The organism is Aquabacterium sp. J223 (genome assembly GCF_024666615.1).
Lineage (GTDB): Bacteria > Pseudomonadota > Gammaproteobacteria > Burkholderiales > Burkholderiaceae_C > J223.
Genome location: NZ_CP088297.1, coordinates 4,131,134 through 4,186,010, shown reverse-complemented (window position 1 = coordinate 4,186,010; position 54,877 = coordinate 4,131,134). Strand labels below are relative to the sequence as shown.

57 protein-coding genes and 3 pseudogenes (2 of these 60 cut by a window edge) are annotated in these 54,877 nt (G+C 65.2%); 35 read left to right on the top strand and 25 right to left on the bottom strand.

All coding sequences use genetic code 11. The features are described from left to right. The 4 genes from radC to LRS07_RS19730 all read left to right on the top strand — a co-directional run. A protein-coding gene (gene radC, locus LRS07_RS19745; RefSeq protein WP_260499628.1) for a RadC family protein crosses the window boundary here: on the top strand, positions 1-58 show its end. Its footprint begins 464 nt before the window's first position; only the last 58 of its 522 coding nucleotides appear in the window; the start codon falls outside the window, past its left edge; the stop codon is at positions 56-58. Between the two features lie 511 nt (positions 59-569). Beyond that, positions 570-1,016, top strand: coding sequence for a single-stranded DNA-binding protein (locus LRS07_RS19740; protein ID WP_260499627.1), 447 nt, complete (start codon positions 570-572; stop codon positions 1,014-1,016). 70 nt (positions 1,017-1,086) lie between these two features. After that, positions 1,087-1,962, top strand: a complete 876-nt coding sequence (locus LRS07_RS19735) for a DUF932 domain-containing protein (protein WP_260499626.1) — start codon at positions 1,087-1,089, stop codon at positions 1,960-1,962. Positions 1,963-2,073: 111 nt separating this feature from the next. Continuing rightward, the gene (locus tag LRS07_RS19730) at positions 2,074-2,421 is read left to right on the top strand and encodes an H-NS histone family protein (RefSeq protein ID WP_260499625.1); all 348 of its coding nucleotides are present in this window, start codon (positions 2,074-2,076) and stop codon (positions 2,419-2,421) included. Between the two features lie 49 nt (positions 2,422-2,470). Here LRS07_RS19730 and LRS07_RS19725 read toward each other — a convergent pair whose 3' ends face one another. From LRS07_RS19725 to LRS07_RS19715, 3 genes are read right to left on the bottom strand one after another with little or no spacing between them, the layout of a single operon-like run. Next, entirely contained in the window at positions 2,471-2,932 is a 462-nt protein-coding gene (locus LRS07_RS19725; RefSeq protein ID WP_260499624.1) for a hypothetical protein, read from the bottom strand. After that, positions 2,929-3,669, bottom strand: a complete 741-nt coding sequence (gene stbB / locus LRS07_RS19720) for a StbB family protein (protein ID WP_260499623.1) — start codon at positions 3,667-3,669, stop codon at positions 2,929-2,931. The genes LRS07_RS19725 and stbB overlap by 4 nt, the downstream gene beginning before the upstream one ends. Further along, positions 3,666-4,058: a hypothetical protein gene (locus LRS07_RS19715; protein WP_260499622.1), complete on the bottom strand. Its 393-nt coding sequence runs from the start codon at positions 4,056-4,058 to the stop codon at positions 3,666-3,668. Before LRS07_RS19715 ends, stbB begins: the two co-directional genes overlap by 4 nt. 412 nt (positions 4,059-4,470) lie before the next feature. Here LRS07_RS19715 and LRS07_RS19710 point away from each other — a divergent pair, with 412 nt between their 5' ends. The 3 genes from LRS07_RS19710 to LRS07_RS19700 all read left to right on the top strand — a co-directional run bounded on the left by LRS07_RS19710 (position 4,471) and on the right by LRS07_RS19700 (position 8,680). Next, positions 4,471-5,046, top strand: a complete 576-nt coding sequence (locus LRS07_RS19710; RefSeq protein ID WP_260499621.1) for a hypothetical protein — start codon at positions 4,471-4,473, stop codon at positions 5,044-5,046. Between the two features lie 15 nt (positions 5,047-5,061). Next, a complete protein-coding gene (locus tag LRS07_RS19705; RefSeq protein ID WP_260499620.1) occupies positions 5,062-6,027 on the top strand; it encodes a relaxase/mobilization nuclease domain-containing protein in 966 nt (321 codons plus the stop codon). A 484-nt stretch (positions 6,028-6,511) separates the two neighbouring features. Then, on the top strand, positions 6,512-8,680 hold the full coding sequence (locus tag LRS07_RS19700) for an AAA family ATPase (RefSeq protein ID WP_260499619.1): 2,169 nt from the start codon (positions 6,512-6,514) through the stop codon (positions 8,678-8,680). A 155-nt stretch (positions 8,681-8,835) separates the two neighbouring features. On the opposite strand, the pseudogene LRS07_RS19695 reads toward LRS07_RS19700, so the two are convergent. Then, a pseudogene (locus tag LRS07_RS19695) lies at positions 8,836-9,323 on the bottom strand (site-specific integrase); the annotation flags it as partial. A gap of 517 nt (positions 9,324-9,840) precedes the next feature. On the opposite strand from LRS07_RS19695, the gene LRS07_RS19690 reads away from it, so the two are divergent. From LRS07_RS19690 to LRS07_RS19655, 8 genes are all read left to right on the top strand, one after another. Further along, on the top strand, positions 9,841-10,641 hold the full coding sequence (locus LRS07_RS19690) for a DUF6602 domain-containing protein (protein ID WP_260499618.1): 801 nt from the start codon (positions 9,841-9,843) through the stop codon (positions 10,639-10,641). Between the two features lie 73 nt (positions 10,642-10,714). Beyond that, a complete protein-coding gene (locus LRS07_RS19685) occupies positions 10,715-11,314 on the top strand; it encodes a DUF6988 family protein (RefSeq protein ID WP_409450568.1) in 600 nt (199 codons plus the stop codon). A gap of 232 nt (positions 11,315-11,546) precedes the next feature. Beyond that, a complete protein-coding gene (locus LRS07_RS19680; RefSeq protein ID WP_260499616.1) occupies positions 11,547-12,584 on the top strand; it encodes a hypothetical protein in 1,038 nt (345 codons plus the stop codon). A gap of 842 nt (positions 12,585-13,426) precedes the next feature. After that, positions 13,427-13,609 (top strand): helix-turn-helix domain-containing protein, encoded by a 183-nt coding sequence (locus tag LRS07_RS19675; protein ID WP_312028329.1) that lies wholly within the window; start codon positions 13,427-13,429, stop codon positions 13,607-13,609. A gap of 47 nt (positions 13,610-13,656) precedes the next feature. Continuing rightward, entirely contained in the window at positions 13,657-14,748 is a 1,092-nt protein-coding gene (locus LRS07_RS19670) for a hypothetical protein (protein ID WP_260499615.1), read from the top strand. Further along, positions 14,748-15,818, top strand: coding sequence for a hypothetical protein (locus LRS07_RS19665; protein ID WP_260499614.1), 1,071 nt, complete (start codon positions 14,748-14,750; stop codon positions 15,816-15,818). Before LRS07_RS19670 ends, LRS07_RS19665 begins: the two co-directional genes overlap by 1 nt. A 35-nt stretch (positions 15,819-15,853) precedes the next feature. Further along, a complete protein-coding gene (locus LRS07_RS19660) occupies positions 15,854-16,909 on the top strand; it encodes a DNA methyltransferase (RefSeq protein ID WP_260499613.1) in 1,056 nt (351 codons plus the stop codon). A 136-nt stretch (positions 16,910-17,045) separates the two neighbouring features. Beyond that, positions 17,046-17,951 carry an AbiJ-NTD4 domain-containing protein gene (locus LRS07_RS19655; protein ID WP_260499612.1) on the top strand — a complete coding sequence of 302 codons (906 nt, stop codon included), beginning with the start codon at positions 17,046-17,048 and terminating at the stop codon, positions 17,949-17,951. Positions 17,952-18,675: 724 nt separating this feature from the next. On the opposite strand, the gene LRS07_RS19650 is transcribed toward LRS07_RS19655, so the two are convergent. The 6 genes from LRS07_RS19650 to virB10 are packed head-to-tail and all read right to left on the bottom strand — an operon-like array spanning position 18,676 to position 25,559. Further along, positions 18,676-19,977 (bottom strand): DUF1173 domain-containing protein, encoded by a 1,302-nt coding sequence (locus LRS07_RS19650; protein WP_260499611.1) that lies wholly within the window; start codon positions 19,975-19,977, stop codon positions 18,676-18,678. A 10-nt stretch (positions 19,978-19,987) separates the two neighbouring features. After that, positions 19,988-21,127 (bottom strand): LPD7 domain-containing protein, encoded by a 1,140-nt coding sequence (locus LRS07_RS19645; protein ID WP_260499610.1) that lies wholly within the window; start codon positions 21,125-21,127, stop codon positions 19,988-19,990. A 32-nt stretch (positions 21,128-21,159) separates the two neighbouring features. Beyond that, positions 21,160-21,813: an OmpA family protein gene (locus LRS07_RS19640; protein ID WP_260499609.1), complete on the bottom strand. Its 654-nt coding sequence runs from the start codon at positions 21,811-21,813 to the stop codon at positions 21,160-21,162. Between the two features lie 16 nt (positions 21,814-21,829). Further along, a complete protein-coding gene (locus tag LRS07_RS19635) occupies positions 21,830-23,851 on the bottom strand; it encodes a type IV secretory system conjugative DNA transfer family protein (RefSeq protein WP_260499608.1) in 2,022 nt (673 codons plus the stop codon). After that, on the bottom strand, positions 23,848-24,942 hold the full coding sequence (virB11, locus tag LRS07_RS19630) for a P-type DNA transfer ATPase VirB11 (protein ID WP_260499607.1): 1,095 nt from the start codon (positions 24,940-24,942) through the stop codon (positions 23,848-23,850). The genes LRS07_RS19635 and virB11 overlap by 4 nt, the downstream gene beginning before the upstream one ends. Next, the gene (gene virB10, locus LRS07_RS19625) at positions 24,939-25,559 is read right to left on the bottom strand and encodes a type IV secretion system protein VirB10 (protein ID WP_260499606.1); all 621 of its coding nucleotides are present in this window, start codon (positions 25,557-25,559) and stop codon (positions 24,939-24,941) included. Before virB10 ends, virB11 begins: the two co-directional genes overlap by 4 nt. 350 nt (positions 25,560-25,909) lie before the next feature. Here virB10 and LRS07_RS19620 point away from each other — a divergent pair, with 350 nt between their 5' ends. After that, entirely contained in the window at positions 25,910-26,440 is a 531-nt protein-coding gene (locus LRS07_RS19620; RefSeq protein WP_260499605.1) for a hypothetical protein, read from the top strand. On the opposite strand, the gene LRS07_RS19615 is transcribed toward LRS07_RS19620, so the two are convergent. The 10 genes from LRS07_RS19615 to LRS07_RS19570 are packed head-to-tail and all read right to left on the bottom strand — an operon-like array spanning position 26,391 to position 34,348. Next, on the bottom strand, positions 26,391-27,311 hold the full coding sequence (locus LRS07_RS19615; protein ID WP_260499604.1) for a TrbG/VirB9 family P-type conjugative transfer protein: 921 nt from the start codon (positions 27,309-27,311) through the stop codon (positions 26,391-26,393). The two genes, LRS07_RS19620 and LRS07_RS19615, sit on opposite strands and share 50 nt — an antisense overlap. Beyond that, positions 27,308-28,081 (bottom strand): VirB8 family type IV secretion system protein, encoded by a 774-nt coding sequence (locus tag LRS07_RS19610; RefSeq protein WP_260499603.1) that lies wholly within the window; start codon positions 28,079-28,081, stop codon positions 27,308-27,310. The genes LRS07_RS19615 and LRS07_RS19610 overlap by 4 nt, the downstream gene beginning before the upstream one ends. Before the next feature lie 48 nt (positions 28,082-28,129). Beyond that, positions 28,130-28,825 (bottom strand): TrbJ/VirB5 family protein, encoded by a 696-nt coding sequence (locus LRS07_RS19605; RefSeq protein ID WP_260499602.1) that lies wholly within the window; start codon positions 28,823-28,825, stop codon positions 28,130-28,132. 36 nt (positions 28,826-28,861) lie between these two features. Beyond that, positions 28,862-29,962, bottom strand: a complete 1,101-nt coding sequence (locus LRS07_RS19600; protein ID WP_260499601.1) for a TrbL/VirB6 family protein — start codon at positions 29,960-29,962, stop codon at positions 28,862-28,864. A 14-nt stretch (positions 29,963-29,976) separates the two neighbouring features. Continuing rightward, positions 29,977-30,384: a hypothetical protein gene (locus tag LRS07_RS19595; RefSeq protein ID WP_260499600.1), complete on the bottom strand. Its 408-nt coding sequence runs from the start codon at positions 30,382-30,384 to the stop codon at positions 29,977-29,979. Further along, positions 30,381-32,864 (bottom strand): VirB4 family type IV secretion/conjugal transfer ATPase, encoded by a 2,484-nt coding sequence (locus LRS07_RS19590; RefSeq protein ID WP_409450567.1) that lies wholly within the window; start codon positions 32,862-32,864, stop codon positions 30,381-30,383. The genes LRS07_RS19595 and LRS07_RS19590 overlap by 4 nt, the downstream gene beginning before the upstream one ends. Beyond that, the gene (locus LRS07_RS19585; RefSeq protein WP_260499598.1) at positions 32,848-33,180 is read right to left on the bottom strand and encodes a VirB3 family type IV secretion system protein; all 333 of its coding nucleotides are present in this window, start codon (positions 33,178-33,180) and stop codon (positions 32,848-32,850) included. Before LRS07_RS19585 ends, LRS07_RS19590 begins: the two co-directional genes overlap by 17 nt. A 15-nt stretch (positions 33,181-33,195) precedes the next feature. Then, complete coding sequence (locus LRS07_RS19580; RefSeq protein ID WP_260499597.1) at positions 33,196-33,486, bottom strand: TrbC/VirB2 family protein; 291 nt, start codon at positions 33,484-33,486, stop codon at positions 33,196-33,198. After that, entirely contained in the window at positions 33,483-33,977 is a 495-nt protein-coding gene (locus LRS07_RS19575) for a lytic transglycosylase domain-containing protein (protein WP_260499596.1), read from the bottom strand. Before LRS07_RS19575 ends, LRS07_RS19580 begins: the two co-directional genes overlap by 4 nt. Positions 33,978-33,988: 11 nt before the next feature. Then, positions 33,989-34,348: a hypothetical protein gene (locus tag LRS07_RS19570; RefSeq protein WP_260499595.1), complete on the bottom strand. Its 360-nt coding sequence runs from the start codon at positions 34,346-34,348 to the stop codon at positions 33,989-33,991. A 462-nt stretch (positions 34,349-34,810) separates the two neighbouring features. Between LRS07_RS19570 and mnmH the strand changes: the two genes are divergently transcribed. Next, positions 34,811-35,887, top strand: a complete 1,077-nt coding sequence (gene mnmH / locus LRS07_RS19565) for a tRNA 2-selenouridine(34) synthase MnmH (RefSeq protein WP_260499594.1) — start codon at positions 34,811-34,813, stop codon at positions 35,885-35,887. Here mnmH and LRS07_RS19560 read toward each other — a convergent pair. Together LRS07_RS19560 and LRS07_RS19555 are read right to left on the bottom strand one after the other, a co-directional pair. Beyond that, entirely contained in the window at positions 35,877-36,974 is a 1,098-nt protein-coding gene (locus LRS07_RS19560) for a fatty acid desaturase (RefSeq protein ID WP_260499593.1), read from the bottom strand. The two genes, mnmH and LRS07_RS19560, sit on opposite strands and share 11 nt — an antisense overlap. Before the next feature lie 27 nt (positions 36,975-37,001). Further along, positions 37,002-37,790, bottom strand: a complete 789-nt coding sequence (locus tag LRS07_RS19555) for a helix-turn-helix transcriptional regulator (protein ID WP_260499592.1) — start codon at positions 37,788-37,790, stop codon at positions 37,002-37,004. Between the two features lie 121 nt (positions 37,791-37,911). Between LRS07_RS19555 and LRS07_RS19550 the strand changes: the two genes are divergently transcribed. Together LRS07_RS19550 and LRS07_RS19545 are read left to right on the top strand one after the other, a co-directional pair. Further along, positions 37,912-38,082 (top strand): hypothetical protein, encoded by a 171-nt coding sequence (locus tag LRS07_RS19550; RefSeq protein ID WP_260499591.1) that lies wholly within the window; start codon positions 37,912-37,914, stop codon positions 38,080-38,082. A gap of 515 nt (positions 38,083-38,597) precedes the next feature. Beyond that, positions 38,598-38,897: a hypothetical protein gene (locus LRS07_RS19545; protein WP_260499590.1), complete on the top strand. Its 300-nt coding sequence runs from the start codon at positions 38,598-38,600 to the stop codon at positions 38,895-38,897. Between the two features lie 1,015 nt (positions 38,898-39,912). Here the strand turns inward: LRS07_RS19545 and LRS07_RS19540 are convergent. Beyond that, complete coding sequence (locus LRS07_RS19540) at positions 39,913-40,839, bottom strand: IS5 family transposase (protein ID WP_260499589.1); 927 nt, start codon at positions 40,837-40,839, stop codon at positions 39,913-39,915. A 236-nt stretch (positions 40,840-41,075) separates the two neighbouring features. After that, positions 41,076-41,996 (bottom strand): LysR family transcriptional regulator, encoded by a 921-nt coding sequence (locus LRS07_RS19535; protein ID WP_260499588.1) that lies wholly within the window; start codon positions 41,994-41,996, stop codon positions 41,076-41,078. A 192-nt stretch (positions 41,997-42,188) separates the two neighbouring features. Between LRS07_RS19535 and gtdA the strand changes: the two genes are divergently transcribed. From gtdA to maiA, 11 genes and pseudogenes are all read left to right on the top strand, one after another. Next, the gene (gtdA, locus tag LRS07_RS19530; protein WP_260499587.1) at positions 42,189-43,232 is read left to right on the top strand and encodes a gentisate 1,2-dioxygenase; all 1,044 of its coding nucleotides are present in this window, start codon (positions 42,189-42,191) and stop codon (positions 43,230-43,232) included. Between the two features lie 29 nt (positions 43,233-43,261). Further along, positions 43,262-43,957 (top strand): fumarylacetoacetate hydrolase family protein, encoded by a 696-nt coding sequence (locus LRS07_RS19525; protein WP_260499586.1) that lies wholly within the window; start codon positions 43,262-43,264, stop codon positions 43,955-43,957. Between the two features lie 28 nt (positions 43,958-43,985). Beyond that, a complete protein-coding gene (locus tag LRS07_RS19520) occupies positions 43,986-45,245 on the top strand; it encodes an aromatic ring-hydroxylating dioxygenase subunit alpha (RefSeq protein ID WP_260499585.1) in 1,260 nt (419 codons plus the stop codon). A gap of 4 nt (positions 45,246-45,249) precedes the next feature. Continuing rightward, positions 45,250-45,732 (top strand): aromatic-ring-hydroxylating dioxygenase subunit beta, encoded by a 483-nt coding sequence (locus LRS07_RS19515; RefSeq protein ID WP_260499584.1) that lies wholly within the window; start codon positions 45,250-45,252, stop codon positions 45,730-45,732. An 87-nt stretch (positions 45,733-45,819) separates the two neighbouring features. Continuing rightward, positions 45,820-46,978 (top strand): annotated as a pseudogene (locus LRS07_RS19510) (ABC transporter substrate-binding protein). A 9-nt stretch (positions 46,979-46,987) separates the two neighbouring features. After that, the gene (locus tag LRS07_RS19505; RefSeq protein ID WP_260499583.1) at positions 46,988-47,908 is read left to right on the top strand and encodes a branched-chain amino acid ABC transporter permease; all 921 of its coding nucleotides are present in this window, start codon (positions 46,988-46,990) and stop codon (positions 47,906-47,908) included. A gap of 139 nt (positions 47,909-48,047) precedes the next feature. Beyond that, positions 48,048-48,929: a branched-chain amino acid ABC transporter permease gene (locus LRS07_RS19500; RefSeq protein WP_312028328.1), complete on the top strand. Its 882-nt coding sequence runs from the start codon at positions 48,048-48,050 to the stop codon at positions 48,927-48,929. A 68-nt stretch (positions 48,930-48,997) separates the two neighbouring features. Continuing rightward, positions 48,998-49,396: pseudogene (locus tag LRS07_RS22375) on the top strand (ATP-binding cassette domain-containing protein); the annotation flags it as partial. A gap of 54 nt (positions 49,397-49,450) precedes the next feature. Then, complete coding sequence (locus LRS07_RS22370; protein ID WP_409450656.1) at positions 49,451-49,678, top strand: ABC transporter ATP-binding protein C-terminal domain-containing protein; 228 nt, start codon at positions 49,451-49,453, stop codon at positions 49,676-49,678. A 2-nt stretch (positions 49,679-49,680) separates the two neighbouring features. Further along, the gene (locus tag LRS07_RS19490) at positions 49,681-50,406 is read left to right on the top strand and encodes an ABC transporter ATP-binding protein (protein ID WP_260499581.1); all 726 of its coding nucleotides are present in this window, start codon (positions 49,681-49,683) and stop codon (positions 50,404-50,406) included. 1 nt (position 50,407) lies between these two features. Beyond that, on the top strand, positions 50,408-51,046 hold the full coding sequence (gene maiA, locus LRS07_RS19485; protein ID WP_260499580.1) for a maleylacetoacetate isomerase: 639 nt from the start codon (positions 50,408-50,410) through the stop codon (positions 51,044-51,046). On the opposite strand, the gene LRS07_RS19480 is transcribed toward maiA, so the two are convergent. Continuing rightward, positions 50,966-51,988 (bottom strand): LysR family transcriptional regulator, encoded by a 1,023-nt coding sequence (locus LRS07_RS19480; protein ID WP_260499579.1) that lies wholly within the window; start codon positions 51,986-51,988, stop codon positions 50,966-50,968. The two genes, maiA and LRS07_RS19480, sit on opposite strands and share 81 nt — an antisense overlap. A 102-nt stretch (positions 51,989-52,090) precedes the next feature. Between LRS07_RS19480 and LRS07_RS19475 the strand changes: the two genes are divergently transcribed. The 5 genes from LRS07_RS19475 to LRS07_RS19455 form a co-directional block, all read left to right on the top strand. Beyond that, entirely contained in the window at positions 52,091-53,005 is a 915-nt protein-coding gene (locus LRS07_RS19475) for an NAD(P)-dependent oxidoreductase (protein WP_260499578.1), read from the top strand. Then, positions 52,995-53,309, top strand: a complete 315-nt coding sequence (locus LRS07_RS19470; protein ID WP_260499577.1) for an NIPSNAP family protein — start codon at positions 52,995-52,997, stop codon at positions 53,307-53,309. Before LRS07_RS19475 ends, LRS07_RS19470 begins: the two co-directional genes overlap by 11 nt. Positions 53,310-53,352: 43 nt before the next feature. Next, entirely contained in the window at positions 53,353-54,243 is an 891-nt protein-coding gene (locus tag LRS07_RS19465; protein WP_260499576.1) for a VOC family protein, read from the top strand. Then, positions 54,240-54,626, top strand: a complete 387-nt coding sequence (locus LRS07_RS19460; protein WP_260499575.1) for a YciI family protein — start codon at positions 54,240-54,242, stop codon at positions 54,624-54,626. The genes LRS07_RS19465 and LRS07_RS19460 overlap by 4 nt, the downstream gene beginning before the upstream one ends. Positions 54,627-54,701: 75 nt before the next feature. Next, on the top strand, positions 54,702-54,877 hold the beginning of the coding sequence (locus LRS07_RS19455) for a fumarylacetoacetate hydrolase family protein (protein WP_260499574.1). Its footprint extends 781 nt past the window's final position; 176 of the gene's 957 nt are visible here — the first part of the coding sequence; the start codon lies at positions 54,702-54,704; its stop codon lies beyond the right edge, outside the window.

The following is a 54,877-nucleotide window of genomic DNA, read 5'->3' as shown; positions in this document are numbered from 1 at the left end:
TCACTTCGTCGTCACAGCGTCGGACGTCGTATCGTTCGCGGAGCGCGGTCTGATCTAAAGCATCTACGGGGCGGCGCGGGCCGCCCCTTTTCCTTGAGCCCCGCAGGTCCCTGACACCAGAAAGTGCTCGCCGCCGCTCGGCCGACGCGCCAGTCGCTGCGCTTGGTGTCACGCCGGCCGCAGGGCCGCGCCGGCTTGTGGACCTGTCGTCGTCTTCGCCGCAGCCGCTGCGCCAGGCGGGCTGGCACATCAGCCGCGAGGCTGCGCCGCCGAATGAGGTGGCAGCCCGTGCGCCGGGCGTCCCACCGCGCTCCCCCCAGCTGCGCCCCCATCTCTTGTGAGGGGGACTTGTGGGGGGGATCTTCAAGCGGTGGGCCGGGTAACCGGCGCACTGCTTCGGCTGCGGTGAACACCACCCATCCCCAACCCCTTCCCTCAAGCCAAAGAAGGTAAGGGGCCCTGCCCACCCCCGCCCGCCCGTGGGCGGGAGCGAGGAAGTCCGAGCGAGAGGATCTGTTTTCAGGTGCCCCGGTCCGGGGCCCGGCGGGTCCGCTCGCAAGGAGCTTTCCATGGCCCACGTTCAAGTCATCCAGCGACACGCCCACCTGGCCGGTCCGGTCCGCCTGGGCTACGTCAATGGGCGCGACGGCAAGGTCGCCAAGGCGGTGCTGACCGCCATCAGCAACACCCGCAGAAGTTCTGCCGATCCGCAGGACGAAGAGCCCACCGCCATCCAGTGGACGCTGTGGGGCAAGCAGGCCGAGAACGCCGCGGCGTACCTCGCAAAGGGATCGCACGTCAACGTCGTCGGGCGCCTGCAGAACAACAACTACGAGAAGGACGGTGAAGTCGTCTACGGCATGACCTTCACCGTCGAGGAGATCGACTACCTCGACAGCCGCGGCGATGCAGAAGCGCGGCGGTCCCGCGACGGCAAGGGCAACCCGCCTCTGCCCGTCAAGGGCACCAGCACCCAAGGCCGCAACGTCCAAGCGTCCAGCCGCGCCTACGCCTGACAGGGTCCGGGCGGGCGCGCGCATGCCGTCGGGTCTGCCCTTTCATCTCCCACCGATCGAAGGAACCACCATGTACTCGACTCCCACCCTGGCGACCCGCTTCGCCCGCAATACCCGTGTCCTGCGCGCCGAGGCGCCGCTGAGCGAGGACCAGATGCGCGTCGCGGCGCCGTCCGTCTTCGCTGAGGGCAAGCACGCGAGCCGCTCCGAGCGCTACACCTACATCCCCACCATCGACGTCCTCCGCGGCCTGCGCAAGGAGGGTTTCGAGCCCTTCATGGTCGCCCAGGGCGCCAGTCGGGTGGAGGGCAAAGCAGCGTTCACGAAGCACCTCGTCCGCCTGCGCCACCACCGTGACGGGTTGGGGAGGGCACAAAGCCGGCCGGAGGCCCAAGAGATCATCCTCATCAACAGCCACGACGGCGCCAGCTCGTACCAAATGCTTGCTGGGCTGTTCCGCTTCGTTTGCTGCAATGGCCTGGTGGTGGGAGACGTGGTGGAAGACATCCGCATCCCTCATCGCGGCGACGTACAAGGAGAGGTGATTGAAGGGGCCTTTCGGGTGCTCGACCAGTTCGAGGCGGTCCAGGAGCACACCGAGGCGATGAAGGCACTGCAGCTCCAGACCGCCGAACAAATCGCCTTTGCAACCGCCGCCCTCGCGCTCCGCTTCGGGGAGCGGGTCGTTGAAGATACGGGCGGGCACCGTTCGGCGCCCGTGACGGCCGAGCAGTTGGTCGAAGCGCGCCGGCCCGAGGACATCGGCCCCAGTCTGTGGAGCACCTTTCAGCGGGTGCAGGAGAACACGATCCGTGGTGGACAGCCGGGCCGCAGCGCACAGGGCCGGCGACTGCAGACCCGGCCAGTGGGCAGCATCGACCGCGGCGTCAGCCTGAACCGGGCGTTGTGGACCCTGGCCGAAGAGATGCGCAAGTTAAAGGATTGATTCGCGTACTTGCCGGCGACGGTCTTCATAAGACAGTCGTCGGCATATGGAGTTGAGCACTGCGTTCCTCAGTTACGTCAGAATGCGGCCCTCGATCCAGCGCTCACTCTTATGGCAAAGACCTACGAACAAATTCAACAGCAGATTGAAACGCTACAGCGCGAAGCCGACGCACTCCGTGCAAAGGAAGCCGCGGGCGTTATCGAAAAGATCAAGGCTGCGATCGCCGCATACGGCTTGACCGCAGCCGACCTCGGGCTGGCAAAGGGCCCACGAAAGCCGAAAGCCCAAGCGTCCCCGGTCCAACGCCGCCTAGCGAAGAAGACGCGTGGCGCCAAGTCAGGCGCGAAGTACCGTGACGATCAGGGCAACGAATGGGTTGGCAGAGGTAAGCGCCCGCAGTGGATCAAGGACGCGCTTGCCGCAGGCAAGACGCTGGAGGAGTTGGCGGCGTCGTAAGGCCACAGGGAGCCAGCGCGAGCATTCTCGATCGGAGCCTTGATGCCCCTCAGCTCTGTCCAGTCAGTATCGTGATCACTAACGTGGTGACCGACGCTGTTGCGGCGGTCGCTGCGTAGCGCATCACCGTCTTCCAACGGCGCTGCCGAGACTCGACTAGAGGGCGCAGCAGGGCTTGCAGCCGCTCCATGGAGCCGCCCAACTGGGCACCAAAAGCCAGACGCGCAGCGTCGGCCATCGCCCGGCTCTGCTGGTCGATCGACCGCCGAGCTGCGTCTTGGGTGTGCTCTGCGATGTGCTTGATGCACACCGTCTTGGCGTGCTCGGTGACCGCTGACAAGCGCGACTCGAAGTCGACTAGGGACACGCGCAGGGCAGCCTGTGCCGCGTTCAGTTCTCGGCCAATCTGTCGCAGGTGTGTCGTGGACGCCTCCACCGACTCGACTAGGCGGCCGGCCTCGCCGATCGCCTCGATGATCAGCGCCTCTCGGGCGGCCACTGGGTCATTCATGATGGCAGCGTGGTGGAAATCACGTCAGCATTGACGAAGCGCCCGAGGTCCAGGGCGGCGAAGCAGGCGTCCAGCTGCAGTACCACCCCACGCGCCAGTCGGCGGGTCGCCAGCTTTTGACCCAACGCCATCTTCTCCCCTCGGTCGGCTGTCCTGGAAATGAGCCGCTTGTAGTCGGTGTCGTCGAGGGCGATCTGGGCCAGATCCGACCCGGTGCCCCTGATGCGGGCGTAGACCTCATTGGCACCCAGACGGCAACCGAGCTTTGCCGTGGCGATCGGCTGCTCCTTGAGGAACGCCAGTAGGCTGTGGAACGTCCGCTCGAGCGGTTCGCGGTCGTCTACCATGTTGAAGACCACCTGGATGCGCTCCGGGGTCACGCCAACCGCATGCAGGTCCACCAGCGTGGCGATGGTGTCCTGCTGCTGCTTCGGCGGCGGGACCGTGGGCACGATGAAACAGTCGAACTCCTCGTGGCTGCCTTGGTACAGGTGCATCAGGCGCATGAGTTCTTCGACGTTGCTAGCGCCAATGTCGACCACCACGTCGTCCACGCTCTGCAGGTACTCCTGCAGGTCACCGAACTGAAAGCCTCGCATCGACTGTGCCTGACCTTCGTCGGCGTTGATGCTTTCGATGGCGATCACCCGGGCGCCCGGCAGCCGAGGCGCCAGCAGGTGCCGGGCAATGGTCGACTTGCCGACGTTGCCGGAAAAGCTGATGACGGCGAGCTTCATCCTTGGGTCTCCGTGAGGAAGAGGGGGTTGGTGGAGCGACCGCGCATGAACGCGTCGGCCACGTGCCTTCCGGGCAGCGGCATTGCGGTCGGCGAAGGCACGGCTGCGGGTGAGCTGACGCTCAGGCTGCGAGGGGACCAGACAGTGGACGGATTCCTGGCCACCGACGCTGGCTCATTACTGCTCGCCTGAGGAATCGGCGGCCTCAGGATGCCCTTGAGCACCTCACGTCGCACTGTGCTGATGCTCACCTGCACACCCACATCCTCCAGCGCTTCGCGGATGGCGGCATAGGAGTGCCCAGCACCGCGCAGGCTGCAGATCTCGGACGCATAGCCCAGCGCCTTGCGACTGGCATGACCTGGCGGGCGGCGGGGTTGAAGGCGCATGGCTGCTGGTGGTCGACCAGCTAAGACTAGGCGCAAGAGGAGGCAGGTCGGGCGACGACTTTTAGCGAAAAATCGTCGCGACCCGGGCGAGAAGCATTCGCCTGATGGCCGGCGCCTTGGCGCACGCAGTCCTCGACTTGCCGAGCGTCGTTCGCCGCTTGTGCGCATGGGGTTCGCAGCCGACGCGAGTGCTGTTCTGAAGCGTTCAATAGTTTGCCGGTCCCGGTTCATCGCTCACCGCCAAACGGCCGTGGGTTGAGCGCCGACGGTTCGCCATGGCGACGAATCGGGCCTAGGAATCAGCGGTCTCGGTGCTGAATGGTCAGCCAATACTGACTGCATTGGTGAGTGCAGAGATAGGCGGCTTGCCGCTAGTTTCACAAGCGCTCCGCGACCCTCCATTCGTCGGCTCATGAACACCACTGCCCCTGACTTCGTCACAGTCGACATGCGCGGCCTGAAGGCCGCGCTGGTGGCGCGTGCGCAGGCCGATCGGGTGAGCGTGTCGGTGCTGGTTCGCGGCGCGGTGGCGCGCGATCTCGGGCTTGGCTTGGCGTGCGAGTCGGAACGCACAAACTTTCCCGGCCGTGGTCCATCAAGCGCCGCCAGCGTCAAGCTGTCGATCCGCATGAGCGCGGAGGAGGCGAAACAACTTGGCGCCGGCGCGCGTGCAGCGGGGCTGTCGAGAGGTGCCTACTTGGCTGGTCTCATCGCCAACGTACCTGTGCTGTCGGCGGGTGGTGGCCGCGCCCAGCTCATCGCTTCCTTGATCGCCTCCAGCGCCGAACTGGCGACCCTATGCCGAAACATCCACCGCCTGACGGTGCTGCTGCGCCAGGCCAACGTTAAGCCCGCCAGGCCGTACCTCGAGATGCTGGACACGCTGGCTGGCGACGTGCGCCGGCACCTCGAGCTGGCCGCCCTCGCGCTGGCCGATCTGCAGCCGCGCGGTGGCAAGGGGACGTCTTCCGCTCGCTCTCCGCACTGATGCAAGGAGATCCGTATGGCCCAACCAACAAACATCGACGGCACCCTGATCACCTGGGGCGATCGCCTGTTCTATCCCGGTAACCGGGTCGTCAAGGTGAAGGCGCAACCACGCTTCAGTGGCAACGCTGCTCGACTGCGCGCCGCCGCTATTCGCAAGCGCATCGAGGCAACGGTCGTCCGCCGTGCGCCCCAAGTGATGGTCAAGGTGACGGGCGGCGGGCGCGGCATGAAGGCCATCGCCGCGCACTTCCGCTATATCAGCAAGAACGGCCGGCTCGAAGTCGAGGACCAGCGCGGCGAGACGATGCGGGGCAAGGACAGCCTGCGCGACCTGGCTGACGAGTGGCGACTCGGCGGGTCATTGATCGCTGATGACGCCGAGCCCGGCCACCGGCGCGAAGCCTTCAACATCATGCTTTCGATGCCCCGAGGCACGGACCCGGAAAGCATGCACTGGGCCGCGAGGGAGTTCGCTAAGTCCGAACTCGCCGATCACAAGTACGTGATGGTGCTGCACGATCACCAGGCCAACCCGCATGTGCACCTCAGCGTTCGGGCCGAATCGGTGCGTGGCGGACGCTTGAACCCACGGAAGACCGACCTGCATCGATGGCGCGAAACCTTTGCGGCCAAGCTTCGCGAGCGGGGCATCGAAGCCGAGGCGACCCGTCAGGCAACGCGAGGCGTGGCGCTTCGCCATCCCGAGCTCTGGCAGGTCAAGGCGCACCATAACGGGCGACTGCTGAAGCCGCCTGCTCCCGGAAAGCCGAGCGCAGCCGCGCAAGCCAGCCGCGTCGCTGCGCAACAGGCTTGGTGCGAGCTCGCGAAGGCGCTTGCGGCCAGCGAGAGCGAGGCCGATAAACGACTTGCCCGCTCCGTCGAGGCCTTTGCCACGGCCATGATCCGGCAGCCGAGCATCTCGCCGGCGCCAGGGCGCGACCCGCAGCTTTCGCCATCGACCGGGGAACGAGAGCGGTAGCGGGATGGAGCGATCACCGACCTGGCATACGACTCCCTGGGGGCAGCGCAAGAGCACTAAGCCTCGATGCTGCTGGTGTAGGTCAGCAGCAAAATGGCAGCTTAAGACTGTGTGCAGTCGGTCAGCTTCCACCGCTGAACGACGACCTGGACCAGAACCGGTCGTTCGCAGGGCCGCGCCTCGGGTGACCGCTACACGCCTTTGAACAGTCGCTCAAGCAAGCCTGTTTGCGGCACAGTACGGGAACGACTGCTTCCGCCCGGGACAACCGACCGAACCCGACCCATCTGCGACACCCATCCTGCCCATCTCTATCTCGAGAAGCAGTCAGTCGGTTGGATTAACTAGAGTTCGTGCCGGACTATGAAGCTGACGACACGTTAAGCCCCGGAGACTGCCACGGAGCTGAAGTATGCTTGGTCGATGCGTTTGCTTCCTATCCAACCTGGCATAAGCTGCTTGCTTCTCGCAGGGAGATCGACCAATGAAAACACTGAACCTAGCCCTTGCAAATTGCTACGGCATCCGCAAGCTCGAAGCGATCCTGGACTACAGCAAGTCGCCGACCGTGTCGATCTACGCGCCGAATGGTGCGATGAAGAGTTCGTTGGCCAACACCTTTCAAGACATCGCCCACGGCAAGGAGTCGAAGGATCGGGTGTTCCTGGATCGGGTCACCACGCGCAGCGTGACGGATGAGGTCGGTGCTAAGTTTCCAGCAGAGGGCATCGTCGTGCTGCGCCCGTACGAGGAAGCGCCCGGTCAGAATGAGGAGACGGCAACGCTGCTGGTGAATCAGACCTTGCGCAAGGAGTACGAGGCGTTGCACGCTGACATATACGCCGCCCGAACTGCATTCCTCAAGGCTGTCAAGGCGCAGTCAAAGTCGAAGCGCGATATCGACAAAGAGATTTCTACAACCTTTACGGCGGGCAGCGATCAGTTCTACGTCGCGCTGAACCGCATCAAGGATGAGCTGGCCGAGCAACCGGACGCCCCCTTTGCTTCGGTGCCTTACGAGGTAGTCATGGATGAGAAGGTCCTGGCATTCCTTGCAACCGGCGACTTCAAGACGGCGATCGACGACTACGTCAAGAAGTACAACGAACTGCTTGCCGCATCCAAGTATTTCAAGAAAGGAACGTTCAACTACTACAACGCCGCCACAGTGGCGCGGCAGCTGAAAGAGAACGGCTTCTTTGAGGCCAAGCACACCGTAAGCCTCAACGGTGAGGATCGTGTCGAGATCACCTCGGAAGAACAGCTCGAAGAGCTGATCAAGCAGGAGAAGGAGAAGATCACAAGCGATGCGGGTTTGCGTAAGAAGTTTGATGCGTTGGAAAAGCAGATCCAAAAGAACGCGACGCTTCGCGACTTCGAGGCGTACGTGCAGCAGCACGAGGAATTGCTGCCCGAGCTTGCCAACCTACCGGCATTTAAGGAGAAGCTCTGGAAGTCGTACATCAAGTCCCACTACGAGCTGTACCTAGCTCTCATTGCCAAGGTCCAAGCGGCGGCGGCGCGGAGCAAGGAGATCCAAGAGCAGGCTGCTCGGGAAGGCACGCAGTGGCAGGCGGTCATCGACATCTTCAATGATCGTTTCGTGGTCCCTTTTCGCCTTGTCGCAATCAACAAGGTCGAGGTCATGCTTGGCCAGGAAGCAGTACTGCGCTTGGGCTTCATGTTCAAGGACGGCGAGCAGGAGATTCAGGTAGGCCGCGAGGCCCTCCTACAAACGTTGAGCACGGGCGAGAGGAAAGCATTCTACGTACTTAACATGCTCTTCGACATCGAGGTTCGGAAGCAGGGTGGCAAGGAAACTCTGGTTGTCGTTGACGACATCGCAGATTCGTTTGACTATAAGAACAAGTACGCCATCGTTCAGTACTTGGCTGACCTCGCTGAGGACCCGCGCTTCAAGCTGCTCATCCTGACGCACAACTTCGACTTCTACCGCACCATCCAGAGCCGCGGGCTGGTCCAGCGGAACAACTGCTTCATGGTGTCCAAGACCGCCGAAGGCGTAAGGCTGCAAGAGGCCGTCGGTATTAAGAACGTGTTCGTTAACCTCTGGAAGCCGAACTTTCATGCAGATCGTCGGAAGAAGATCGGTTGCATCCCCTTCATGCGAAACCTGATCGAGTACACGAGGGGAGATCGCGACGCTGACTACAGCCTGCTGACATCGTTGCTGCACTGGAAGGCCGGTTCTGACCGAATCACGGTCGCCGACCTGGATGGCGTCTATTTTCGCCTGTTCGGCGCAGCCGCGCAGTCGCCAGACCAGGCGGAGAGCGTGCTCAATATGATCGACGTGGAAGCCAGAGCCTGCTTGCAAGCAGACGATGGCATCAACTTTGAAAACAAGGTGGTTATGTCGATTGCTACCCGCCTGAAGGCCGAACGGTTCATGGCTGCCAAGATCAACGATGACACTTGGCTTGCGACCATCAGTGCGAACCAGACCCCGGCACTTCTGAAACGTTACCGTGATTCGTTCTCGGGGGAGGCCGAAAACCTTCGAGTTCTTCAGCGCGTGATGCTCATGACCCCGGAGAATGTCCATCTCAACTCGTTCATGTACGAGCCAATCCTGGATATGTCAGATCAGCACCTTCGCCGCCTGTACCAAGACGTGCTCGGGATGGCCTAAAGGGGAGGCATTGAAGTGCCATGAAGCCCACTTTCTTCAGCGACGGCTCCTGGCCGGCTGCGTGAGTGCGGTGACACGCCAGACAGCAGCATTCGCCGTCGGCCACCCCCGCCTTGCGCGAGTGGCCGGCCGTCTGCTGGCTCAGATCTCCGTCTGCTCGAAGTCGTCCTGCGCATTGAGTGCGTCCCGTACTCAGCGCGGTCTAGGCCCAGCTCATCGACACAGTGCCCGAGGATCCGGGCGTACTGGCGGGTCCAAAGATGCGGCGAGTCGTGAAGCCGGCTGGGGAAGAGGAAGTCCTCTAGCTTCAGCGCGGCCTGCTTGATCGACGTCTGTAGGACGTCCCTGGTGGCCTGAGTGATCTCGAACTGCACCGGGCGCTGGGTCTTGTGCTGCATGACGATGGCGCGACTTGCCACCTGGTCGCCATGGCACACATCCCGCACCCTAAGGGCGACGAGGTCGCACCCACGCCGCTTGCTGTCAATTCCCAGGTTGAAGAGCGCCAGTCCGCGCACCCGGCTTTCCATCTGGAGGCGGACGCGTAGCGCCCAGATGTCCTTGAGCTTAAAGGGCGCCTTCTCCCGACGATCTTGCCCTTGTTCCACGGCTCGCGATGCGCGGTGTTGCCTGCGGTTCCCATGATGGTCTCCCATCGAGTTGAGGGCTCCACAGAATGCTTCTTGAAGCAGCCCTGTCGCCGGCTTACCCGCGGAGGCGCGCTGTCAAGGAGGAGCCGCCACATACCCCTGGAGGGGGCAGCTTTCAGGCGCGCCGGCGTACTGTCAGTCTCGGCCAGGAGCGGTCATCAGCGGCGACCGCTGGAGCGCTAGTCGGTCATAGCGTCCAGCAGGTTTCGAACGGCGTGACCGCGCGACACTGAAGGAGCAGCCATTGAAAAATCCCCTCCGTCCTCCCGCTCGGGAATACTCTCACAGAGGTTTGTTATGCCGACCTCGCCCCTGACAAAGTCGGGCGCGCGATTTGTCGGCTTTGGTCGCCACAATATTGCCGAATGAACGTACAGTCCGCGCCGGTATGTACAGGCGTGACAAGGCACTTGAGGTGGAGTTAGCGATTGCGTTATGCGGACAGGCTCATGCTTACACGGTATCGGCTGTCCATCTAGAACATAGTTGTGCGGCATAGGAGAGAGAACTTTGATTCTTCCAGCATATCTGGCAGACATCGCTCGCGAGATGCGCGCTAAGTCTTCATCGATAAGGCGGGACTTTGCGTCCCATCACCTTTCCGCCGGTGAGAACAGAGAAGATCTGGTTGCCACTTTCCTCTCTGACCACTTGCCCAAACGTTTCGGGGTAGGGTCAGGCATGGTCATCTCTCACGAAGGATTGTTCTCAAACCAGGCGGATCTAGTTGTTGTGGATGCGCTAAACAACTCGCCGCTCTATGGAACGTCACGGAACCAACTCTGGCCGGTTGAGGCCGTGTACTCCCTGGTCGAAGTAAAAACGACTCTAAGCCCGGCAGAACTACGTGACTCGATTGCTAAGGGGCGTCGCTTTAAGACTCTGCAGCGCCGCTACTGTGAAGCAGGTCAAGGTCAGCGGGTGTTCGACTCGCTGTTCGTGGTGTGGGGATTCGACTGCCCGGCACCGGAGACCCTTAAGGCGAACGTGCTGATCGAGCTTGCGGGCGTTCCGCGTAACGAACAGCCAGACTTCATCGTTGTTCCCGATCGTGTTCTCATCTCCTGCGGCTCCTACATGGAGCTTTCCCAGCTCGGGCAGCCGGGTAGCGCACATCGTTCTCAACTTCACTTACAGCACGGAGCTGACCTATCGGCAATGCTGCCGCCTGCCCTGGTGATGGACTTGGGTGAGAACGCGTTGCTCGCTTGGTACGTCTTGTTCGACTCCTGGTTACGTCAAGCTGGCAGTAGCCTCGCCACGCCCTCAGCATATCTTCCCGTTGATCAAACCTTCGGCAGAGCGGTATGACGCCCAACCCGTCCATCGAGCGGACAGCTGTCAGCAAGCCGCCAGCTGCCATTCATGTCGAACATTGAGCTGCATGATCACCACTGCTGAACTTCGACGCGCCGCCGATCTAGTCACGTGGCTAGCCACACTCGTATACGACGTTGAGCTTCCGGCGTCAGTTCGAGCACGAGCCGCTTCCGGCTGTCTAGCAATCGCACAGGACCATCACCATTCGATGGTTCTTCTCTTGGAAGAGCGTCGCTACGCAAGTGCAATGGCACTCTTGCGTCCGGCGCTCGAATCGTTTTTGAGAGGCGAGTGGCTGGCGCACTGCGCATCTGAAGCGCAGGTCGACTCGTTCATGTCAGACGAAGACCCACCCAAGCTTCGGCTTCTTCTCGATGCTCTTGAGCAAGTGCACCCGTATGAAGGCGGAAAGCTCACTGCTTTAGTGAGAAGGCATTGGGACGCGATGTGTTCTTTCACGCACACGGGAGGTCTTCACGTGCAACGATGGATGACTGAGACTGCAGTAGAACCTGCATATACCGCTGAGGAACTTCTCGCGGCATTGCGGCTCGGCGAACTCGTCGGAAGCCTAGCAACGGTAGCAACTGCAGCGTTGGCCGGCAGAGACGATCTTGGCAGCTTGATACTGGGCCGCTGGCAATCACACCAAAATGCGGCCTAACTCTTCGCTCCATCGGACGGCTGCGCCGCCCGCTGAGCTTGCAAGTTCGCCGTCACACAACACATGTGTACGCCCCGCTAAGCTCTATCTCGACAGCGCAGACTATTCTGTACTCTCAGCTTCAAACCGGAGCGCTGCAGAGCAAGCCATAGCATCGCAGCTCCGTGCCCTGTGCCAGACCGGGGCCGTTGAGACATTCTTCTCAGGGACGCACCTCAGCGAAATGTCTCCGTTGGACGCGCGCTTAGTAGACGCAGCAGAGCGCCGCGCCGACCTGCTGGTGAAGTTGTGCGGTCGCAATGTGCTCATCTCACAGGACCGCTTGTTTGCGCAAGAGCTTCGTCGTGCGCACAAGCTCACCGATTCGCCGGTCGAGCCGTTCTCTTCTACTGGAGACTGGTTTCCCGAGGGAAGTGCGGCGGTGTCACCGATTGGCGAAGTCGAGCTCACCAAGGGCATTGTTGACGTCATCGCCGAAGTTGCCCCGAATCGAGCAGCGCGCAGACTCGCGGCGCGGAAGGCGCTAAAGCGTGGCAAGCCACGCAGTGACCTTCTCTCCTCAGTCGTCGGCAATGCGCGCTCCGGAACCTTAGACGAGATCCTCGCCAAGTACCCAATGCGGCCCACCGACGCCCGCGTGTTGACGCGTTACTCAGTTGGTGATGCAACAGCCGAGGAAGCCGAACAAGCCTTCCTGGAAAGCCTTCGCGATCCCCGATGGATGATGCAGTGGTATCGCGCTCACCACAGCAAGCTAACGCCGTTCATCGAGTGGACCCGTGGCCCAGGGAGAACGCTACTTCAGTCGCTAGACGAGATGGCTGAGCAATTGGCCCTGCTGCGGAAATTCGATCTCATCCTCGGCACTTCCGCAGCGGACGAGGTCATGTCATCGGCCAAGTGGAAGACAATGCAAGACGAGCTATTGGTGCGGCTTGCGAGCCGCCTCACACAGGTCTTGCTAGGGCATGATGCCTCGCCGCTAGGCGTTGACCGCATTGATGAGATGTGCCCTGGGCTATCTGTAGGCGTACGGACGCTACACAGCGCGTGGTGGACAACAACACTGGCTACTCCTCGTAGAGCCAAGCCTAGTGATTTTCCTGACGCCCTGCACGCGATGTACGCCCCGTACGTCGACTTGTTCCGCGCGGACGCGTTCATGGCGCCCCACATTACGCCCAACGTAAGTCGCTTTGGGACGACCGTCGTTCCCAAACTTTCTGGTCTACTTTTGCTTCTTCAAGCACACGTTGACGCCGACCGATAAAGCCAACCCTTCGCTCGAGCGGACCTCCCCCGGCAGGCATTTGGGCCGCGAGGCGGCAAGTGTCATCATCCGCCACGCGGCCTCAGTGCCTTCCCCCGCGGGCCCGCTCAGCTGAAACGTCGAACGACCGGTTCTAACCAGTTCTATTGACGGCTCCGAAAGACCACTATGGGTCGGGTTTGGTCGGTTGTCCCGGGCGGAAGCAGTCGGCCGTGGAGCGCCAAACTGCCTCGCGCAGAACCTACGACCTCTGCACCGCGTACTGCTGACATTCGAGCGTCTCGTGGTCGCGAGGTCCAATGGCTGCTTGATGGCAGACAGTGTAAGTTCACCCTCGGAGCGCTACCGGCTGCGACCGCTGCAGAGCAGCCGAAGCCACGCGTATGACGGCTCAAGACTGAACTCGGACCTGGCTGTCGACGGCGTGGTTGACCGTGGCCACCGTCACCGGGACATTTAAAGGCATGACGCCGATGCGCCCGCGTCACCTTCGACACCGGGCGCTCAGCCGCCGAGGCGGCAGCGTGCACGGCGCGCGCATCCCTTGACGGCGCGAAGGGCGTGATAGGTTCAATGGGTACGGCAAGACCCCACCATCGCACGCCACCGCACCCCGGCAAGCGCAGCGCACGGCAGCACCGTCGCGGAGGCGTCAGGGATCGGAAGCCGGATGACCGGGATTCGGCATGAATCTCGGGGCGCAGCCCGTGAGCCCGGCGGCTAGGCGAGACGCACTCACCTGCGACTCCTGCGACGATGCCAGACAGGACGGGCGTACCTTGGAATGCCCTGGCTTGGACTGCTTTCGCTTAGAATGCTAGAACTTCTTGTGTCTCATCGCTATGGTCGACAACACCGTGCTGACAGTGAAGGAAGTTGCCGCACTACTACGCGTAGACGAAAAGACCGTCTATCGCTTGGTGAAGAAGCGCGAGCTTCCAGGCTTCAAGGTCGCGGGGGCTTGGCGTTTCCGGCGCGCAGACATCGAATCTTGGATTGAGCAACAGAAGGCGGCCGAGTCATGAATACACCGATGCGTGCCCACGAAAGCAGCGGGAAGGAGACCGACTAGATGGCCAAGCCAGCAAATACCCCCACGTCGCCCCTGCAGGGTGAAGTCGCGCCTGCCGATCTGCATTTCGATCGCGAGAACCCCCGGTTCGTAGACATGGGCTACACGGACGAGGCAGACATCATTCGTGAGCTCTACGACCACGCGGACGTAGATGAACTGATTCAGTCAATTCTGTCCGCTGGGTACATTGACTTCGAGCCCCTGATCGTGCTGCGTGCCGGCAACATCGTCTTGGAGGGCAATCGTCGATTGGCCGCCCTAAGACTGATTGCGAATGAAGACTTGCGACGCCACCTCAAGATCAGCCTGCCGGATATTGAGACTCGGAAGCCGCTGCCCAAGAAGGTCCGCGTTCTTGTCGTCGAGCATCGCGACCATGCCCGCAGCTTCATTGGTTTCAAACACATCAATGGCCCACACAAATGGGATGCCTTGGCGAAGGCAAAGTATGCGGCGCAGTGGTACGAAAGCGGGGGCGACATCGGCACCATCAGTCGCACGCTCGGCGACAACCACAATACGGTGCGGCGTTTGGTGAACGGTTGGTTCGCTTTGCAACAAGCGATCAAGGATGGATTCGATCTCACTCAGATATCGAAAAAGAACTTTTCGTTCTCACATCTCTACACGGCTCTCACCCGGGCGTCGGTCCGGGAATATCTAGGCCTGAGCAACGAGGACCTGTCTGCACCGCCTCAGATCGACCCGATTGCGCCGGCAAAGCGCGGCGAATTCCAGCAGCTCATGTCTTGGCTGTACGGCCAGGAGCACAAGGGCGAGCCCACAATCATTCAGAGTCAGAACCCGAACCTGAATGAACTGAGCAAGGTGCTTGCTCATCCCGAGGCCAAGGCGATGTTGATGGCCAAGCGCGATCTGCGCGTGGCCTACGAGCGCGTAGAACCTGCCTCGGCGCGCTTCGAAGAGGCGCTCATGACAGCGGCGAAGCAGTGCGAGGACGTTCTCGGCCTCGCCGGCGCGTACAACAGCGACCCGACCTTGCTCAAGGTCGCTGAAGGTATGCAACGAACGGCTCGTGCTCTTGTGACCACGATGCGTGAGCAACAGGTCGAGGCGGGCGACAACTGATGGTTGTCATTAGCCCGCCCAACCCAACGGACACGCGTAGCGCGCTCGCCGATTGGCTGGAACTCCGCACGCTGATGGATACGCGCGGCGTGTCGACGCGCGCTACGCTGCTGAACGTCCTGGATATTCTCGAAGACGAGGCCGCGGAACCGGACATGGTGGACGCGGAAACGGGTGAGGTCCTGGATGAGGCGATTTTGGAGGGCGCTCGATACCAGTTTGTCGATGTCACCTTCGAGGAGCTTCAATACAGAGGCGATCTGCTGGGCGATTCTTACCCATTCGAGGTGGATACCGCAAGGCAGCGGCTCACCAGGCGACCCGACGAGCATGATGATCATGCGGGCCAAGTCGTTTACCTTTTCTGCCTGCTTGCATCAGCGATCAGAGAGCGCAGACTCCAGGCCGCAACGGCGCTGAGTCAGGCGGAACAAAACATCGCAGATGCCTTTCAAATCTGCGCTTGCCTCGCGGCTGGCGGCTACCTAAATGGCGATGTCAGTTCGTTCGGCTTCCCACGCGCATCAGGATCGGGATTCCTTACCGCTCTCCGAGAGACCTTCGCGCGCTTCGGCATTGGTCGCGTTCGCGACAACGACGACATACCAGACGGACTGCCAACGTCGCTGAAGGACGGCGGAATCGACATCATTGCATGGCGAAATCATCCTGACGGTATGCCGGGCAAGCTGTATCTGATTGGGCAGTGCGCTTCGGGATTGCAGTGGCGGGAGAAGTCTGTCGTCGAGTACATCCGTCAACTGCACGGCTCATGGTTCACGCATCGTCCGGCGGAGCATTCGACGCCGGCGATGTTCATCCCGTTCCCGTTTCATCACGATATCTCGGAGCGGAACGGACCGTATCTGGACGCAGTGAGGAACCGCTACTGGCACGAAGAGCCCAGGTTCGGTGTAATCTTCGACAGGTTGCGCATCACCCACTTTGCGAACGCCTGCATGGCGTTTGCCGATTGCCATCGGCTCAAGGTCGATGGCTGCGACCGTTTCGATCAGGTCGTGAGCTGGGTATCTAGTACGCGCCAGACCGCTGGACTGGTGCACGCATGAGACACCCACTACATTCGATCTGCCCATACTTCGCGATGTTTCCCGAGGACTTCGTTGCGAAGCAGTTGCTTGCATACACGGAACGAGGGGACACGGTCTTCGATCCATTCTGTGGCCGAGGCACTACCGTGTTTGAAAGTCTGCTGAACGGCCGGCGCGCGATCGGTGTGGACATCAACCCAGTGGCCGCTTGTATCGCGGGGGCGAAGGCCGATTCTCCGCAACTCAAATCGGTCCAGACAAGGCTGAAGGAACTGAAAGAGGCCCAAACTCATTCACAGCCCGTCGACGTTCCCGCCGGCGAGTTCTTCACAGCTTGCTTTCACGAGAAGACACTGCAGCAACTCCTCTTCCTGCGCCGCGAGCTAAATTGGAAAGACTCCCGCGTTGACCGCTTTATCGCGGCAGTGCTGTTAGGTGCGTTGCATGGTGAGTCGCACAAGACGGCGAACTGCCTGAGCAACCGCATGCCACGCACGATCAGCACGAAGCCGGATTACTCCGTTCGGTGGTGGAATGCGAAGGGGCTGACCGCGCCTCAGCGTGATGCGTTTGATGTCGCGGGAGACCTTGCCGCTTATCGCTTGGCGGCTGAGCGTCCAGGCCTGCGAGGCGAAGTCAAGCTCCGCGACGCCAGAGAAGCCAGGCGAGCGTTCCCGAGCCTTAAGAACCAGGTCAAGCTCATAGTGACTTCGCCGCCGTACCTAGATACGACGGACTACAGCGAAGATCAATGGCTTCGACTTTGGTTTCTCGGAGGTGCTGAGCGTCCGTTGATCAACAAGAACCGGGACGACAGACACACCAGCGCAGAACTGTATTGGCAGTTCCTTGCCGAGGCTTGGGCGGGTTGCGCGAGACTCGTCATGAACGGCACCATCATCGTCATTCGCATCGGCGGTGCCAGGCTGACCAAAGAGGATCTGTTCAAAGGGCTGCAGAGCTCACTGTCTGCAGGATTTGATGGCATGAAGATCAAGCCGCTTCATAGTGGCGAAACCACCAAGATCAAGAACCGGCAAACCAACGCGTTCCGTCCAGGAACAACTCCCGAGCGTTATGAGCACGACTTCGCCTTCGGCCTTAACTAGTCGGAGTTTTAAATGGGTACCTCGCATCTGAATTCAAGAATGCTGGAGGCATTGTCGCCTGATGCAGCAAAGGCCGGCGCCGCCATGCAGCCGGGGGTCTAGCCGCGTGTTCGAGTAGCGCTATACGATGGATCGGATGACAGACTACTTCAGCGAACGTCAGAATGGTCCAGGCGCGCGGACCGAGCAAACGATCGCGCCGGTGGTCTGGGCAGGCGTAGTCGCCACCGTTGAAGCATTGATCAATAGCGGTGCATTCGGCCTGCGCTTTCCCGAATGCTGCCCAGACGGACAAGCGACATGCGGCGGCGACGCTGAGGCCTTGGCGGCTTCGGTAGGCGCAGAGATGCCGGGTCTCGCCTGGCCATTGCAGACCGTCTCCGTTGACGGCGAGGGCTACTTTGCTGAGCGCCGGCCGTTCGCGCCCGACACTTTTCTCGTCTTGGACTTCATCGAGTTCGTCCACGCATCAGTGGCGAAGCCGATCCCAGGGAAGTATCACGACTTTTTCAGCCATCACCATCTGACCTTTGACCTGTCGGCGGGGCAAGAAGAGTTCCGCTCAACCATCAATCGCATTTTCGCGCGCAACGGCGTTGCGTTCGAGCTGCTGCCCAATGGTCGAATTGAGCGGATGCTCCCTCCGGTGCTCGGTGAAGAACTGAAGCGGACGTTCTTCAACACCGGTGACCGAACACTCGACAACATGCTCGATGAGTGCCGCGCCAAGTTTTCGGACCCGGATCCACTGGTGCGTCGCGAGGCGCTTGAACGGTTGTGGGATGCATGGGAGCGACTGAAATCACTGGCTGACCCGAGCAACAAAAAGCGATCAGTCAAGATCATCCTCGATGCGGTGACATCCGTCCCGGCGCTGCGCGAACGGTTGGAGAAAGAAACGACAGAATTGAACTCCATTGGAAACAGTCATCTCATCCGGCACTCGGAAATCGGCCAGGTGCCCGTCATCGACGTGGACCAAGTGGACTACCTGTTCCATAGACTGTTTTCGATGATTCAGCTGATGCTCAGAAAGAAGTAGCCGCACCTGATGATGAGCCCGCTGGAGTTCATGCAGCGCCTCGACGCGCTGGTGCCGCGGCCGCGGCTGCACCTTATCCGGCGACGAGGCCAAATTGCCCCGCTGGTGGTGCCGCAAGGTCCGCTCGAGCTGTCAGTGCTGCACAAGGACGACGCCCCGCGCCTCTCAAGGCGAACCGACTTTGCTTCAGTGCTTCTGTACGTAGTCAAGGTGGGAGGCGTCTGTTCTCGTTGCATACGCCACTCCCGAAGGCAGCGAGGAAGTTCAGTCGGACGTCGTTGAAGATCGCCTGCTCCGCCGGCCGTTCAGGGTTGGATGTGCTCGGTCGACCCTCGCCGCTTGACTGATCGTTCACCTGCGCCCGGTGCGCTTGAGCGAGACAACGGCCGCACACCTTCAGACACCGATCACTGAGGCGCTCGTGAACCACCGGCGCTGAGTGACGGCAATGTGGTCATTACCGAACCATTAGCTCCCGTCGACCAACGACGCCAATCGCTGCATAGTGAACCGCCCCGGGTTTAGCGGAGGCCCGTTTGTTGAAGTCAGACGGTGACGGCCTGACCAGCGCGTTGTCGATGGTAGTTGGCCTCGAACTCGGCCGGCGGGAGGTAACCCAATCGCGCGAGTACCGAACCGGGCGGTCGGCGGTCATGCGATCATTGGCTCGAGAGACGGGTGCATGACGGTGTTCGTCCGGTTGACTTTGGCGTAGCGCAACAGGTTATCCATCGTCACCTTTCGCTGCTGTGAGAGCTGTCCCGGATGCTCGCTCTGCTTGCCTGGGCGCCGGCTGGGGCGAATGAGCGCGTGGGAGCGGGAGAGGCGGCATCGGCTCGCTGGATCGAAACCACCTCCAGATCGGGGCCTCACCAGCGGCGCCAGTTTCGGGGCCTAGCAAGGACTCGTCGGCATTAGCACGGCCGATGAACAGCATCGGCGCCGACCCGTCGCAGTCGGTGAGCACGGCGCTCGCGATCCGGTCGCCCCGGCGGAGGTTGTAGTGCAGGCCCTTCACAAAGGAGCGGTTCTGGTCGACGAGCCGATCGAGAAGCAGCTTCTCGAAGCCATCGGCAACCGGGAGCCAGTGGCGCGTCACGGGCATCAGGCACAGCTCATGGATTGCCGGGACGCCGGCACGGCCCACGCCGAAGGTCGCAATCATCACCATGTGGATGTCGTCGCTGGCGCCCCACAGCGCCAACTCCGGCTCGAAGCGCCACCCGAGTCGCCGGTACAGCTGCTCGTCGATGGCGAAGGCTTGGTCGGGCATGTGCTTGACCACCGCCTTGAAGCCGTAGCGTGCGGACACGATTTCCTTGACCTCGCCGATCAGCAGCATCAGGTGTTGCGCCTTCCCGGGTACCGCGTGCTGCCAATGCACCTGACGCCGCGCGTTGATTGCTTCTCGCTCGGCGATGGAGAACGGCTCCGGCACATAGAGCCGGGCGCGCAGCGCGTCGCCGCGTGCGAGCATGTGCTCCGCAGCCTGAAGCAAATGCCTTCGCACTGTGGCCCAGGTCCGCTTGCCGGCGAACCCCGGATGCCACCGCGTCAGCTCGGCCTGGTCCCAGAGGTAGTGCAGCAGACCCCGCAACGAGAGCCTGGCGCCGGAGGAAGAGATGCTGTCAATCTCGCCGCCTGCCGGCGGCATGATTGATCGGCCCGGCATCTTGGTCAGCGGGAAGTTCAGCTTCAGCGTGGTCTCGCCGGTGGCCGGGTCCTCGGTGATCGCGCTGCCCAGCACCTGCCCCAGGCCGGAAAACTCGGCCGGCGGTTCGTAGGACGGGCAGTCGGGCGCGTGGTGGCTGCCCGTGTCGGGCATGCGCTTGACGATGTATCCCTCGCCAAGGCGCGCCACGTACATCTCGACGCCTTCGGCCAGGCACAGGCAGCGGGGACGCTGGTGGCTAGCGTGGGCGTCGGCAACGGCGTCTGCGAAGCCTGGCGACCCGATTTCAAATCGCCGGCCGGCAATCTCGTAGATCGCCGCCGGTGCCGTGATGTCTTGGGCCGGAGTTTCCACGGGCGTGACCTCATCGCACAGGTGCTGGTGCGGCGCGGTCGCGGGTGCGCTGCATCTCGGGTGTCGGCATGACGACGGGCCGCTGCGACGGAGCCGCCTTGTCGTAGACCTTGACCTTCGGCGTCTGGCCGTCGCGGATGCGCTGCGCGAGCTTCTCGGTTGCCGCGGCCATCACGGCCGCGCGCTGCTTCTCGGGCACCATCTTGGCGACCAGTACCGCCTCGATGGCGGCGAGCACGGCCTTGCGGCCACCGCCTCCTCGGGCCGACGCCTTGTCGGTGGGGGATGCCGAAACGGCGCGAGCGTCGCGGGCCGGCTCGATGCGGTTGACCAGCCGGGCTTCGCGCTCGCGCTTGAGCACTTCCAGGTCGCCGGGATTCGGTTCGTAGCCCAGGGTCTTCACGCCGCGCACGGAGGCCTCAAGCCAGACCATGCGCTTGAAGTCCTCGTTGCCGGAGACGCGCAGCGCTTTCCAGTTGCGCGCCTCGGCCACGTCGACCATCGAGCGGGCGACCGAGGGGCTGTTGGTGTCGGTGGCCAGGCGGAACGTCGACTCGGTGAAGGCTACGCGCGATGTGTCGCCGCGGAAGCGGTACTCGGTGCGCCCGATGGTCACGTCCCCCATCGTCACCGGCGCGCGCTTGATGATGTAGCGATCCGTCAGCGCGGCTTCGAGGCGCGCCACGAGGGCGGCGCGTTCGGCCTGGGCGTCGATCTTGGCGATGGCCTTCGCATCGACCTGCTCCGGCTGTGCAGGTGCCTTGGCGGCACCCGGCATCGGGACCACGTTGGTGGCCTCGGGCACCTCGTCGCGAGTCGGCCTGGGGTCCAGGGGCAGCTCCGGCAAGGCCGGGCGCTGCTGCCCGCGCTGCCACTCCCCGTCGACCTTCTGGATCGGCGTGCGCTTGCCATCCTCGGCCACCGCGACGATGCGCGTGCTGCCGACTTGATCCGCCTTCGCGACCATCTCGGTGAATGTGTTTGCGCGGTACGTGACCTCCGCGAAGGGATCGCGCATCTCGTAGCGCTCGCCTGGCGTGCCCGTCGGCGTCTGGAACCGCTCGATCGCCACGGTTGCGCGATTGGCCGGCTCGACAGTGCCGCCCTGGGCCGGCGCTGCCTGGCGGACGGGGGAGTTGTCTGCATCCATGGTGACCTCGCGATGGTGGGTTGGATGGGCGCTCAGGGCTGCGCCACCGTTGTGGCGTTCAGTGCCACCGGCAGCGCGCGGTACAGCTCGATTTCGACGCGCCGGTTCAGGCTGCGGCCTCCGGCGCTGGCGTTGTCGGCCACGTGATCGCCGGCCGGCTGATAGGTGGCGCGGATGCGCGCCGGGTCCACGCCTGCGGCCACTAGGTAGTCACGCACGGCGGCGGCGCGCTCGCGGGCGATGCGGCTCTCGGCCGGTGCGTCGCTGGTGCCGTCGGTGCGCCCGCGCAGCAGGACGAGCGGCGAAGCCTTGGCATCTTCGACCAGCGCGGCGGTCACGTCGGGCGGGATGGCGACGCCCGTGCTGCCGAAGTCGAACCGCACGGTGAAGACGCTGTTGGCCTTGACCTGCTGGGCAGCCGGCGCCTGCATGGCGGCCAGCAGTTGCTGGCGCGCCGCCATGTTGGCCAGCGTGGCGGTGGTCGATTCCGCGATGCGGCTGGACTCGGTGGCCAGCAGGCGCGTGTTCTGCAGGTCGTTCTTGCACACCTGCAGCTCGACGGCCATCTGCGAGTTCACTGGCCGCTTCTGCGACTCGTCGACGGTAGGAGGCTTCGGCGGCGAACTGCACGAAGCCAGCGCAAAGAGCCAGGGCACGAAGGGCGTGAAGGCGATGCGGGTTCGCATGTCGTTGCTCCCAGGTCTAGGTGATGTAGGCGCGCTCGATGGTCGACCGCTCGGCGATCTGGACGCCGTCATCGCTGAGCAGGACACCGTCTTCGTCGGCTGCTGCCTCGATCGCACCGCCGGCCACGGCATCGCCTGGCCGAGGGCCGATGAAGAAGTCAAGAACGCCCTCGGCGACCTGGTCGGGCTCGCTATCGACGAGGTCCGGAAGCCGGCTCACGTCGTAGGCCAGTTGCTCATAGTCCAGGCTGTGGCCCAGACCCAGCTCATCGTCGGCGTAGCGCCAGCGTTCCTGCACGCGCGCCAGGTGCAGGTCCATGCTCATGCGCGGCACTGCCGGGGCTGGAAGCAGGCGCGAGGTGAAGGCCTTGTCTCGGTAGTAGCGGATCTTCTCGCCGAGGATGGGCTTACAGTTCTCGAAGATCACCACCAAGCGCTCGCTGCCCAGTTCCTTGAACTCCTGCGGCAGCAGCAGCGCGCGCCGCTGTTCGCTCTCGTTTCGGCTGACGGTGCTGTGACCGTGGCCGCTGAAGGACCGGCTGCGCCCGCGCGACGTGGCGCGCTCGGTGAAGTGGCCGAGCATGGCGCTGTACTCGTCGGCGTCGCGCTGCTCGCGCGGCGCGTAGAGGATCTGCAGGCCGTGGTTGGTGGCGAAGGTGCGGGCTTCCTTGTCGCCATAGACCGCATCGAGCTGCGACATGGCCTGCACCACGGTCAGCAGGCGCAGGTTGTAGCCGGCGAGAAAGGCGGCTGCGTTGGTGATGACGCCGACGCGCCCCATCGCCGTGAACTCGTCGTTGACCAGCAGGCACTGCACCTTCAGCGTCAGGTCCTGCTCAGGCAGGGCTTGCGTGTTGAGGCTGACGAGCTGCGAGAAGAACAGGTTCAGCAGCGGCCGAGCGTTGGCCAGCCGGTTCGGCGGGATGCGCAGGTAGACCGACATGCGGCGGCGGCGCACGTCCTCGAGCCGGAAGTCGTCGGCGCTGGTGGCCGCATCGACTACCGCATCCGCGAAGATCGTCAGAGGCGCGTTGAAGGTGGCGACCACGCTGGAGAGCGTGTTCTCCGAGTTGGACAGCAGGCGCTGCAGTGCATCGGCGCACTGGTCCGACAGCGGGTCGCCGTCTTCGCGGCGCTGCGCGATCAGGCCACTCAGGTGGTCCTTGAGCGACCGGCCCTTGCCCGAAGACTGGCGCAGCATCTCACCGATGGTGCGGGGAAGCGAGGGAGATTCGAGGAGGACGAGGCCCAGGCCCAGGAACAGGTTGCGCGCCTGGTCGTTGAAGAAGGCTTCGGACGAGGTGCCGCCGCCATCGTTGGGAAAGAAGACCTGCCCGATGGTGAGCAGGTCGCCGACGCGGTGCAGCGGGCTGGAGCGCACAGCGGTCAGCGGGTTCCACCGGTGGCTGCGCGCGTCCTCGTCGAAGGGCGAGAAGGCATATACCGCCTGGCCATGCGTGGCGCGGTAGCCGGCCGTGATGTCGTAGTTCTCGCCTTTAATGTCGAGCACCACGACCGAGTCGGGCCAGTTGAGCAGGTTCGGGATCACAACACCCACACCCTTGCCGCTGCGTGTCGGGGCCGACAGCATCACCGAGAGCTGGCCCGGCAGCGACAGGAACCTGCCCCGGTGGCGACCGATGAGGATGCCGGGCTGGCCGTCACTGCCCGTGAGCCCCGCACGATCGACCTCGGTCGGGCTGGCGAATCGAGCATCGCCATGCAGCTCTCGACGTGGCCTGGCGGCTGCGACCAGGCCGGCCGGCAGCAGGATCAGTAGGCCGATTCCCGAGGTTCCGATCGCAAGCTGCAGCTTCTTGCGCAGCTGGGCATCGTCGGCGTAGAGGCCCCAGTAGTGGGCGATGCTGGTGAACTGCGCCTGCCTCGGGTTCGCCTTGTTCAGCACCAGGAACAACACGCCGGCCAGGTAGATCGCCGCGCAGGCCAGTGCGACATAGCCCGCCACGGCGAACACACCCGCGGCGACCTTGCGACCTGTCGGCCAGGCCGAGAAGGGCAGGGCCGCAACGCTGCTCATGCTGCTGCCGCCTGCTGAGCCCAGCGGCCGAGCCGCTGGCGCCGTGGTTCGTAGAGGATCTCGGAGATGAAGCGCCCGCGCTCGTCGCGATTGAACTGCACGATCACGTCGACCACGACGCTGAGCAGCCACTTGATCTCATCCATGCGCAGGCCGCCGCCAGCGCCGGTCTCGCGGATCATCAGCGACATCTGCTCGAAGGCGAGCGCGCAGCTGCCCGCATGCACGCTGGTGATGCTGCCCGGGTGGCCCGAGGCTGCGAGCCGCACGAAGTAAAAGCATTCGTCGCCCCGCACCTCGGCCAAGAAGATGCGGTCTGGCTTCATGCGCAGGCAGGCTTCGAGCAGCGACTTGGCGGTCACTCGCGCCGTGCCCTGGGCGTCCTTGCTGTAGAACAGGTTCACCACGTTCGGGTGGTTCGGCAGCGTCAGCTCGGCCGTGTCCTGGATCGTGATCAGCCGCTCGTGCTTGGGCACTTCCTCGACCAGGCCTTTGATGAAGGTGGTCTTGCCCGAGCCGGTCTTGCCGCTGACGACGATGGTCTGGTGCTTGCGCACCGCCAGGCGCAAGAATTCGGCGTAGCGGCCGGCGTCCTTCAGCTCCACCAGTTCGCGCTCGAAGGGCAGCAGTTCTGCCTTCGGGGTGCGCGTCACGGTGGCGGTGCGCTCGAACAGGCCCTCGCGTTCGAAGTCGTCGAGTCGCTTGATCAGGTGCGACGGCTTGCGCACCGTGATCGACACGGTGCCGCGCGGCACGGCCGGCGGGATGACGAACTGGATGCGTTCGCCGCTGGGCAGCGTCGCCGACAGCAGCGGGCGCTCCTGGTTGACCTGCTGGTCGCAGAAGGTGGCGACGGCCGTGGCCAGCGACAGGCAGCGTTCCAGCGTCATGTTGGGTGCTGGAACGGTCTGCCAGCCGCGCACGGTCTCGACCAGCAGTTCGCCCGGTCGGTTGACGCAGACTTCCAGCACGCCGGGTGCATCGAGCTGGTCGCGCAATGGTCGCAGGAACTCGACGACCGATGTGGCGTCGCCGCACCAGCTCTGATCAAAGTTCGCGAGGTCTTCGTGCTCGCAGGCATGCTTATTCATGGCGCTCCCTCGCGCTGCGGGGCGATGGCGGTCGGCTTCAGTTCGTACACCGACGAGAAGTCCACGTCGCGGGCGACGTAGATGCCGACGATGCCGCCCTGGTTCTGGTAGATCAGCGGCGGGATGTTGATGGTGCTGTCGAGCACCTTCTCGGCGAGCTTGCTGGTGTTGGCCGTGGTGGACGGCAGCACGATGGTGTCAGCCTGGCGGTCGCTGGCCTGGTTCTGGATGACCAGCTTCACCGAGTCGTCGATCAGCGACAGCAGCATGGCCGCGCCGATGCGCTCGCCCCAGCGGTTGTCGACGTAGCCATCGATGCCGGATTCGCCGAGCTGGCCGGTGCCGGGAGAGTCGATGTCCACCGTCACGCTCAGCGGCGTGCGAATGCGGGTCCACAACACCGGGATACGGACCGTGCCGGGCCGGACCGAAGCGATGCGGTACTCGCCGTCGAGATGCGAGCCGCGCTCGATCAGCAGCACCCGGCCGTCGTCGCCGAAGACGTTGCGCTGGACCTGGCAGCCGACGAGGCCCGAGGTGGCGCTGATCACCTTGGTCTTCAGTGCGCAGGTGAAGGCTGTGCCCTTGGGCAGCGTCAGGCTGCGGTTGCCCAGCATCGAGGCGGCCACCTTGGGGGTGGAGGACCCCTGAAGCTGGCCCCCCGAACAGGCCGCCCCCTGCGGGTGGCGCACCGATGGGTGCGGTGCCCGCCATCGGGGGCCCACCGAGGAGCGCCCCCGACGGCAGCTGCCCGGTGGCCTGGCCCGTGGCCAGCGCCGCGGTCTTGGTGAGGTTGTCGAGCAGGCCCTGGAGCTGGCGCTGATAGCCCTGCAGGTTGCGGGAGGTTGCGGCGAGCGGATCATTCGCGTCGGCGGGCTCAGCCGCCGTCGGGCCCTCGTCAGGCGGCGCACCGGCATCCATTCTTCGGTTGGATGCCCGTTGCGGAGGGAGTGCCCCAGGCCGGGTGGTGACCAGCAAGACGGGGGCATCCTCCGACGGGACCACCTTCGGGCCACCCGGTGCGGGTCCCGCCGATCCGGTGCGCCGCACCCCGATGGGCTCGGCCAGCTCCTCGCTCGTAGGCATCAGGGCGGGGATGCGCGGGGCGGTCGCGACGGCGGCGCTGGCAGTCGAAGCGGGTGGCATCTCGAGCCTGCGCGGCTCGGCCGTGGCGGCGGCAGGCCTGTCCCGGACCAGCTTCGACTCGGTCTCGTCGGCCTTCTTGCCGCTGGCAGAGAAGCGCTGGATGGTGACGGCGGCCACCGCCACCACGGAGCCGGCGAGCAGCGCCACGGCCAGCAGTCCCTTCTTCGACATCGAAACGCGCTGCCGGGCAGCGACATTGGGGATGCCGGGCTCGCCGGGCAGAGGAGAGATGGCGTTGTCGTCGGGCTCGATCTCGGCGCCAAGGTTTGGATCGCGGTTCCGCGGATCGTTCGGGTCGTGCGTCATGGTTTCTCTCCCTTGCGCGCTTCGGAAGGCGCGTTGCTGCCACTGACGTCGGCCTTCAGGACGCGCTGCACGCCGGGCACGGTAGTGCCATCGCCCGGAGGCCTGCCGTCCAGATCGAAGGCTTCATTCCACAGGCCGACGACGGCCGAGCCGGCCCGCAGCATCAGCCGCCGGCTGACGCGATCGACCACCAGCAGGTCGTCCTCCAAGCGGGCGTTGACCAGCGTCTCGCTGCCGTCGCCCAGTACATGGAAAACGGCCGGCACCTCGCGGTTGCCGGGGAAGCGCAGATAGGTGAACCGCCCGTCGTCATAGACGAGGGTCGGCACGATGTCCTGCGAGCCGGCGCCCTCGGCGATCGAGTACTGCGTGTTCATCACCTGCGGCTTGGCCTGCAGCCGCTCCGCGACGACCTGGTGCGGTGGCGGGGGTGGCGGCACGACCGGCAACGCCATCAGTGGTGCCGGTTCGCGCAGCGCGAGGCGCGCCGGGGGTGCCACCCGGGCGGGTGCCTTGACGACGAGTCGGTAGACCGGCGGCTTCGGGTCGCCGTCGGCCAAGACGACGAAGCGGAAGCTGTGCGTTCGGCGGTCGGTGACCACGGCCAGCGTGTTCGCGGCGCTGGCCGAGCTCTTGGCCTTGACGAACAGGTTTCGGCCTCCGGGCTGGGCTGCGATGCACCACGCGGCATCGGCCTTCATGCAGTCGCCACCCAGGCCCGCTGCGACCTCGGTGATCGCCTCGTCGGCATCGAGCACCACCAGCGTCACGACGCCGCGCTTGACCGGCACGGTGACGACGGCGCGCGGGTCGTAGACCACTTCCCGCAGACGCGGATCCGCAGGCTCCGCAGCGACTGCCGTGGAGCCGCAGGCCGCGACGCAGGCCGCGGTGGGCAGCCAGGCCAGCCGCTTCATGGCTTGGCCCCCGGTGCGGCGGTGTTGATCTCGGGATCGGACCGGTAGGCTGTGACGACGAAGCCGAACGGGTTCTCGAGCCGGTCGCGCTCCTTGACCAGCACCTTCGGCTGGTACTGGTAAACGACGCTGGCCACGTGCCGCGTGGTCACCTCGGGCAGGTTGCGGTCCGTCAGGCGGATTACCTTGTCGTAGCTGACCGTGGCCTCCCCCTGGTTGCCGGGGCGGCCGGACGCAGCCAGGCGCACGCCGACGACGTTGATGCGCCAGTCCTCGGCGGCGCCGATCCTCTTCTGCAGCGCGCCGTCGCCCTCGAACTGACGGTTGTAGTCGGCGAACACGGCAGGCACCGCCATGCGCGCGACCTGGTCGAAGTCACGCTGCAGGAACATCCAGCTGTAGCCCTCGCGCGCCCGGACGAAGGTGGCGAGGTTGTGCTTGTCCAGCGCCTCCATCGGGGGGATGGTCTCGACGGAGAGCCGTTGCTGGACCGTGGCCTCGCCGGTGACCCGGTCGACCACGATGGGAATCTCCACGACGCGGCGCAGCGGGCCCTGGACGAACACCGCGGCGATGCCGATCAGACCCAGCACCAGGCAGGCGATGGCGACCCACCAGGCCCGGCGCTCCGAGCGTTCGAGCATCAGCGCGCGGTCGACTTCCCACGCGCGATTGACTTCGATCGCGGTCGTCTCGGGCTCGGCCTGCGCTCGGTCTCGCGACCGTTCAGGCAATGCAGCGGCTCTTTCTGGCGTCAGGACGGCACTCATGGGGACCTCTGTGGGACTGCGCCAGTGGCCCGGCGCAGGGAACGGGCGTCAGGGCAGGTAGTCGGCCACCTTCCCCGTGCGGGTGAGCATCTGGTACTGGCGCTCGCGCTCCCGCGACCGGGCGATGCGCTCTTCGCTGTCGGCCATGCCCTGCAGCATCTGCACCTGGGACATCTCGTGGGCCAGCAGTGCGTTCTCGGCACCGATACGGGCCTGCACCTCCTGCACCGCCTTCTGGTCGGTGGTGGCGTTGATCTGACCCATCAGCGACTGGATCTGCGACAGGCGGCCGGCGGCCGACTTCATCGCGTCCTGCAGCAGGCCCTTCTGCTGGTACGGCTGCGCCAGGGCCGCCTGGCAGCTGGTGCGGGCGTCGCCGGCGAGGTCCATGCAGTTGTAGACCATGCCCGCGTCGCGCAGCGCCTTGGCCGTGGCGTTCAGGCCGGAGTAGCCGGAGGTGTTGATTGCATTGACGTAGGTGTAAGCCTCGGCCGGCACGTAGTTCTTCAGCAGCGGGTTGTTGAACACGTTGCCGAGGTTGCGGATGCCGTTGATGCTGTTGATCTGGCTTTGCAGCTGGTTGATCTGCTGGACTTGGTTGTTGATCTGCGTGATGCCGTCGAGCACCTGCTGGATCGTCTGGACCAGGTTGGCGACATCGATGACCGGAATGCCCTGTGCACGAGCGCCGCTGGCCCCGACGGCGATGAGGACGGCGGCGGCGACCTTGAGACGTGCGTGCATAGTTTCGCTCCTGTGCTGGTTGACGCTGGTTGACGTTCATGCCCGACCGCGCAGCGCGGCGAGCTTGTAGGCAGCGGTTCGCACCGCTCCGTAACCTTGGCGGACGACGGCGCCGGCGCCGGTGGCAACGGCGCCCGCGGCCCGACGGGGCGCGACCGCAGCGGCTCCGGTGGCTTGGCCCGCCGCGTAGGGCAGGCCGGCACCGGCCCGGACGACGCCACCGGCCGCGCCTGCGGCGCCGGCGTTGCGCGCAGAGGAGGCCGATCGCAGGCCAGAGACCATCATGGCGTTCTGGATCATCTGAATCCCCTGCTGAACCGCAGCGCCGCCAGTGAGTGCGGAGGCGAGGCTCGGCGCCTGGAAGCAGATGATGGCCATGAGAATCATGACGACGCAGTACTTCAGGCTCTCGCCGACGACGTTGAATGTCTGGCCGAGGAAGCCACCGTTGACTTGGATGGCCTGAACGAGTGCGTCACCCATGAAGGCGCTCAGGCCAAGAGCAAAGAACGCAAACCACGTCAGGACGACAGCATTCAGGACCATCGACAGCCAGCTGTCGAAGAACCGGGCTGTCGGGCGCCACGCGAGACACAGAACGAAGAGCGGGCCGATGGCGATCACGAAGGTCAGGAAGAGCTTCGCCAGCGTCACGACGAACAGCGCGATGCAGAGGAAGACCACGTTCCCGATCGAGCAGACGACCGCTGCAAACAGCAGGTCAAGCCGCATGATTCCTGCATCCTTCAGCAGATCGAGCACGAGCTTGCTAGCCTCATCGTTGAAGTTGTCCAGCAACACGTAAGGCGAGGTGATCGCCATCGGATCCGCTGCAGCGGGCAGGAAAGTCGTCGCCACGCCGGTTGCCAGCGCGTTCGCCGAGTCGGACACGTTGGAGATGTAAAAGCCGGACTGCAGGGCGAAAGCCAGGACCAGTCCGATCTTGAAGACCTTCCAGAGGAACGTCGGAACCGTCTCGGACACTTCGTTGCGCAAGACGGCCCAGCCGTAGAGCGTGACCCAGATCGTCATCGCAGTCAGCGCAATGGGGGCGATGCCGACCATCAGTGCGGTCACGACGCCGAGCACGTAGGTGTTCAGGACCGCATCGAACTGTGTACCGACCCAGGCAAACATCGCTTAGCCCCTAGCTACTGAACCGCGCTTATCGGGAAGCCCTTGAGGCTGATGCACTTGCCAGCGAGGTCCGGCCGCTCGCATTGCGTCCACTCGCCCTTGAGCTTCACAATCCAGACTCGCGAGCGCTTCTCGACGCCGTAGGTCGACTCGCGGCAGGTTCCCGGCCGCGCGAAGACCTCGGTGCACTCAACGAGACCGGACGGGCTCTCCAGCATCTTCCAGCCGCCGCCGGCGCAGCCCGCCTTCGCTGCGGGACAGGGCGCACCGAGCGAGGCCGTGGGAAGTGGCGGTGTCTCCACCTTCTTGGTCCCGTCGGGCATCATCTTGACGGCCTCGTTGCCCTTGACGAACTGAGCGCTGGCGGTGGTTTCGGCGAGTGCCAGCGCGCCCAGCACGAGGAGATGACAAACGGCTTTCATGCAGATCTCCTGGAGGTACGAAACCTCCGATCCTGGACCTCACGAAGCAGCACCGGAAGCCATTGAAACGGATCGTTGCCATGCCGTTCGCGCACGGCATCGAGCAGGGCCACGTTGTCGGTGGTGGCCGAGAGCACGGTGATGTATTCCTCGAGCCCGGCGAGATCCAGCTCGCAGATCGCGCTTGCGTGGCCTTGCTTGACCAGGAAGCGCCGGCCGCCCTGCGCGCCGAGGCTGCGCACGATGTCGAACTCGGCCTGCGTCAGGCCGAATCCGTCAACGTATTCCTCGCGCACCGCCTCCAGGTTGGCGAGGAAGATCTTGGTCACGCTCTGCTCGATCATCGTGCGGCCGATGGGGTGGCGCAGCACGTCCGACGGGCTCTGGGTGTCGAAGATGCCCAGGCCGTTCTGCTTGCGGATCGTCTTCTGCTTCTGCTTGGCGAAGTCGCTGAAGATTGGGTGGTCCAGCGCCTTCCAGAACTCCGAGATCGCGTAGATCAACCGCTCGCCGTTGGCGAGTTCTTCCATGACCTGCAGCAGGTACATCATCACCGACGTGCGGACCTCGGGCAGGTCGAGGAACTCGGTGGTGTCGAAGCCGATGACGTTGGCGGCGTGCAGATCGAGCAGCCGGTCGTTGGCCTGGTCGAAGACCCAGCCGAGCGCGCCGCCCTGGCACCAGCGGCCGAGCCGCTCGAAGAGGCTGTTCTCGCCCGCCTTGGGCAGGTTCTGCCGCACGGTCGAGAAGCGGCGTAGCTGGGCCGGCATCATCGCCACCGCGTTGACCGCATCGGCGATGGCGCGCTCGTCAGCCGGCAGCAGCGGCATGGCCGGCGTGGCGATGCAGGTACGGATCAACTGTTCCCAAAACTGGATGCGCGCCGGTGTCGGCTCGCGCTGCAGCGGGTTGCAGCCGGTGGGCTTGCCGGCTTCGAGCGTGAAGTAGCGACCACCGAGGGCGCGGATCGCGATCTCGCAGCCACGGTCCAGGTCGAAGAGTACGAGGCGCGGCGCTGGGTCCCACTTGCGCGTGAGTGTCAGCAGGAACATCTCCAGGGTCGTCTTGCCGACGCCGGTCGAGCCGATGATCAGCGTGTTGCCCGGCAGCTTCTTGTCGGCGGAATCTTCTCCCTCCGGGCTGCTGTGCAGGTTCAGGTAGAAGGGCTGGCCCGAGGGCGTGCGCAGCAGGGCCAGTGCCTCGCCCCAGGGGTTGCCGTCGCGCTTCCCACGGGCGAAGTTGTGGCCGCTGGACAGGGCCGCGAAGGCGCGTGAGCTGAGCTTGGCATCGCGGGGCCGCCACTGCCAGTTGCCCGGCATCTGCGCGAACCAGGCGGCATCGGCCACCAGGTCGACTGGGGACATCTGCAGGCTGGAGGCCTCGCCGACGGCACCGATGGCCTGCGCCGCACGCCGGCCGGCATCGGCCACATCCTCGCCGAAGACGACCAGGCTGTAGTGGTACTCACCCATGCAGAACTGGCCGTCGCCGAGTTCGTTGAGCGCCACGTCCATCTCTGCCACCTGGCTGGCCACCACGTCGTCGCTGGCGATCAGCTGGTCGCGCTGCAGTTCGAGGGCGCGCATGGCCTCGCGGCGCGGCAGGATCGAGAAGCTCTGGGTCTCGATGAACTCGCTGGCCTCGTACAGCAGCGCGTTCAGGATGCCGGGCTCCACGGCATCGGCGTATTCCTTGATGTCGACCAGGGCCGCGTAGCGACGCTCGTCGCCCTGGCGCAGTTCGAGCTTGTCGCCTCCGAAGGACAGGCGCGCGGTCGGCAGGGTCCGGTACAGCGGTCCGGCTGTCATCGGGATCGGCCGCCAGCAGCCGTTGACCAGGTAGCCGAGGAACTCGGCCACCTCGGAGTAGATCCGTCCGCGGTGCTCGCGTGTGCCGAGCAGTTCGGGGCCGAAGCCGCGCAGCACGCGGCCGACGAGCGCGGTGCGCTCTTCCATCACGCGCAGCGCCTCGGCCTGGGCCTCCGCGATGGCCGCACGGGTGCGCTGGGTCGATTGCAGGGCCCGACTCACGCGCGAGACGTTGGGCCGGTAGACCAGCGTGAGGTAGAGCTCGTTGCTCATCATCCGGCGCTCGCTGATCTTGGCCTGGTAGGCCTGCGACATTTCTCGGGCGAAGCCGGACTGCGCCGGGTCCTGCAGGCTGTCGCTGACGACGCGGTGCAGGCGGTGCGTCCACACGGCCCACTGGCCACCGGCCAGGTTGCGCAGCAGACTGCACAGCGCCTCGTGGCGCTCGGCGATCTGGTGCTCGTCGGCGCACTCGAAGGCCACGCCATCGAGCCGCCAGACCCGCAGGTAGTTGCCGCCGCGCGTGATCACGTCATTCTGGCTCACCAGCGACGAGAACGGGATGAACCGGGCCAGCGGGTTCTCCGCGTGGGCCGCCGCCCAGTGCCGGGGCCTTAAGCCACTGCGACCGGGCCGCGTGTCGGCGCCGTTGGCCTTAGACATGCCAAGCATCGCGGGCTCCCCGGTAGAGGGTGGGCGCGTAGCTGCGCGCATGCCAGAAGCGGCGGTTGCGGTCGTGCAGGCGCAGCTTCATGGCGACGAACATCTGCCGGAAGCGCTGGTCGTCCTTAGAGGTCACGAAGCGCATCCACAGCAGCGCCGGCACGACGGCCACGACCACGCCGAGGGCGATCCACCAGCTCACCAGGGTGCCGCCCCACATGATGAGCAGCATGCCGGTGCCGAACAGCACCACCAGCGGCACGAGCGGGATGCCGAGCTTCATGGCTGGGCGCGTGGCGCCTTTGTAGATGGCTTCGCCTTGCATGGTCGCGCCCGCCGTTCAGGTGACGATGTAGCTGGCGAAGGCCGCCGCGCCGCCGACCAGTGTGCCGCCGATCAGCACGTTGGCCACGTCGGCCAGGCGGGCGCCCTGGAAGATCATCTTGAAGCCGGCCCAGATGATCGCGATGGTCACCACCGCGATCGAGATCGTCACCAGGATGGTGTTGACGTTCGTGACCGTGGTGTTGATCTTGTCAAAGCCCTGGGCCAGGGCCATCTGCGAGGCGGTGGCCAAGAGCGCTGCGGCCGGTGCAGAGGCGGCGCGCCGGATAGATGCGAGGGGTCTCATGCCTTCTCCTTGGGTTGGACGGTGGGAACGAGCCGCACGGCTGTCACGACCTTCCGCACGTAGCCGTCGCGGAAGCCCGTGGCGAAGTTGCCGCTGTAGTAGCAGGACAGCGCCTGGCGAAGCGCCACCTGGTCGACCGACTTCGACGCGGAGGCACTCGCTCGGTCGAAGCACTCGCCGAGCACGGCCTGCATGGCGGCCAGGTTGGTGCACGGCTCGAAGGCCGTCTCCAGCGTCAGGCCCAGGCGCGCAAAGTTGCCGACGTTGATCTGACCGAGGCCGACGCTGAAGTTCCTGCCACCCGCCTGCAGCGCCCGGGCGGTCGCCAGGGCCTCGGCTCGGTGCCGCGGCTGACGCACGAGCGCACCGCCCACGACACCGATCGCCCAGGGGTTGAAGGCACTCTCGACGCTGACCACCGCCCGGGCGGTGTCGCCGTGCACCTGCGGCGCACAGGCCACCGCGAGCGCGAGGAAGAAGGATGCATCCATGGTCGTCCGCCTCAGTAGCCGGAGTCGGTCGGCGGGGCTGGCGGCGGCAGCGTGGCCAGCCAGGCGGCATAGTCGTCGTCGAACCGCGTGTCCCAGGTGCCGAGCTGCGCCTTGGCCGCCGGACTGAACTCAGTCACCGTATCGCCGGCCATCGTCCACCAGGTGCGCGCGAACGGCGCGCCGTTGACAGTGACAGACACCGCGCCGGCGTAGTCGCAGGTGTATATCGGGCCACCTTCGCCGTAGAAGACCCGGGTGTACTGCGGCGCACAGTAGCTTGGAGCGCTGGCCCAGGCATGGTTTGCCGAGTTGCCGGCACCGGCCATGCCACATACCGGGAACGGTTTGCCGCGGGCGAGGTCACGCAGCACTTGCTTAACGGGTGGCACGCACTGCGGGATGGACCGCCAGCTTGGGGCGGCGAAGCACAGCATCACCAGGCAGCCGTCGACTGCGTGCGCAGGCTTCGCAAAGCTGCCAAGGCACACTGTTGCGACGCAAGCCAAGACAGTGGCAGCTGCTGTCCTGCGAGCGAAGGCAACCGAAGTCGCCCTAGGAGTACAAGGTCTGTTCATGATGATCCAAATCGCCAGTGACTCGGTCCTGCTGTTGAGACGCGCTACTCGGCGCGATGTAGATACTCTAGGACCGTGCCGCCGGCGAATGATCGATGACTTAGAACAAAGAATCAGCAGTGGCGATCCAGTCAACAGGACGTTCGGACCAAGAGGCCAAATCAACAGGAGGGTGCGGACGGACATGTCTGGATCAGTGGGCGGCGTACCATGCTTTGTGTCAGGCAGGGCTATGGACGCCGGCCTAGGGAGTTGTCGATGAAGCTTGAGTCCGCTGCGGCGCTGGTCCACCCGCACCAGCTGGAGGTGCGGGAGTTCTCGTCCTACTCATTGATCATCGATGCCAGGTCTCCGCACGAGTACGCGGAGGATCACATCCCGGGTGCCATCAACCTGCCGGTGGTCGACGACGCTGAGTACGCAGTGGTCGGCACCAGGCACAAGACGGACAAGCATGCGGCCTACTTGATCGGCGTGGAGTACTCGCTCCGCAACATCGCGGCGCAGATCAAGCCGTTGATCTCCCAGTACTCGCCGAACGACCGGTTCCTCGTCTACTGCTTCCGTGGCGGCAAGCGGAGCCGGCTTTGGGCCGACAACCTCAGGACCATTGGGTTCGAGGTCGACGTCCTCTCGGGCGGGTGGAAGACCTACCGCAGGTGGGTTAGGGAGGGACTTGAAGCGCTCCCGCGCGCTTTCAGCTTTCGGGTGTTGTGCGGGCCCACAGGCTGCGGTAAGACGCGGGTTTTGCAAGAACTGCAGCGACAGGGGCACCAAGTGCTTGAGCTCGAAGGCATGGCGAACCACCGCGGCTCATTGCTTGGCGATATCCCTGGCGAACTGCAGCCGACGCAGAAGCTGTTCGACACGAGGCTCGTGGATTTGCTGCGTGGGTTTGATCCTGAGAGGCCGGTCTGGATCGAGGCGGAGAGCAAGAAGATCGGCAACCTGCAGTTGCCTGATGCTTTGTACGAGGCAATGCACCGCTCTCCCGTCGTCAACCTAACCGTACCAATGGCCGAGCGGGTGAAGCTATGGCGGGAGGACTACCCGCACTTCACGGCTGATCCTGTGGCGATGGTGCGAAAGCTGGAGCCGCTGAAGCCGCTGGTCGGAAAGGAGACGCTCATGGAATGGATGGCGCGGGCCACGGAGGGTCGCGTCGACGAGTTGTTCGAGAGCGTCATGCGCAGGCACTACGACCCCTGCTATGCGCGCTCCAGCCGAGGGCATTATGGTGCCAAGCTCGATGAACAGAATGTTGAGCTCAAGTGCCTCGAGCGGGACGCTTTGAGCGATTCGGTGCGGCGCCTTGTCGACCGCTTTAACGAATGAGGGGCTTGTTGCTTCTGTCGTATGCATAGAAGCACGTGAGCCGGCGACCCGAGGAGCGCGGGTCCGAGGGGTTTGCCTCCCAGTGCTTGAGTGCTGGCTGCATCGATCTCAGCCAGAGCGGAAAGACGAGGCAAAGGACGAGCAGAATCACGTAATTGGCCGGCAGCCGGGGCGAGTCGTCGGCGAGGGTCAGGTGGTAGTACGGTAGATGAGATCTTTTGTGATGTTGGTGGTGCAGGCTGACCCCAAGCGTCAACCAAGCCTGTAGACGGCAATCGTCCTCCCAGCCGAGGCCCTGAGTTGCCGAGGCGCCCTGTCGATCGTCACCCAGTCCCCAGTGCTGGATGTAGGTGATGAGTTGAACACCAAAGCAGACACCCCCTACCACGCAGACATACAGCACCAAGCCACCGAAGCCGGCCGCCATCCAGAACGCGGCTGCCGTCGCCAAGCAGACACCGGTTGCCACGCGCAAAGCACTCGTTGCTCTGGTTGAGGGCGGTCTCAACCACAGAGGAGAAGCCGGGCCGTATGCCTCCATGACGGTGACCTTGATGCGTCGTGCGGCGAAGCTGCATGCCGACTCGTGGGTACGTGGCCATGCGGCACCTTCCGTGTCCCCAGGCCTTGCATGGTGGCCGAAGTGTTCCTGGTGCAGGAGCGGATATCCCGCAAAGCCTGCCAACGCGACCCCAAGCCAACAATGAAGCCGCTGGCGTTGGTGAATCAACTCGTGCGCCACGCAAGTTGAGAGCAAAAGTATCAGCCACAGGCTTAGTCCAATTGCCATGCCATAGCCGAAGGACGGAATGCCGTGGGTCCTCAGTTCATGCAGAACAAAAGTGATCGTGCTGATCAGCAGGGCGCCGTAGGCAACCGGAAGCAGATGGAGCGCCGTGGCGATCGACTCCCGCCACTGGATCGGCTCATCGGGCAGAGGGCCGGTGAGAGGCCGCAACAGCGGCAGGCCGATCATGATGACTGCGAAGGCCAGGATCGGTGTGTCGACCGCGATACCGATCATGAGCATTGACGGCGCAACGAGAATGCAGAGAAAGCCGCTTGCCTGGAACAACTGCCGCAGCATAATCGGTTCTCCGAGGCGAATGTCCTCTCAAATGAGGCCGTACTCTGCCGCAAGAGCTGCAGCGGACCGCCGGTTCGGCACGCCAAGCTTGACGTTCAAACGCTGAAACCGTGAGTCGACGGCACTCGTGGACATGTCCAATTCGGCGGCGATGTGCTTGGTGCTTCGCCCCTGCCGTTCGAGACGAAGGAGCAGAACATCCTCAGCAGTGACTCTGGTGGTGGCGACGAGCTCGGCCCGTATGCGGGCGATCCACCACTCGTGCAATTCCATGGCGAGGGGACGTGCCGCCAGTTTAAATATGGTGAAACCGTCGCCCTCATAGAACCCAGCAGTCGCGGAACCAAGGCAGAGCACACCCAATCTTGACAGCCCGCCGCTGGAAGGGGCCGGGATGATGGCAGCCGACTGGAAACCATACTGCATGGCGAGTTCGACAGCGTCCCGCTGCTGCCGAGACGTGATTGGAATTTCACTTGCACGCGCCGGCTCACTGTGCCTGAGGGCATACGCGAGCCACGGGTCGTTCGCGTACCAGCACCGGCGCTCGTACTCAAGGCACCATGTCGGATCGCAGGCAAGCAGGAACCGGTATGACTCGTGCGACACATCGTCTCGAATGAAGCTGACAAACGCCGAGGCGTCGGCGCCAAGTCGATCCGTCGCCTCGCATAAGAGTGCCAGGGCCTGCGTCTCGTCCACCGCTTCCGGAACTCGGCGAATCACATCCCCGGCCACGGAAAGGTAGTCCGCGCGGCCGGTGAAGTCGACGAGCGCAGTAACGCTAGCCTTCTCCGCGAAGCAGTCTGCCGCCATTTCTCCTCAGCCTCACGTGGACCAACGGATAGTCGAACCGTAGCGGGTCGCAGTTGCACCAGGTGTCGAAGCTCTGCTCGTCTTCAAACCGGGTGACGTGGACCGTTCGATGTCGACCGCCATGAAGCTGAACCCGCTCGACGAAGAGACCGTCTGCGGCACGCGCAAGCGCGAAGCTGACATTGCCGTCATCGCTGCGAATGAACTCTGCCCTCTCCTTACCAGTGAAGGTGCGCCGGGGAGTAGGCGGTCTGGGCGTCGTCATAGCTACGCGAGCAAGCAGGGCAAGTGAGATGTCGAACAACGAGCGCCGAGGGCTGGTGTTCCCAAGCGAAGACGTGCTCTTCGCCACATGCGTCGCACTCCATCAGCAAGCTCGTGAAGGGACGTCTGCACCCAGCGCAGCGAGTGGCCCCGATGTAGCGGGGCACAAACGTCTCGAACTCGTCGGTTTCGCAGTGCCGACAGTGGGGGCAGCAGATGGCGAGTTCCGATTCCAGCGGGAGCCTCAGTGCCATGGCGTTCCTCAAGCTCGAACTGCCGCTCTATGCGACGCCGTTGTCGACCGGATCGCCAGCAAGTTGGCGCGGTCGGCTGCTTACCGATGCCAGTGATAGCGATAGAAGTGGGGCCCTGTCCAGCGGCCAACCGTTTCAATTGGTAAGCCAGGCGGTGCGGTCGTCGACTGGGTGGCCTACGGGCGGAGTCAGGTTGATGGACATCGAGCAGGCCAACACTCCGATACCGTGCGCTTCCGAGTTCCAACGAGCAGCGAATAGGCTGGAAAGACGATTTTGGGAGGTTCCGATGTTCGTGCTCATACAGCGGCAAGCACGTCCAGATGCGGCGTACTGGCCAGGGCGCCGCGTGTTGGCAGCCATCGACGCGGTCGCGTGGCCCGGTCTGTTGATCATCGCGGTGCTGCATGCGCCATGGTCGACCGGTTTGGGCGGACCTGTGGCCGTTGCGCTGTTGTCCACGTCGGTACTGCAGAGACTTCATAGAGCGGTGTGGCTGAACGAACGGTATGCCTTCACGTTTTGGCGGTGGGGCCGGCCGCTTCTTATCCTTCTGGTCATAGGAATGCTCTTAAAGGCGACCGTCTGATTGGCGACGTCGTCGTGAGGCTGCTGTTACCCGTCGCGTGAAACCTGCCATGGGTGTGCGCATGTAGACCTAGGCACTCAGTGCGCAACAGATTAGGCTGACGTTGGGACGGTTGCAGCGATGAATTTCGAGTGAAAACTGGCAGAAAAATGATTGCTAGTCACAACTATCACTTTGCGCGAATGGAGCTCGTGGCATTGCGACACGGGGACATGCTTCCGTGTGAGGGCCGCGGCATTCTGAGTGCAAGCCGGACCCGGGTGCGCTCCGCGCTCTACGAAACGAATTCAGTTGTGCAAAAGGGTCGCTCAGTCCTCCACGCGTCACTGCAACCAATGCAGGGATGGACGCACTGGCGTCCATCGCCGAAACCGGCGTCGCGATGATGACGCTCACCAACGTGGGCTACGCTGAGAACGTGATGTCGTCCATGACGTTGCCCGTCCCGCTCGACACACCGCCGCACCGTGCGACGCGCTCGACCAGCGGCTGTTCGTCCCTGGGGCGGGGCGAAAGCAGTGAGATTATTCCGCGTGCTGGTTGGGCCACTGCTGAGTCAGTCTTATATCGACCAGTTCGACGGGCGGAGCTCCATCTTGCCTAGGTCGAAGGGGCTGGCTCCTGACCGCGTCGGAGCCACGGCTTAGGGCATGGGCAACGCCAGAGAAGTCAATGCCGACTTGCCGTCCGACTTGCAGCCAATTACACACATGTTCTCGCAATTGAAGCGGGAGTGGCCTGGAGGGCTGGGCGTTCCTGGCCGTAATGCGCCACGAACCGGTGCTGCCGCTATGACGTCATCGCCGCAATCGAGCCGGACTGCCTTTGGGCCGCCGAACCTGCTGGCGTTGGGCTTAGGGAAGGTCTGCAATACCCCGCCCACGACGCTCGGAGGCGTTGTGCTTGCCGCTGGCGTGTCGTGATGCGGGATCCGCTGACTTCGTGAGCGAATCGCGCGGGGGGTGGGACACGATTTCGACGTGTTCTGTCCCCCAGCGCCGCATCCCAGACGCACTCATCCCCGCGCTCCAAGCACCTGCCGCCGTGCCATCCACAGGTTGCTCAGTGCGAACAGCATTGTCAGCCGCGCGGTGTTCTTGAGCAGGCCGCGGTAGCGCACCTTGGCGTAGCCGAACTGCTGCTTGACGATCCGGAAGGGGTGCTCGACCTTGGCCCGCACCCTGGCTTTGGTCTTCTCGAGTTGCTCGGCGATGAAATCCGGCTCGATGAACGGGTTGAGCTTGCGCCGTAGTCCCGTGCGCATGGCGACGTGCCACGCCGGGCCGGCGGCGTCGGGCCGCTTGTGCGCACCCTGGTAGCCGGCGTCGCCGAAGGCAGTCTCTTCTTGTCCGTGCAGCAGCGCACCGGCCTGCGTCACGTCATTGACGTTGGCGGCCGTGCCGATGACCGTGTGCACCAGCCCCGAGTCGGCATCCACCCCGATGTGCGCCTTCATGCCGAAGTGCCACTGCTTGCCCTTCTTGGTCTGGTGCATCTCGGGATCGCGTTGGCCGTCCTTGTTCTTGGTCGAACTCGGCGCGGCGATGATGGTGGCGTCCACCACGGTGCCGGTCCTGAGCATCAGGCCGTGCTTGGCCAGGCCCGCGTTGATGGTGCCCAGCACCTGCGGCGCGAAGTCGTGCTTCTCCAACAGGTGCCGGAACCGCAAGATGGTGCTCTCGTCGGGCATGCGGGCCGCACCATCCAAGCCCACGAAACGGCGGTACAGAGGACGCTCGTGCAGTTCCTCTTCCATGGCCGGATCGCTCAGGTTCGACCACAGCTGCAGGCAGTGGATGCGCAGCATCACCTCGATGGGGAACGGCGGTCGTCCTCCCAGCGCCTGGTGTGCTCCTCGCGCGTGCGGCTTGATCAACGCTACCAGCTCTGCCCAGGGCACGACCTCGTTCATCTCGTCGAGGAAGACCTCCTTGCGGGTCATCTTGGGCAGCGGGTCCAGGCCAATCCATCTGATCCATGCCCCGCATCGTCCTACGCCATCACGCGGCGCACCAGTCGGATGGACCAGAGGTTTTGCAGACCTTCCTTAGGCTGGCGGAGCTTGGGGACTTTGGCAAAGCAACGGACAAGCACGTTACTAAGCCCAACGCTACCTCTCTTTACCCAAGTCCTGTCCCGCAATACTTTAACTTAAGCGCGCCGAAACTCAGTATTGCCTCACGGGTCCCGAGTTGACCCGCTCCCAAAAAGTTCGAACACCACGCTGCGCAGCCAGCGGTTGGCCGCAGACCGGTGGAACTTGGCGTGCCAGAACACGTTCAGCGCGACGTCCGGCAGCTTGGCCGGGTGCGGCACCTTGGACAGGCCAAACGGGACCAGCAGCCGGTCGGCCAGCCGCTCCGGCACCGTGCTGACGAGGTCCGATGCCTGGAGGATGTGGCCGACGCCGACGAAGTGCGGCACCGTCAGCCGGACCTGGCGCTCGACGCCGCTGCGCGTCAGCAGCTCGTCCACCCGGCCGTGGCCGGTGTCGGCGGACACCACCACCAGGTGCTCGGCGGCCGAGTACTCCGCCAGGGTGATGCGCCGCTTGTCGAGGCGGTGCCCGCGGCGCATCAGGCACACGTAGCTCTGCGAGAAGAGGCGGCGCTGGAAGAAGCCGGCCCGCAGCTGCGGCAGCAGGCCGATGGCCAGGTCCACCTTGCCGGCCTCCAGTTCGTCGCGCAGGTTGACGGCGGCGTTGCGCACGGTGCTCAGCCGGATGCCGGGCGCCTCGCGCTTGATCCGGTCCATCAGCGGCGGCAGGAAGTAGATCTCCCCGATGTCGGTCATGCCGATGGTGAAGGCCCGTACCGCGGTCGCCGGGTCGAAGTTCGTCGACTGGTTGATGCCGCTGTGGATCATGCCCAGGGCGTACGTGACCGACTCCGCCAGCTGTTCGGCATAGGGCGTCGGCTCCATCCCCTTGGGCGTGCGAAGGAACAGCTCGTCGCCGAGCAGCCGGCGGAGCTTGGCCAGCGAGTTGCTGACCGCGGGTTGCGTCACCCCGAGCGTTTCCGCGACCCGAGAGACGCGCCGCTCCAGCAGCAACTGATTGAAGACGACGAGCAGGTTCAGGTCCAGCTCATGCAATTCCATCGTGGTCTTCGGGCGCATCATCATTGACGGTGATAGATGATATTCATGCCGCTGGCTTGGCGTACGGCGGCAGGCCGCCGAACATTCCGGCTCGGGGATTGAGTCGCGATCTTGATCCGCGTCATGACGGAAGAAGGCTGTTGCAGGCATGGCCCGCGGCCACCCGAGCCGCAGAAGCAGCAAGGAGACAGGATGTCCTCAGTCGTTGGTCCCGACGTCGCGCAGGAGCGCGCGGCGTTCTACGAGCGCATCGACCGCAACAGCATGACCCCGCTGTGGGAGGTGCTGTCGTCGCTGGTGCCGCCGCAGCCCCGCTCGCCGCTGCAGGCCGCCCTCTGGCACTACGCCAGCCTGCGCGAGCACGTGATGGAGGCCGGCCGGCTGATCACGGCGGAAGAGGCCGAGCGGCGGGTGCTGATCCTGGAAAACCCGGCGCTGCGCGGTCGGTCGTGCATCACGCAGTCGCTGTACGCCGGGCTGCAGCTCATCATGCCCGGCGAGGTCGCGCCCGCGCACCGGCACACCCAGTCCGCGCTGCGGCTGGTGCTCGACGGCGAAGGGGCCTACACCGCCGTCGACGGCGAACGCACCACCATGCGCCGCGGCGACTTCATCATCACACCCGCCTGGACCTGGCACGACCACGGCAACCTCGGTCGCGAGCCGGTGGTGTGGCTGGACGGGCTGGACATTCCCATCGTCCGCTTCCTGGACGCGGGGTTCGCGGAAAAGAGCGAGCAGCTGTCGCAGGGCCAGACGCGACCCGAGGGCGACGCCCTGGCGCGCTACGGCGCGAACATGGTGCCGGTGGACTACCAGCCCAAGCCGGCCGAGCCGACGCGGGTCTTCGTCTACCCGTTCGAGCGCACCCGCGCGTCGCTGAAGGCCATCGCCGGCGGCGCGCCGAACGCGCACGACGGCTTCAAGCTGCGCTACGTGAACCCGGCCACCGGCGCCTCGCCAATGCCCACCATCGGCGCCTTCGCGCAATGGCTGCCGGCCGGCTTCGAGACGCGGCCGCTGCGCTCCACCGACGGCACCGTGCACGTCTGCCTCCAAGGCGGGGCCGAGGTACGGGTGGGCGAGCAGGTGTGGCAGGTGGAGGAAAACGACGTCTTCGTCGTGCCGTCCTGGCACACCGTGCAGTTGCGCGCGCAGCGCGACACGATTTTCTTCAGCTTCTCCGACCGCCCCGTGCAGCAGGCCCTCGGCCTGTGGCGTGAGGAACGCCTCTGACGCGGCGCCAGATCAAAAGGACCATGACCATGAAGTACGCCGTCGAACCGGCCCCGATCCACACGCTCGCGGTCGCCGGCCGTGAAGAGCGCTTCCCGGTCAACCGGGTCTTCTGCGTCGGCCGCAACTACGCGGCCCATGCCCGCGAGATGGGCAAGGACCCCGACCGCGAGCCGCCGTTCTTCTTCATGAAGCCGGCCAACGCGGTGATCGATGCCGAACGGACCCGGACCATCCCCTACCCGCCGCAGACCAAGAACTTCCACCACGAGATCGAATTGGTGGTGGCCATCGGCACCGGCGGGCGCGACATCTCGGTGGCCGAGGCGCTGGCCCACGTCTACGGCTATGCCGTCGGCCTGGACATGACGCGCCGCGACCTGCAGCTCGACGCGCGCGACAAGGGCCGCCCGTGGGAGTTCGGCAAGTCGTTCGCCCTGTCGGCGCCCATCGGTGCCTTGAAGCGGGCGGCGGACATCGGCCATCCGTCGTCGGCCGCCATCACGCTGACCGTCAACGGCCAGCCGCGCCAGAGCTCCGACATCGACAAGCTCATCTGGTCGGTGGCCGAGTGCATCGCCGAGCTGTCCCGGTTCGAGGCGCTGGAGCCTGGCGACATCCTGATGACCGGCACCCCGGAAGGGGTCAACGCGGTTGTCGCCGGCGACACGATGGTCGGCGCGGTCGACGGCATCGGCCAGATCGAAGTTCGCGTCGAGGGCTGAGAGGCCCACCCCGCGCAGGAGGCACATCATGAGCGAGACGTCCACCATCTTTCCGACCCAGCCCCACTGGGAAGGCGACGGCACGCACCGCATCCCGTTCCTGGCCTACACCAGCGACGAGATCTACAAGCGCGAGCTGGAGCGCCTTTTCTACAAGGGCCACTGGTGCTATGTCGGCCTGGAGGCCGAGGTGCCCAACGTCGGCGACTTCAAGCGCACGGTGATCGGTGAACGCTCGGTAATCATGACGCGCGACGCCGACGGCTCCATCCACGTGATCGAGAACGTGTGCGCCCACCGCGGCATGCGGTTCCTTCGCGAGCGGCACGGCAACCGACGCAACTTCGTCTGCCCCTACCACCAGTGGAGCTACTCGGCCAAGGGCGACCTGCAGGGCGTGGCGTTCCGCCGCGGAGTGCGCCAGGACGGCCAGGTGCTCGGCGGCATGCCGGCCGACTTCAAGACCGAGGACCACGGCCTGACCAAGCTCAAGGTGGCCCGGCGAGGCGGCGTGGTGTTCGCCTCCTTCGACCACGACGTGGAACCGTTCGAGGACTTCCTCGGCCCGACCATCCTCGGCTACTTCGACCGCCTGTTCAACGGCCGGCAGCTGAAGATCCTCGGCTACAACCGACAGCGCATCCCGGGCAACTGGAAGCTGATGCAGGAGAACATCAAGGACCCGTATCACCCGGGCCTGCTGCACACCTGGTTCGTCACCTTCGGCCTTTGGCGGGCGGACAACAAGTCGCAGCTGCGCATGGACAAGAAGCGCCGCCACGCCGCGATGATCTCGACGCGCGGCACCGCCGGAAAGGCCGAGCAGGTGACCCAGGTGTCGAGCTTCAAGGAGTCCATGAAGCTCAACGACGCCAGCTTCCTCGACATCGTGCAGGAGCCCTGGTGGGGCGGGCCCACGGCCGTCATGATGACCATCTTCCCGAGCGTGATCCTGCAGCAGCAGGTCAACAGCGTGTCGACGCGTCACATCCAGCCCGATGGGAGGGGCAGCTTCGACTTCGTGTGGACCCACTTCGGCTTCGAGGACGACAGCGAGGAGATGACCCAGCGGCGGCTGCGCCAGGCCAACCTGTTCGGCCCGGCCGGCTTCGTGTCGGCCGACGACGGCGAGGTCATCGAGTTCTCGCAGGAGTCCTTCGAGAGCAAGCCGTTCCACCGCATGGTGGCGGAGCTCGGCGGGCACGGGGTGGAGGACGCCGAGCACATGGTCACGGAGACGCTGATCCGAGGCATGTACCGGTACTGGCGCGATGTCATGGAGGCCTGACGTCATGAGCTCGAACGTCAACTTCGAAGATTGGTTCGCCCTCAACCAGCTCTACGCGGATTACGCCAGCGCCGTCGATTCCAACAACTGGGACCTGTGGCCGGAGTTCTTCACCGACGAGTGCCTGTACCGGCTGCAGCCGCGTGAGAACCATGAGCGCGGCTTCCCGCTGGCGACCATGTCCTTCACCAGCAAGGGCATGCTCAAGGACCGGGTCTACGGCATCAAGGAGACGCTGTTCCACGATCCGTACTACCAGCGCCATGTGGTGGGCCAGCCCGTGGTGCGTGCCGCCGAGCCGGGTCGCTTCCAGTGCGAGGCCAACTACGCCGTCTTCCGCACCAAGCTGTCGGAGCTGTCGACGGTGTTCAACGTCGGCCGCTACCTGGACGTCGTGGTCAAGACGCCGGCGGGCCTGAAGTTCGCGTCGCGCGAGTGCATCTACGACAGCGAAATGATCCCCAACTCCATCATCTACCCCATCTAGACGGATGGGGACGCGTCGCGTGCGGAGCTCCGCGCGCGACGGGCGGTGCGGCGGCCCATGGCCAGACAAGACTATCCGGAGACAACGATGACGATCTCTACCCTCCGCCACCTGGCGGCCTGGGCGCTGTGCGCGTCGTGCGTCGGCGCCAGCGCGACCAGCGTTGGCCTCATGGCGCCCTTGTCGGGGCCGCAGGCGCTGGTCGGCCAGGACCAGGTGGACGGCTTCATGCTCGCGCTGGAGCAGCTAGGCGGCAAGCTCGGGGGGGCGGACCGCGACCGTGCTGCGCGAGGACGACCAGCTCCGGCCCGAGCTCGGCCAGCAGATCGTGCGCAAGTTCATCGAGAAGGACAAGGTGGACGCGATCGTCGGCCTGTCGTTCTCCAACGTGTTCATGGGCAGCCTGCCGCGGCTGGTGGAATCCGGCGTGGTCGCGGTCGCGACGAATGCCGGTCCGTCTCCCCTCGCCGGGGCGCAGTGCAAGCCCAACGTGTTCTCCCTGGCGTGGCAGAACGACGGTGCCGCCGAGGCCATGGGCAAGTTCGCGCAGGACCGCGGCATCAAGCGCATCTACCTGATGGCGCCCAACTACCAGGCGGGCAAGGACATGCTCGCCGGCTTCAAGCGCTTCTACCGCGGGCAGGTGGTCGACGAGGTCTACACGCAGGTCAACCAGCCCGACTACTCGGCGGAGATCGCGCAGCTGCAGGCGGCCAAGCCAGAGGCGGTGTTCGTGTTCTATCCCGGCGGCATGGGCGTCAACTTCGTCAAGCAGATGAGCCAGGCCGGCCTGACCGGCAAGCTGCCGCTGTACTCGGTGTTCACCGTGGACGGCACGACGCTGCCGTCGCTGCGCGACGCCGCGGCCGGCACGGTGAGCGGCGCGATGTACGACGCGGCGCTGGCCACGCCCGAGAACCAGAGGTTCGTGAGCGCCTTCGAAGCCCGCTACAAGCGCACGCCCAGCCTCTACGCCGCCACCGGCTACGACGCGGCCAACCTGCTCGACGTGGCGATGAAGAAGGCCGGTGGTGACACGAAGAAGCTGGCGGCGGCCGTCAAGGCCGCCGGCGGCGAGTTCAAGTCGGTGCGCGGTCCGTTCCGCTTCGGCAAGAACAACATGCCGGTGCAGAACTACTACGCCTTCGAGACCGTCAAGGACGGTGCGAAGGTGGCGACCAAGCAGATCGGCACGCCGCTCGCGGACCATGCCGACGCCTACGCGGCGCAGTGCAACCTGCCCTGAGGACCCTCCATGTCCATCACCCTCCTGCTGGCGCAGGTGTTGAACGGCCTGCAGTACGGGGTGCTGCTGTTCCTACTCGCCGCCGGGCTGACGCTGGTCTTCGGCATCATGAGTTTCGTCAACCTGGCGCACGGCTCGCTGTACATGGTCGGCGCGTACGCCGGCGCGCTGCTCTACGGGGCCATCGGGTCGTTCATCCTGGCCGTGCTGGGCGCGGCCGCGGTGGCGTTCGGCGTCGGCCTGCTGCTGGAGGTCTCGGTGGTGTCGCGGCTGTACCGGCGCGACCACCTCGACCACGTGCTGGCCACCTTCGGCCTGGTCATGTTCTTCAACGAGGTGGTGCGGCTGATCTGGGGTCCGCAGCCCCTGTTCGTGCAGGTCCCCGAGTCGCTCAGCGGCACGGTGGACCTGTTTGGCTTCGCCTACCCCGCCTACCGCTTCCTGATCATCCTGACCGGTCTGGCGGTGGCCGCCGCCTCGTACTGGCTGATCCACCGCACCCGCGTGGGCATGCTGATCCGCGCCGGCGCCCAGAATCCGCAGATGGTGGGCGCCCTGGGCATCAACATCGGGTTGCTCAACGCCCTGCTGTTCGGCGTGGGCGCCATGCTCGCCGGCCTCGCGGGCGCGATGGCCGGGCCGGTGCTGGCCGTGCAATCCGGCATGGGCGAGCCGGTGCTCATCACCACCCTGGTGGTCATCGTGATCGGTGGCATCGGCTCCGTCTCCGGCGCGCTGTACGCGTCGCTGATCGTCGGCCTGGTCGACACGCTGGGGCGCGTCTTCCTGCCGCTGCTGCTGCGACAGGTCGCCGAGCGGTCGGTGGCGGACGCGGCCGGACCGGCGCTGGCGTCGATGAGCGTCTATGTGCTGATGGCGCTGGTGCTGGCCCTGCGTCCGCAGGGCCTGTTCCCGGCCGGACGCCGCTGAGCGGGATCGGTGATGAATCAGACCTTCCAACGCATCCCCTCGTCCGTCCCGCTGCTGGTGCTGCTGGGCCTGCTGGCCGCCGTCCCCCCCGCTGGCCTCGGCGCTGGAGCAGCCGTTCTGGACGTCGTTCTTCGCCCGTGTGCTGGTCTATGCGATCGCCGCGACCTCGCTCAACCTCGCGCTGGGTTACGGCGGGCTGGTTAGCTTCGGCCATGCCCTGTTCCTGGGCCTGGGCAGCTACGCGGTCGCGCTGCCGTCGCACCACGGCATCGATAACGGCTGGGTCCACCTTGCGCTGTGCGTCGGGGGCAGCGCGCTGGTGGCGCTGATCGTGGGCGCGGTGAGCCTGCGCACCTCCGGCATGGGCTTCATCATGATCACGCTCGCCTTCGCGCAGATGGGCTACTTCCTGTTCGTCAGCCTGAAGCAGTACGGCGGCGACGATGGCCTGCCCATCCCGGCGCCCAGCCGCTTCGGGCCGCTGAGCCTGGGGTCGCTGACGGCGCTCTACGCCGTGGGCTGGGTGCTGTTGGCGCTGTTGACCTGGTGGATGGCGCGGCTGCGACAGGCGCCCTTCGGCATGGCGTTGCGCGGGGCGAGGCAGAACGCGCGCCGCATCGATGCCATCGGCCTGCGCTCCAAGCGCATCCAGCTGGCGGCGTTCGTCCTCTCCGGCGCGGTGTGCGGCGTGGCGGGCCTGCTGATGGCCAACCTCAACGCCTTCGCCTCGCCCAGCACCATGGCCTGGACGGTGTCGGGCGAGCTCATCGTGATGGTGGTGCTGGGCGGCATGGGCAGCGTCGTGGGCCCGCTGGTCGGGGCGGTGGTGTACCTGTGCGCGGAAGAGGTGCTCAAGGGCCTGACCGAGCACTGGCTGGTGGTGTTCGGTCCGTTGATCGTGCTGATCGCCCTGGCCGGCCGACGTGGCGTGGCCGGCTTCCTGGACCGAGGGGCGCCGCGCCGCATCCGGCCGGGGGCCAAGGCCGACGCGGCCACGGTGGTGACGAAGGGAGGCGCGTGATGGCCACCGCGCTGCAAACCGACCGCCTGGTCAAGCGATATGGCGCGCTGCAGGTCACCGACGAGGTGACGCTCGACGTGCGGCCCGGCGAGATTCATGCCGTGATCGGCCCCAACGGCGCCGGCAAGACCACGCTCATCAACCAGTTGAGCGGCGAACTGGCGCCGGACCAGGGCCAGGTCCGCTTCGACGGCGTCGACGTGACGGCCCTGCCGGTGCACCAGCGGGCCCGCTCGGGGCTGCTGCGGTCGTACCAGATCACCTCGGTGTTCGAGGAGTTCACCGTGCTCGAGAACGCCACGCTGGCGGCGCTGGCGGCCAGGCGCCACGCCTGGCAGTTCTGGCGGCCGCTGCTCGGCGACCGCGTGGCCCGCGCGGCGGGCGAGGAGGCGGTGGATGCCGCCGGCCTGTCGCCGCAAGCCGACCTGCCCGCCGGCGAGCTGGCCTACGGCCAGCGCCGGCAGCTCGAGCTGGCCATCGCGCTGGCCGCCCAGCCGAAGCTCCTGCTGCTCGACGAGCCGATGGCCGGCATGAGCGTCCAGGAGTCGGCGGCCGTGGTGGCGCTGCTGCGGCGGCTGAAGGGGCGCTACACCATCCTGCTGGTGGAGCACGACATGGACGCCGTGTTCGCGCTGGCCGACCGGATCTCGGTGCTGGTTTACGGCCGCCTGATGTTCACCGGCTCGCCCGACGAGATCCGCAACCACCCCGAGGTCCGTGCGGTCTACCTCGGCGAGGAGGAGGTCTGACCATGGCGGCGTCCCACCCGCTTCTCGCCGTTCGCGGCCTGCAGGCCGGCTACGGCCGCGCGCAGGTGCTGTTCGACATCGGCTTCGAGGTCCATCCCGGCCAGGTCGTGACGCTGCTAGGCCGCAACGGCATGGGCCGTTCGACCACGATCAAGTGCCTGTTCGGCATGCTGCCCGTGCTGGGCGGCCACGTCGAGGTGCGCGGCCGACCGGTCAACGGGCACGCGTCGCACCGCATCGCCCGCGAGGGGTTGTCCCTGGTGCCCGAGGGCCGGCAGATCTTCACCGACCTGTCGGTGGAGGAGAACCTGGTCGCCACCGCGCGCCGGCCAAGGACCGACGACGGCCGCGCGCCCTGGACGCTGGAGCGGGTGTACGCCCTGTGGCCGCGGCTCAAGGAGCGGCGGCACAACCTGGGCTGGCAGCTGTCCGGCGGCGAGCAGCAGATGCTGGCCATCGGCCGCGCGCTGATGACCAACCCCACCTTGCTGGTGCTCGACGAGGCCACCGAGGGCCTGGCGCCGGTGATCCGCGACGAGATCTGGCGCACGCTGGCCACGCTGAAGCAGGAGGGGCTGGCGCAGATCGTCATCGACAAGAACGTCAAGCGGCTGCTGCCGCTGGCCGACCGGCATTACGTGCTAGAAAAGGGCCGCGTGGTGTGGCAGGGCGACTCGGCCGCGCTGCACGCCCAACCCGCCATCGTCCAGCAGTACCTGGGTGTCTGACATGAAGCTCCACGGATTCTTTCGCAGCGGCACTTCGCACCGGCTGCGCATCGCCCTCAACCTCAAGAACCTGTCGTACGAGCAGGTGGCCGTCGACCTGCGCAAGGAACAGCACCTGAGCGAGGGCTTCAGGCAGCTCAACCCGCAGCGGCTGGTGCCGGTGCTGGAGGTCGACGGTCGGCCCATGGTGCAGACGCCGGCCATCATCGAATGGCTGGAGGAGCGCTACCCGCAGCCGGCGCTGCTGCCGCAGGACGCCGAGGCACGGGCGCACGTGCGCGCGCTCGCCGCCATCGTCGGCTGCGATATCCACCCGCTGAACAACCGCCGCGTGCTAGAGGCGCTGAAGTCGCGCTTCCGGGCGTCGCAGGCGGTGATCGACGACTGGTGCGGCACCTGGATCGCCGCCGGTTTCGACGCCTTCGAGGCGATGGTGACCGCACGCGCGGCGCCGGGCCGGTTCACCTTCGGCGACCGGCCCTCGCTGGCGGACGTCTACCTTGTTCCCCAAGTCGAGGGCGCGCGACGCTTTAACGTTGACCTCGGCCGCTGGCCTCGGCTAGGCGCCATCGATGAAGCCTGCGCGGCCCTGCCGGCCTTCCAGCGGGCGCGGCCCGCGGTGCAACCCGACGCCGCTTGACGGAGCCTCAACCTTCCTCCAGGGGGTCGCCGCGCCAGGCGGGCTGTCCGCTTGTGGATGCAACATTTCGACCATGAACTGCCGTAGCCACATGTTGGCTGGATCGCGGTGGAACCGATCGTGCCAGTACAGCGCCACCTCGAACTCTGGCAAGGGCAGGGGATGCGGATGGATCGCCAGCGGGTAGTGCATCGACAGCCGCTCCGCCAGCACCGCGGGGACCGACCACAGCAGGTCTGACGAAACGACGAAGTGCGGCGCTGCCAGATACTGCGGCAGCCGCAGCTTGATGCGGTGACGGGCGCCGGCTTCGACCAGCGCGCGTTCCAGCACTACGTGCCCGCTGCCCGAGTACTCCACCAGGAGGTGTTCCCCGGCGGCGAAGGCGTCTGCGGACAGCGGCACATCCGCCAGCGGATGCCCGCGGCGCATCACGCAGACGTAGTGCTGGGTGAAGAGCAGGCGCCGGTGGATCGATGTCTCCAGCGACGGTAGGAAACCCAGCGCCAGGTCGATCTGGCCGCTGGCCAGGCCGGTCATTGTCTCCGGAATGGGCCTGAACACGGTGCGAAGTCGGATGCCAGGTGCGCAAGACGCCATCGCCGCCAGCAACGGCGGCAGGCAGACCACCTCACCGATGTCGCGGGTGCGCATCGTGAAGACCCTCCGCGCCGACGCGGGGTCGAAGCGGCCGCGCTCCACGCCGGTCTGGCGAACGAGCGCCAGCGCATCCAGCAGATGCGGCGCCATCTCGATGCTCAGCGGCGTCGGCTGCATGCGCCGTCCAACGAGGGAGAAGAGCTGGTCGCCATAGTGCTCGCGCAGCCGCTTTAACGACCCGCTCACCGCCGCCTGGCTGACCCCCAGCCGCTCCGCCGCCAACGTGACCGACCGGTCGCGCCACAGGGCTTCGAAGGTGAAGAGCAGGTTTAGGTCTTTCATCACCAAAAGTATAGGCAACGATGATATGAATCATTCATCGAATCGCCATGGCTTGTTTCCAGACCGCTCCCCACAATGCCGTTGTCGAAGAAGGAGACAACGATGGTCACTCCCAGCCCGGTCGTCGGAATGATCGGGATCGGGCAGCTCGGGTTGCCGATCGCCGTCAACCTGATTCGAGCCGGTCACCCGGTGGTGGGCTTTCGTCGGTCCGACCGCGAGGCCTTCGCGGCGGCTGGCGGCCGCGTCGCCCACTCGCCTGCCGAAGTGGCCCGGGCCGCCGACGTGCTGCTGCTGTGCCTGCCCGACGAGCGGGCGCAGGCGGCGGTGCTGGACGGCGAGCAGGGCGTGATGGGCGCCCTGACGCCCGGCAAGGTCGTCATCGAACTGGGGACCTACCGCCGCGAGTTCAAGATCGCCCAGGCGGACCGCTTGCGCGCGCAGCAGGTCGAGATGCTGGAGGTCGAGGTCAGCGGGTCGCCGCCGATGGTGGCCGACCGGCGCGCGGCCCTCTACATTGGCGGCGACGCGTCACTGATGGAGCGCTGCCGCCCCATCCTCACGGCCATCACCGAACACCACTTCCACCTCGGCGACATCGGCTCGGCGGTGGCGATGAAGCTGATCGCGAACGCCCTGGTCACGGTCCACACGTTGGCCGCGGCCGAGGCCATGAACCTGGGCGTGCGGGCCGGCTTCGACGCGCACCGCGTCGCCGAGGTCCTCCGTCACGGCGCCGGCAACTCCGCCATGTTCTCCATCCGTGCGCCGTTGATGGCCGCACGCCGCTTCAGCCCGGCGCCGGGACCCTTCGAAACGCTGGAGAAGTACCTGCACATGGGGCGGGAGATGGCGCACAGCCTGGGCTGCGCGACGCCGCTGTTCTCGACCGCGGTGCCCTACTTCGAGCGGGCCATCGCCGCGGGCATGGCGCAGGAGGACATCTCGGCCGTGATCAAGCTGGTCGAGGACGAATCGAACCACCGAGTGGACGGGGAGAACGCACGTGCTCGTTGAACAACGCATCTACGAACTGAAGGTCGGGGCCGCGCACGAGTTCCTGCGCGCCTACGAGGCCGAGGGCCTGGCCGTGCAGACCGGGGCGCTGGGGCGCCTGCTCGGCTACTTCGTGTCCGAGGTGGGCGAGCTGAACCGGGTCGTCCAGCTGTGGGGCTTCGATTCGTTCGAGGACCGCTTGCAGCGCCGGGCGACCCTGTCGGCCGATCCTGCCTGGCGCGCGTTCCTGTCCAAGGTGGGCCACTTGGTGATCGACCAGCGCAACGAGCTGTTGATCCCGGCCCCGTTTTCTCCACTGAAGTGACAAGGGAGGCGTCGCCTTGATCCGATCTCTTCTGCATGTTGGCATGACGGTCCCCGACCTGGAGGTGGGCCGCTCCTTCTACGAACTCTTCGGCCTCGAAGGGCGTGCGGTCGGCAGCGACCTCGTGTTCCGCTGCGGCGGCCGTGCGCAGGATCAGCTGCGCCTGATCGAAGGCCCGCGCAAGAAGCTGAGCTACGTCTCGTTGGGCACCAACGAGGCCGGCCTGTCGACCCTGAAGACCAACCTCGAGCGCGCCGGCGTGCCGATCAAGCCGAGCCCGTTCGGCGACCTGGACGGCCTGTGGTTCCAGGACCCGCACGGCGACTGGCTGAACGTGCGCGTGGCGGAGCCCGCGCCGTCCACGCTCGCGGCGCCCATCGAGGTCAACGCGCCCGGCCGCTACCGGCGCGTGGGCCGGGCCTGCGACCTCACGTCGCTGAAGAAGACCGCGAAACCGCGCCGCCTGGGCCACCTGATCAAGTTCTCGCCGGATGTCCAGCGGTCGGTGGACTTCTACACGCGGGTGCTGGGCATGAAGGTGTCCGACCAGGCGCACGACATCCTGGCCTTCCTGCGCGGCAGCGCCGGCGGTGACCACCACATCATCGCGTTCGCAAAGAGCAGCCACACCGGCCTGCACCACCTGAGCTTCGAGGTCGCCGACATCGACGAGATCGAGATCGGCGCGCAGACGCTGCTGCGGGCCGGCTACAAGGACGGCTTCGGACTCGGCCGCCACGTGGGCGGCTCGAACTACTTCCACTACATCCGCGACCCCTGGAATAGCCTGGCCGAGTACTTCTGGGACATCGACGTCATCCCGGAGGACGACAGCGCCTGGGTGCCGATGAACGTCGGGCCGGAGCAGATCACCGCCGTGTGGGCGCAGACGCCGCCGCCGCCGGAGTTCGTCATGAACTTCGAGGCGCCATGAGCGGTCCCGCGCCGGCGCAGACGGCCGAGCAGCTGCTGGCCGCGATGCTCAACAAGCCCTTCTACGTGGCCATCCGCCATCCGCTGGACCTGACGCGGATGGGCGAACTGCTCGAAGCCCACCTGCGCTGGGCCATCGCGGCCGAGAAGCGAGGCGAGCTCTTCGCCTCCGGGCCGTTCGTGGCCGACGGCGTGCCGCCCGGGCAGGTGGGCGGCATGACGATCCTGCGCGCGGGATCGCTGACGGAGGCGAAGGACATCCTGGCCCAGGACCCGTTCATCCGCGAGGGCGTGTTCTCCGTTGAGCTGCGGGCCTGGCGGCTGATGGAGGGCGAGTTCACGGTCAACGTCCGCTTCTCCGACCAGCGCAGCCGGCTGCTGTAGGACCGTCTCACGCCGTCGCCGCGCGTTGGCTGCACGCCAGGTCATGAACGACGGCATCTCACAGGGGACTCTGAGTTGAGCAAGTACCAGTTGTTTACCTACCGCGCGGCGGACGTGTCCGCCGCGGGCGTCGTCGTCGATTCGACGTGGTTCGACCTCGCCCGCGCGGGCGAGGTGGCGTCGGCCGGCGCCTGGAGCCGCCTGTCGGTGGACGGCCTGATCGAGCAGTGGACGTCCGCGCAACCCGCGCT

Coding starts and splice junctions, on each gene's coding strand:
- LRS07_RS19740 (WP_260499627.1), top strand. CDS start 570: ATGGCCCACGTTCAAGTCATCCAGCGACACGCCCACCTGGCCGGTCCG.
- LRS07_RS19735 (WP_260499626.1), top strand. CDS start 1,087: ATGTACTCGACTCCCACCCTGGCGACCCGCTTCGCCCGCAATACCCGT.
- LRS07_RS19730 (WP_260499625.1), top strand. CDS start 2,074: ATGGCAAAGACCTACGAACAAATTCAACAGCAGATTGAAACGCTACAG.
- LRS07_RS19725 (WP_260499624.1), bottom strand. CDS start 2,932: ATGAATGACCCAGTGGCCGCCCGAGAGGCGCTGATCATCGAGGCGATC.
- stbB (WP_260499623.1), bottom strand. CDS start 3,669: ATGAAGCTCGCCGTCATCAGCTTTTCCGGCAACGTCGGCAAGTCGACC.
- LRS07_RS19715 (WP_260499622.1), bottom strand. CDS start 4,058: ATGCGCCTTCAACCCCGCCGCCCGCCAGGTCATGCCAGTCGCAAGGCG.
- LRS07_RS19710 (WP_260499621.1), top strand. CDS start 4,471: ATGAACACCACTGCCCCTGACTTCGTCACAGTCGACATGCGCGGCCTG.
- LRS07_RS19705 (WP_260499620.1), top strand. CDS start 5,062: ATGGCCCAACCAACAAACATCGACGGCACCCTGATCACCTGGGGCGAT.
- LRS07_RS19700 (WP_260499619.1), top strand. CDS start 6,512: ATGAAAACACTGAACCTAGCCCTTGCAAATTGCTACGGCATCCGCAAG.
- LRS07_RS19685 (WP_409450568.1), top strand. CDS start 10,715: ATGATCACCACTGCTGAACTTCGACGCGCCGCCGATCTAGTCACGTGG.
- LRS07_RS19675 (WP_312028329.1), top strand. CDS start 13,427: ATGGTCGACAACACCGTGCTGACAGTGAAGGAAGTTGCCGCACTACTA.
- LRS07_RS19670 (WP_260499615.1), top strand. CDS start 13,657: ATGGCCAAGCCAGCAAATACCCCCACGTCGCCCCTGCAGGGTGAAGTC.
- LRS07_RS19665 (WP_260499614.1), top strand. CDS start 14,748: ATGGTTGTCATTAGCCCGCCCAACCCAACGGACACGCGTAGCGCGCTC.
- LRS07_RS19660 (WP_260499613.1), top strand. CDS start 15,854: ATGTTTCCCGAGGACTTCGTTGCGAAGCAGTTGCTTGCATACACGGAA.
- LRS07_RS19655 (WP_260499612.1), top strand. CDS start 17,046: ATGACAGACTACTTCAGCGAACGTCAGAATGGTCCAGGCGCGCGGACC.
- LRS07_RS19645 (WP_260499610.1), bottom strand. CDS start 21,127: ATGGATGCAGACAACTCCCCCGTCCGCCAGGCAGCGCCGGCCCAGGGC.
- LRS07_RS19640 (WP_260499609.1), bottom strand. CDS start 21,813: ATGCGAACCCGCATCGCCTTCACGCCCTTCGTGCCCTGGCTCTTTGCG.
- LRS07_RS19635 (WP_260499608.1), bottom strand. CDS start 23,851: ATGAGCAGCGTTGCGGCCCTGCCCTTCTCGGCCTGGCCGACAGGTCGC.
- virB11 (WP_260499607.1), bottom strand. CDS start 24,942: ATGAATAAGCATGCCTGCGAGCACGAAGACCTCGCGAACTTTGATCAG.
- virB10 (WP_260499606.1), bottom strand. CDS start 25,559: ATGCTGGGCAACCGCAGCCTGACGCTGCCCAAGGGCACAGCCTTCACC.
- LRS07_RS19615 (WP_260499604.1), bottom strand. CDS start 27,311: ATGAAGCGGCTGGCCTGGCTGCCCACCGCGGCCTGCGTCGCGGCCTGC.
- LRS07_RS19610 (WP_260499603.1), bottom strand. CDS start 28,081: ATGAGTGCCGTCCTGACGCCAGAAAGAGCCGCTGCATTGCCTGAACGG.
- LRS07_RS19605 (WP_260499602.1), bottom strand. CDS start 28,825: ATGCACGCACGTCTCAAGGTCGCCGCCGCCGTCCTCATCGCCGTCGGG.
- LRS07_RS19600 (WP_260499601.1), bottom strand. CDS start 29,962: ATGTTTGCCTGGGTCGGTACACAGTTCGATGCGGTCCTGAACACCTAC.
- LRS07_RS19595 (WP_260499600.1), bottom strand. CDS start 30,384: ATGAAAGCCGTTTGTCATCTCCTCGTGCTGGGCGCGCTGGCACTCGCC.
- LRS07_RS19590 (WP_409450567.1), bottom strand. CDS start 32,864: ATGCTTGGCATGTCTAAGGCCAACGGCGCCGACACGCGGCCCGGTCGC.
- LRS07_RS19585 (WP_260499598.1), bottom strand. CDS start 33,180: ATGCAAGGCGAAGCCATCTACAAAGGCGCCACGCGCCCAGCCATGAAG.
- LRS07_RS19580 (WP_260499597.1), bottom strand. CDS start 33,486: ATGAGACCCCTCGCATCTATCCGGCGCGCCGCCTCTGCACCGGCCGCA.
- LRS07_RS19575 (WP_260499596.1), bottom strand. CDS start 33,977: ATGGATGCATCCTTCTTCCTCGCGCTCGCGGTGGCCTGTGCGCCGCAG.
- mnmH (WP_260499594.1), top strand. CDS start 34,811: ATGAAGCTTGAGTCCGCTGCGGCGCTGGTCCACCCGCACCAGCTGGAG.
- LRS07_RS19560 (WP_260499593.1), bottom strand. CDS start 36,974: ATGCTGCGGCAGTTGTTCCAGGCAAGCGGCTTTCTCTGCATTCTCGTT.
- LRS07_RS19555 (WP_260499592.1), bottom strand. CDS start 37,790: ATGGCGGCAGACTGCTTCGCGGAGAAGGCTAGCGTTACTGCGCTCGTC.
- LRS07_RS19550 (WP_260499591.1), top strand. CDS start 37,912: ATGAAGCTGAACCCGCTCGACGAAGAGACCGTCTGCGGCACGCGCAAG.
- LRS07_RS19545 (WP_260499590.1), top strand. CDS start 38,598: ATGTTCGTGCTCATACAGCGGCAAGCACGTCCAGATGCGGCGTACTGG.
- LRS07_RS19540 (WP_260499589.1), bottom strand. CDS start 40,839: ATGACCCGCAAGGAGGTCTTCCTCGACGAGATGAACGAGGTCGTGCCC.
- LRS07_RS19535 (WP_260499588.1), bottom strand. CDS start 41,996: ATGGAATTGCATGAGCTGGACCTGAACCTGCTCGTCGTCTTCAATCAG.
- gtdA (WP_260499587.1), top strand. CDS start 42,189: ATGTCCTCAGTCGTTGGTCCCGACGTCGCGCAGGAGCGCGCGGCGTTC.
- LRS07_RS19525 (WP_260499586.1), top strand. CDS start 43,262: ATGAAGTACGCCGTCGAACCGGCCCCGATCCACACGCTCGCGGTCGCC.
- LRS07_RS19520 (WP_260499585.1), top strand. CDS start 43,986: ATGAGCGAGACGTCCACCATCTTTCCGACCCAGCCCCACTGGGAAGGC.
- LRS07_RS19515 (WP_260499584.1), top strand. CDS start 45,250: ATGAGCTCGAACGTCAACTTCGAAGATTGGTTCGCCCTCAACCAGCTC.
- LRS07_RS19505 (WP_260499583.1), top strand. CDS start 46,988: ATGTCCATCACCCTCCTGCTGGCGCAGGTGTTGAACGGCCTGCAGTAC.
- LRS07_RS22370 (WP_409450656.1), top strand. CDS start 49,451: ATGGCCGGCATGAGCGTCCAGGAGTCGGCGGCCGTGGTGGCGCTGCTG.
- LRS07_RS19490 (WP_260499581.1), top strand. CDS start 49,681: ATGGCGGCGTCCCACCCGCTTCTCGCCGTTCGCGGCCTGCAGGCCGGC.
- maiA (WP_260499580.1), top strand. CDS start 50,408: ATGAAGCTCCACGGATTCTTTCGCAGCGGCACTTCGCACCGGCTGCGC.
- LRS07_RS19480 (WP_260499579.1), bottom strand. CDS start 51,988: ATGAAAGACCTAAACCTGCTCTTCACCTTCGAAGCCCTGTGGCGCGAC.
- LRS07_RS19475 (WP_260499578.1), top strand. CDS start 52,091: ATGGTCACTCCCAGCCCGGTCGTCGGAATGATCGGGATCGGGCAGCTC.
- LRS07_RS19465 (WP_260499576.1), top strand. CDS start 53,353: ATGACGGTCCCCGACCTGGAGGTGGGCCGCTCCTTCTACGAACTCTTC.
- LRS07_RS19460 (WP_260499575.1), top strand. CDS start 54,240: ATGAGCGGTCCCGCGCCGGCGCAGACGGCCGAGCAGCTGCTGGCCGCG.